Origin of the sequence: Actinomadura sp. RB99, assembly GCF_014706005.1 — a bacterium.
In the GTDB taxonomy this organism is placed as follows: domain Bacteria; phylum Actinomycetota; class Actinomycetes; order Streptosporangiales; family Streptosporangiaceae; genus Spirillospora.
In genome coordinates, this window is record NZ_JABMCA010000025.1 from 1 (window position 1) to 56389 (window position 56389).

Annotated in this window: 51 protein-coding genes and 1 pseudogene (1 of these 52 cut by a window edge); 31 read left to right on the forward strand and 21 right to left on the reverse strand. The window is 73.1% G+C overall.

Annotated elements, in window-relative coordinates; genetic code table 11:
• Positions 1-953 (reverse strand): HAMP domain-containing sensor histidine kinase (locus tag amrb99_RS53265; RefSeq protein WP_190859110.1); only part of this gene is annotated, 953 nt, incomplete at its 3' end.
• Positions 954-1434: 481 nt separating this feature from the next.
• On the opposite strand from amrb99_RS53265, the gene amrb99_RS22360 reads away from it, so the two are divergent.
• Entirely contained in the window at positions 1435-1947 is a 513-nt protein-coding gene (locus amrb99_RS22360) for an EamA family transporter (protein WP_206700059.1), read from the forward strand.
• Positions 1948-2018: 71 nt separating this feature from the next.
• Here amrb99_RS22360 and amrb99_RS22365 read toward each other — a convergent pair whose 3' ends face one another.
• The gene (locus amrb99_RS22365; protein WP_190859119.1) at positions 2019-2681 is read right to left on the reverse strand and encodes a GNAT family N-acetyltransferase; all 663 of its coding nucleotides are present in this window, start codon (positions 2679-2681) and stop codon (positions 2019-2021) included.
• Between the two features lie 354 nt (positions 2682-3035).
• Here amrb99_RS22365 and amrb99_RS22370 point away from each other — a divergent pair, with 354 nt between their 5' ends.
• From amrb99_RS22370 to mnhG, 6 genes are read left to right on the forward strand one after another with little or no spacing between them, the layout of a single operon-like run.
• On the forward strand, positions 3036-5918 hold the full coding sequence (locus amrb99_RS22370; protein ID WP_347256796.1) for a Na+/H+ antiporter subunit A: 2883 nt from the start codon (positions 3036-3038) through the stop codon (positions 5916-5918).
• Complete coding sequence (locus amrb99_RS22375; RefSeq protein ID WP_190859122.1) at positions 5918-6472, forward strand: Na(+)/H(+) antiporter subunit C; 555 nt, start codon at positions 5918-5920, stop codon at positions 6470-6472. Before amrb99_RS22370 ends, amrb99_RS22375 begins: the two co-directional genes overlap by 1 nt.
• Positions 6469-7986 (forward strand): Na+/H+ antiporter subunit D, encoded by a 1518-nt coding sequence (locus amrb99_RS22380; protein WP_190859124.1) that lies wholly within the window; start codon positions 6469-6471, stop codon positions 7984-7986. Before amrb99_RS22375 ends, amrb99_RS22380 begins: the two co-directional genes overlap by 4 nt.
• On the forward strand, positions 7983-8540 hold the full coding sequence (locus amrb99_RS22385; protein WP_190859126.1) for a Na+/H+ antiporter subunit E: 558 nt from the start codon (positions 7983-7985) through the stop codon (positions 8538-8540). The genes amrb99_RS22380 and amrb99_RS22385 overlap by 4 nt, the downstream gene beginning before the upstream one ends.
• Positions 8537-8830: a monovalent cation/H+ antiporter complex subunit F gene (locus amrb99_RS22390; protein WP_190859128.1), complete on the forward strand. Its 294-nt coding sequence runs from the start codon at positions 8537-8539 to the stop codon at positions 8828-8830. The genes amrb99_RS22385 and amrb99_RS22390 overlap by 4 nt, the downstream gene beginning before the upstream one ends.
• A complete protein-coding gene (gene mnhG / locus amrb99_RS22395) occupies positions 8827-9168 on the forward strand; it encodes a monovalent cation/H(+) antiporter subunit G (protein WP_190859130.1) in 342 nt (113 codons plus the stop codon). The genes amrb99_RS22390 and mnhG overlap by 4 nt, the downstream gene beginning before the upstream one ends.
• A gap of 120 nt (positions 9169-9288) precedes the next feature.
• Here mnhG and amrb99_RS22400 read toward each other — a convergent pair whose 3' ends face one another.
• The 4 genes from amrb99_RS22400 to amrb99_RS22415 all read right to left on the reverse strand — a co-directional run bounded on the left by amrb99_RS22400 (position 9289) and on the right by amrb99_RS22415 (position 12032).
• Positions 9289-9978 carry a TetR/AcrR family transcriptional regulator gene (locus amrb99_RS22400; protein WP_347256797.1) on the reverse strand — a complete coding sequence of 230 codons (690 nt, stop codon included), beginning with the start codon at positions 9976-9978 and terminating at the stop codon, positions 9289-9291.
• A 71-nt stretch (positions 9979-10049) separates the two neighbouring features.
• Positions 10050-10883 carry an SAM-dependent methyltransferase gene (locus amrb99_RS22405; protein WP_190859132.1) on the reverse strand — a complete coding sequence of 278 codons (834 nt, stop codon included), beginning with the start codon at positions 10881-10883 and terminating at the stop codon, positions 10050-10052.
• A gap of 85 nt (positions 10884-10968) precedes the next feature.
• A complete protein-coding gene (locus tag amrb99_RS22410; RefSeq protein ID WP_190859134.1) occupies positions 10969-11178 on the reverse strand; it encodes a DUF397 domain-containing protein in 210 nt (69 codons plus the stop codon).
• Positions 11175-12032, reverse strand: a complete 858-nt coding sequence (locus tag amrb99_RS22415) for a helix-turn-helix transcriptional regulator (RefSeq protein ID WP_190859136.1) — start codon at positions 12030-12032, stop codon at positions 11175-11177. The genes amrb99_RS22410 and amrb99_RS22415 overlap by 4 nt, the downstream gene beginning before the upstream one ends.
• Positions 12033-12254: 222 nt before the next feature.
• Between amrb99_RS22415 and amrb99_RS22420 the strand changes: the two genes are divergently transcribed.
• Positions 12255-12692: a hypothetical protein gene (locus amrb99_RS22420; protein ID WP_190859139.1), complete on the forward strand. Its 438-nt coding sequence runs from the start codon at positions 12255-12257 to the stop codon at positions 12690-12692.
• 64 nt (positions 12693-12756) lie between these two features.
• Here amrb99_RS22420 and amrb99_RS22425 read toward each other — a convergent pair whose 3' ends face one another.
• Positions 12757-13404 (reverse strand): nitroreductase family protein, encoded by a 648-nt coding sequence (locus tag amrb99_RS22425; RefSeq protein WP_190859142.1) that lies wholly within the window; start codon positions 13402-13404, stop codon positions 12757-12759.
• Entirely contained in the window at positions 13401-14141 is a 741-nt protein-coding gene (locus amrb99_RS22430) for a FadR/GntR family transcriptional regulator (RefSeq protein WP_190859144.1), read from the reverse strand. The genes amrb99_RS22425 and amrb99_RS22430 overlap by 4 nt, the downstream gene beginning before the upstream one ends.
• Positions 14142-14311: 170 nt before the next feature.
• Here amrb99_RS22430 and amrb99_RS22435 point away from each other — a divergent pair, with 170 nt between their 5' ends.
• Positions 14312-15730 carry a gluconate:H+ symporter gene (locus amrb99_RS22435; RefSeq protein WP_206700060.1) on the forward strand — a complete coding sequence of 473 codons (1419 nt, stop codon included), beginning with the start codon at positions 14312-14314 and terminating at the stop codon, positions 15728-15730.
• Positions 15731-15827: 97 nt separating this feature from the next.
• Here amrb99_RS22435 and amrb99_RS22440 read toward each other — a convergent pair whose 3' ends face one another.
• Both amrb99_RS22440 and amrb99_RS22445 read right to left on the reverse strand, forming a co-directional pair.
• Positions 15828-17249: a HAMP domain-containing sensor histidine kinase gene (locus amrb99_RS22440; protein ID WP_347256798.1), complete on the reverse strand. Its 1422-nt coding sequence runs from the start codon at positions 17247-17249 to the stop codon at positions 15828-15830.
• Between the two features lie 34 nt (positions 17250-17283).
• Entirely contained in the window at positions 17284-17961 is a 678-nt protein-coding gene (locus amrb99_RS22445; protein ID WP_190859153.1) for a response regulator transcription factor, read from the reverse strand.
• Positions 17962-18075: 114 nt separating this feature from the next.
• On the opposite strand from amrb99_RS22445, the gene amrb99_RS22450 reads away from it, so the two are divergent.
• The gene (locus amrb99_RS22450; RefSeq protein WP_190859160.1) at positions 18076-18747 is read left to right on the forward strand and encodes a PepSY domain-containing protein; all 672 of its coding nucleotides are present in this window, start codon (positions 18076-18078) and stop codon (positions 18745-18747) included.
• Between the two features lie 68 nt (positions 18748-18815).
• On the opposite strand, the gene amrb99_RS22455 is transcribed toward amrb99_RS22450, so the two are convergent.
• On the reverse strand, positions 18816-19601 hold the full coding sequence (locus amrb99_RS22455; RefSeq protein WP_241755805.1) for an SDR family NAD(P)-dependent oxidoreductase: 786 nt from the start codon (positions 19599-19601) through the stop codon (positions 18816-18818).
• Positions 19602-19995: 394 nt separating this feature from the next.
• Between amrb99_RS22455 and amrb99_RS22460 the strand changes: the two genes are divergently transcribed.
• The 10 genes from amrb99_RS22460 to amrb99_RS22505 all read left to right on the forward strand — a co-directional run bounded on the left by amrb99_RS22460 (position 19996) and on the right by amrb99_RS22505 (position 35631).
• Positions 19996-22224 (forward strand): DUF4407 domain-containing protein, encoded by a 2229-nt coding sequence (locus amrb99_RS22460; RefSeq protein ID WP_190859165.1) that lies wholly within the window; start codon positions 19996-19998, stop codon positions 22222-22224.
• Entirely contained in the window at positions 22221-22874 is a 654-nt protein-coding gene (locus amrb99_RS22465; protein WP_206700061.1) for a 4Fe-4S single cluster domain-containing protein, read from the forward strand. Before amrb99_RS22460 ends, amrb99_RS22465 begins: the two co-directional genes overlap by 4 nt.
• Positions 22871-24268 (forward strand): hypothetical protein, encoded by a 1398-nt coding sequence (locus tag amrb99_RS22470; RefSeq protein ID WP_190859169.1) that lies wholly within the window; start codon positions 22871-22873, stop codon positions 24266-24268. Before amrb99_RS22465 ends, amrb99_RS22470 begins: the two co-directional genes overlap by 4 nt.
• Positions 24258-26756, forward strand: coding sequence for an AAA family ATPase (locus amrb99_RS22475; RefSeq protein WP_190859171.1), 2499 nt, complete (start codon positions 24258-24260; stop codon positions 26754-26756). Before amrb99_RS22470 ends, amrb99_RS22475 begins: the two co-directional genes overlap by 11 nt.
• Positions 26743-28575 carry a hypothetical protein gene (locus amrb99_RS22480; RefSeq protein ID WP_190859173.1) on the forward strand — a complete coding sequence of 611 codons (1833 nt, stop codon included), beginning with the start codon at positions 26743-26745 and terminating at the stop codon, positions 28573-28575. The genes amrb99_RS22475 and amrb99_RS22480 overlap by 14 nt, the downstream gene beginning before the upstream one ends.
• A gap of 100 nt (positions 28576-28675) precedes the next feature.
• Entirely contained in the window at positions 28676-29812 is a 1137-nt protein-coding gene (locus tag amrb99_RS22485) for a hypothetical protein (RefSeq protein WP_190859176.1), read from the forward strand.
• Between the two features lie 218 nt (positions 29813-30030).
• Positions 30031-32400, forward strand: coding sequence for a hypothetical protein (locus amrb99_RS22490; RefSeq protein WP_190859178.1), 2370 nt, complete (start codon positions 30031-30033; stop codon positions 32398-32400).
• The gene (locus amrb99_RS22495; RefSeq protein ID WP_190859180.1) at positions 32397-33518 is read left to right on the forward strand and encodes a hypothetical protein; all 1122 of its coding nucleotides are present in this window, start codon (positions 32397-32399) and stop codon (positions 33516-33518) included. The genes amrb99_RS22490 and amrb99_RS22495 overlap by 4 nt, the downstream gene beginning before the upstream one ends.
• Positions 33515-34435, forward strand: coding sequence for a hypothetical protein (locus amrb99_RS22500; RefSeq protein ID WP_190859182.1), 921 nt, complete (start codon positions 33515-33517; stop codon positions 34433-34435). Before amrb99_RS22495 ends, amrb99_RS22500 begins: the two co-directional genes overlap by 4 nt.
• Before the next feature lie 47 nt (positions 34436-34482).
• A complete protein-coding gene (locus tag amrb99_RS22505; RefSeq protein ID WP_190859184.1) occupies positions 34483-35631 on the forward strand; it encodes an aminoglycoside phosphotransferase family protein in 1149 nt (382 codons plus the stop codon).
• 100 nt (positions 35632-35731) lie between these two features.
• Here the strand turns inward: amrb99_RS22505 and amrb99_RS22510 are convergent, their stop codons facing one another.
• Positions 35732-36547, reverse strand: coding sequence for an SAM-dependent methyltransferase (locus amrb99_RS22510; RefSeq protein ID WP_347256799.1), 816 nt, complete (start codon positions 36545-36547; stop codon positions 35732-35734).
• A 108-nt stretch (positions 36548-36655) separates the two neighbouring features.
• Here amrb99_RS22510 and amrb99_RS22515 point away from each other — a divergent pair, with 108 nt between their 5' ends.
• Together amrb99_RS22515 and amrb99_RS22520 are read left to right on the forward strand one after the other, a co-directional pair.
• A complete protein-coding gene (locus tag amrb99_RS22515) occupies positions 36656-37840 on the forward strand; it encodes a cytochrome P450 (RefSeq protein ID WP_194737069.1) in 1185 nt (394 codons plus the stop codon).
• A 746-nt stretch (positions 37841-38586) separates the two neighbouring features.
• Positions 38587-39861: an HNH endonuclease signature motif containing protein gene (locus amrb99_RS22520; RefSeq protein ID WP_190859188.1), complete on the forward strand. Its 1275-nt coding sequence runs from the start codon at positions 38587-38589 to the stop codon at positions 39859-39861.
• A 43-nt stretch (positions 39862-39904) separates the two neighbouring features.
• On the opposite strand, the gene amrb99_RS22525 is transcribed toward amrb99_RS22520, so the two are convergent.
• Together amrb99_RS22525 and amrb99_RS22530 are read right to left on the reverse strand one after the other, a co-directional pair.
• Positions 39905-40666: a class I SAM-dependent methyltransferase gene (locus amrb99_RS22525; protein ID WP_190859190.1), complete on the reverse strand. Its 762-nt coding sequence runs from the start codon at positions 40664-40666 to the stop codon at positions 39905-39907.
• 1091 nt (positions 40667-41757) lie between these two features.
• Positions 41758-42183 carry a hypothetical protein gene (locus tag amrb99_RS22530; protein ID WP_206700062.1) on the reverse strand — a complete coding sequence of 142 codons (426 nt, stop codon included), beginning with the start codon at positions 42181-42183 and terminating at the stop codon, positions 41758-41760.
• 111 nt (positions 42184-42294) lie between these two features.
• Here amrb99_RS22530 and amrb99_RS52535 point away from each other — a divergent pair, with 111 nt between their 5' ends.
• The 3 genes from amrb99_RS52535 to amrb99_RS22540 all read left to right on the forward strand — a co-directional run bounded on the left by amrb99_RS52535 (position 42295) and on the right by amrb99_RS22540 (position 43353).
• Entirely contained in the window at positions 42295-42417 is a 123-nt protein-coding gene (locus amrb99_RS52535; protein WP_277820000.1) for a hypothetical protein, read from the forward strand.
• Complete coding sequence (locus amrb99_RS22535) at positions 42414-42923, forward strand: hypothetical protein (protein WP_190859194.1); 510 nt, start codon at positions 42414-42416, stop codon at positions 42921-42923. Before amrb99_RS52535 ends, amrb99_RS22535 begins: the two co-directional genes overlap by 4 nt.
• An 82-nt stretch (positions 42924-43005) precedes the next feature.
• Complete coding sequence (locus amrb99_RS22540; protein WP_190859196.1) at positions 43006-43353, forward strand: VOC family protein; 348 nt, start codon at positions 43006-43008, stop codon at positions 43351-43353.
• A 12-nt stretch (positions 43354-43365) separates the two neighbouring features.
• On the opposite strand, the gene amrb99_RS22545 is transcribed toward amrb99_RS22540, so the two are convergent.
• Complete coding sequence (locus amrb99_RS22545) at positions 43366-43917, reverse strand: CGNR zinc finger domain-containing protein (RefSeq protein ID WP_190859199.1); 552 nt, start codon at positions 43915-43917, stop codon at positions 43366-43368.
• Between the two features lie 85 nt (positions 43918-44002).
• On the opposite strand from amrb99_RS22545, the gene amrb99_RS22550 reads away from it, so the two are divergent.
• Positions 44003-44878, forward strand: coding sequence for an alpha/beta hydrolase (locus amrb99_RS22550; RefSeq protein ID WP_190859201.1), 876 nt, complete (start codon positions 44003-44005; stop codon positions 44876-44878).
• A 16-nt stretch (positions 44879-44894) separates the two neighbouring features.
• Here amrb99_RS22550 and amrb99_RS22555 read toward each other — a convergent pair whose 3' ends face one another.
• Positions 44895-45725, reverse strand: coding sequence for an oxygenase MpaB family protein (locus amrb99_RS22555; protein WP_190859203.1), 831 nt, complete (start codon positions 45723-45725; stop codon positions 44895-44897).
• 101 nt (positions 45726-45826) lie between these two features.
• Positions 45827-46558, reverse strand: coding sequence for an isocitrate lyase/phosphoenolpyruvate mutase family protein (locus tag amrb99_RS22560; protein WP_190859205.1), 732 nt, complete (start codon positions 46556-46558; stop codon positions 45827-45829).
• A 173-nt stretch (positions 46559-46731) separates the two neighbouring features.
• On the opposite strand from amrb99_RS22560, the gene amrb99_RS22565 reads away from it, so the two are divergent.
• Complete coding sequence (locus tag amrb99_RS22565) at positions 46732-47760, forward strand: alpha/beta hydrolase-fold protein (RefSeq protein ID WP_190859207.1); 1029 nt, start codon at positions 46732-46734, stop codon at positions 47758-47760.
• A gap of 477 nt (positions 47761-48237) precedes the next feature.
• The gene (locus amrb99_RS22570) at positions 48238-48456 is read left to right on the forward strand and encodes a DUF2277 domain-containing protein (RefSeq protein ID WP_190859209.1); all 219 of its coding nucleotides are present in this window, start codon (positions 48238-48240) and stop codon (positions 48454-48456) included.
• Positions 48457-48501: 45 nt separating this feature from the next.
• Here the strand turns inward: amrb99_RS22570 and amrb99_RS22575 are convergent, their stop codons facing one another.
• The 3 genes from amrb99_RS22575 to amrb99_RS53270 all read right to left on the reverse strand — a co-directional run bounded on the left by amrb99_RS22575 (position 48502) and on the right by amrb99_RS53270 (position 51984).
• Positions 48502-49119: a hypothetical protein gene (locus amrb99_RS22575; RefSeq protein ID WP_190859211.1), complete on the reverse strand. Its 618-nt coding sequence runs from the start codon at positions 49117-49119 to the stop codon at positions 48502-48504.
• 91 nt (positions 49120-49210) lie between these two features.
• On the reverse strand, positions 49211-50230 hold the full coding sequence (locus amrb99_RS22580) for an aspartate-semialdehyde dehydrogenase (RefSeq protein ID WP_190859221.1): 1020 nt from the start codon (positions 50228-50230) through the stop codon (positions 49211-49213).
• 179 nt (positions 50231-50409) lie between these two features.
• Entirely contained in the window at positions 50410-51984 is a 1575-nt protein-coding gene (locus amrb99_RS53270) for a TraM recognition domain-containing protein (protein WP_190859223.1), read from the reverse strand.
• 668 nt (positions 51985-52652) lie between these two features.
• On the opposite strand from amrb99_RS53270, the pseudogene amrb99_RS51340 reads away from it, so the two are divergent.
• Positions 52653-53309, forward strand: a pseudogene (locus tag amrb99_RS51340) (reverse transcriptase/maturase family protein); the annotation flags it as partial.
• Between the two features lie 60 nt (positions 53310-53369).
• Positions 53370-53537 (forward strand): group II intron maturase-specific domain-containing protein, encoded by a 168-nt coding sequence (locus amrb99_RS51345; RefSeq protein WP_347256802.1) that lies wholly within the window; start codon positions 53370-53372, stop codon positions 53535-53537.
• Between the two features lie 540 nt (positions 53538-54077).
• Here the strand turns inward: amrb99_RS51345 and amrb99_RS53275 are convergent.
• Positions 54078-55997, reverse strand: a complete 1920-nt coding sequence (locus amrb99_RS53275) for a hypothetical protein (RefSeq protein WP_190859225.1) — start codon at positions 55995-55997, stop codon at positions 54078-54080.
• A gap of 282 nt (positions 55998-56279) precedes the next feature.
• Here amrb99_RS53275 and amrb99_RS22600 point away from each other — a divergent pair, with 282 nt between their 5' ends.
• On the forward strand, positions 56280-56389 hold the 5' portion of the coding sequence (locus amrb99_RS22600; protein WP_241755820.1) for an ISAs1 family transposase. It continues 424 nt past the right edge of the window; only the first 110 of its 534 coding nucleotides appear in the window; the start codon lies at positions 56280-56282; the stop codon falls past the right edge of the window.

Below are 56389 nucleotides of genomic sequence, written 5' to 3' on the forward strand. Positions count from 1 at the left end.
GCCCGACGCTGCACGGCCGCCGGCCGTTCCGCGGGCCCCGGACGCCCCACGGCCGCCGGTCGCTCCGCGGCTGCGCCCGCCGGGCGCTCCCCGCGGCGCGCCATCGCCAGATGCGCCATCGCCGGGGGCATCTCGCCGGTCCCGACCGTGTGCGGCTCGTCCTGTGGGATCTCGCAGAGCAGCGACGGCGGGATCGTCACCATCGCGACCGTGCCGCCGGTCCGCCCGGCGAGCCGCACGCCGATGCCGTGCCGGCGGGCCAGCCGGTGCACCACGGGGAAGCCCGTCTGCCGCGACGTCTCGTCCGTCATCGGCGGCACCGGCCCGGCCAGCGCCTTGTTCAGGCCCTCCAGCTGCGAGGGCGACATGCCGATGCCGGAGTCCTCGATGCGGAGCATCACGGCGCCGTCGGCGAGCAGGTGCGCGCTCACGGTCACCCGCGAGGGCGAGTAGCGGGTCGCGTTGTCCAGCAGCGCCGCGACCAGGGACGCCAGGTCCTCCGCCGCGTACGCGGGGACCGCGAGCTCCACCACGCGCAGGATCGAGACGTGCCGGTACTGCTCGATGGACGACTCGGCCATCCGGACCACGTCCAGCAGCGACGTGTCGGCCCCGGACGCCTCCTCGGCGTCCCGGCCGGCGAGGACCCGCAGGTCGCGCGCGGCCCGCCGCATGCGCGTCACGCCGTGGTCGATCTCGTAGAGGGCCTCGAGCCGGTCAGGGTCCTCCTCCTGGCGTTCCAGCAGGTCCATGGCGGGACGCATCTTCTCCGCGAGTACGAGGAATTGCAGGCAGAACCGTTCGCACAACTCCGGCCACACGTCCGGGTCGGCCGTTCCGGCGGGCATCGGGACCGGCACAGACGGCCGCTGCTGCTGCGGCTGCGCGGCCATCGGGGCCTGCGGCTGTGCGGCCGGCGGCACCTGCGGCTGCGGCTGCGTGGGCCGCTGCACCTGCGACTGCGGCTGCGTGGGCCGCTGCGGTTGCGGTTGCGGCGGCCGCTGCGGTTGCGGTCGGGGTTGCGCGGGCCTCTGCGGTTGCGCGTGCGGTTGCGGCGGCGCGGCCATCGGCCCCTGCGAGGGCGCCATCGGCCCCGGATACGGCGGCGGTACGGCCTGCGGGGGCGGGGCGGCCTGCCGGGTGCGCTTCGGCCACCTCACCGGCGCGCTCCCCGAGCCGCCGCCGGAAGGTGCGCGCCGCAGGTCATCCGGCGTTTCGTCAAAGCAGCCTTCTTCACCTAAGCCTCAGCACCGGGCGACACGGCAGCGGACCGCGCACGCTCGGAACACCGGCCGGCGGCCCCCTGCCGGGAGGGGCACCCGGGAAAGAGTGGCATACGGACAGTCGCCGATCAATGCGTTCCAGTTATATACCCCTTATAGCCGCCAAAAGCCTCTATTAGATGTTTGTCGCTATTGCCGGGAATTTCCGATCGTGTCGCGGCGGTCGATCACCCGGCGCAGCGCGCCCAGGCCGCGCGCGATCGGCGGCGCCCCCTCACCGCCGCGCCGGACGCAGGCGATGAGGCGCCGCTTCGGCACCGCCCCGCCGCGCAGCGGGACGCGGACCGCCCGGTCCCCCGGCGGCAGCGGCGCCAGCCGGGGCACCGGATCGACGCTGACCTGGGGAGTCGTCGCCGGGGCGGTGCTCGTCCTGCCGCTCGCCCCGGCGGCCGGCGGCGGCCTGTGGCACCCGGGCGTCCTCGCCGCGGGCCTCGGCCTCGCCGTGCTGTCGGCCGTCCTGCTGTGGTCGCTCGACCAGGCCGCGCTGCGCCGCCTGCCCGAACGGACGGTCGCCGTCATGGTCAGCCTGGAGCCCGCCGCAGGCGCCGTCGCCGGGCTCGTCCTGCTCGGCGAGCACCTCGCCTGGACGCGGTGGCTCGCGATCGGCTGCGTCTGCGCCGCCTCCTCCGGCGCCGCCCTCGGCCACCGCGAGCGAGGGACATGACCAGGCGGTTATCGCATCCGCCGACCCCGCCTACACCGCCGCGTGGGCGTTCCTCGCCGTGGTCAGCGCCGTCACCGTGCGCCGTCGCGCGGGCGCAGGCGCATGCCGAGGATCTTCGTGTCCGGGCCGTCGTCGAGCATCTCGAAGCCCATGTGCCCGTAGAAGCCCAGCGCGTTCGCGTTGCGGGCGTTGACCCCGAGGTGAAGTCCGGGCACCCCGCGCTCGCGCAGGGCCTCGATCAGGATCGCGCACAGGCGCCGCCCGTTCCCGCCGCCCTGCGCCTCCGGCAGGAGGTCGATGTGCAGGTGCGCCGGATACCGGGCCGTGATGTGCGCGGGAGTGCGGGGCGGGTCGTCGATGTAGGCGCGCAGCCAGGCGTCCGGGCCGCCGGGCTCGACGGACCGTCCCGCCACCCGCGCGCGGATCCGCGGCCACCACGCGCGGTCGAGTTCGCGCTCGAAGGCTGCGGTGTCCTCGGCGGCGAGGATGTACCCGACCGGCCGCGACGCCCCGCCCTCGTCCCGCGCGAGCACCCAGGCGAGGTCGGGCGCGTGGGCCAGATACGGCCCGGCGAACACGTCGCCGAGCAGCCGCGGATCGTCCACCAGGCCGGTCGCGTCGCCGCCGAGGGCGGCGGTCCGCAGGCAGATGCCGTAGATCCGGCGGACCTCCTCGGGGTCGTCCGCGCGAGCCGGGCGGACGGGCAGCGGCGCGGTGCGCGAACCGGCGGTCATCGTGGGCCTCCCAGTACCAGAGCGAGCGGCGCTCGCAGGCTAACATGAAAACCGATCGTTGATCGCTTTTCGCGCCCGGCGCTCGGAGGACGAGGGACGGGGCGGGGGTGCCTCGAACTCCTGGCCGTGCAGGCCGATGACGCTCATGAGGGCGCCGAAGTCCCGGGTGCGGACGCCGGTGGACCAGATGATGGTGTCGGCGCGCTGCCGCGGTTCGGGCCGGGCCGCTGGCCGACCTCGGCGCGTGGCACGGCGGCACGTGCGGGTAAAGCAATCGTGTCCGGGGGCCGGAGAGCGTGGCGGCGCCTTCCCGGAGCACTAGTGTGACGGTCCAGCACGATCCGATCACCATGCGTGATCGCCGGTTCGCCGTCCACTCCTGCTGGGGCCTCATTGCTGCTGTTGCTCGCCGCGTACTGCGCGGCCGCGGCGGCGGCGCCGGTGCTCGTGCGGGCCCTCGGGCGGGGCGCGTTCCCTCCGCTGGCGGCGGTGCTCGCCGCGGCCGCCGGATGGGCGGTATGGCCGTGGCTGCGCGGCGGCGCGCCGCGCACCGAGTCGTGGTCGTGGATCCCCGGCCTCGGCCTCCACCTGTACCTGCGCTCCGACCCGCTGACCTGGATGATGATGGTCATCGTCGGCGGCGTCGGCGGGCTGATCGTGCTGTACTGCGGCCGCTACTTCACCGGCGCCGAGCCGAAGCTCGGCGCGTTCGCCGGGGAGCTGGTCGGGTTCGGCGCCGCGATGCTCGGGCTGGTCCTGGCCGACGACCTCGTCCTGCTGTACGTGTTCTGGGAGCTGACGACCGTCCTGTCGTACCTGCTCATCGGGTACGACGCGGAGCGCGGCATCGCGCGGCGCGCGGCGACGCAGGCGATCGTCATCACCACGTTCGGCGGGCTGGCGATGCTGGTCGGGCTCCTCCTGCTCGGGCAGGCGGCGGGCACCGACCGGCTGTCGGCGATCGTCGCGGCGCCGCCCGGCGGGGGCACCGCGGCGACGGCGGTCGTGCTGATCCTCGTCGGCGCGCTGTCGAAGTCCGCGCTCGTCCCGTTCGGGCTGTGGCTGCCGGGGGCGATGGCCGCGCCGACGCCGGTCAGCGCGTTCCTGCACGCCGCCGCGATGGTGAAGGCGGGCGTGTACCTGGTGGCGCGGCTCGCGCCCGCGTTCGCCGGGACGGCCGGGTGGCGGCCGATCGTGGTGGGCTGCGGGATCGCGACGATGCTGCTGGCCGGGTGGCGGGCGCTGCGCGAGCACGACCTGAAGCTGCTGCTCGCCTACGGGACGGTCAGCCAGCTCGGGTTCATGGTCGTGCTGGTCGGCGCCGGGAACCGGGTCGCGGCGCTGGCGGGGTTCACGGTGCTGCTCGCGCACGCCCTGTTCAAGTCCGCGCTGTTCCTCGCGGTCGGGGTCGTCGACCACTCGACCGGGACGCGCGACCTGCGGAAGCTGTCCGGGCTCGGGCGCGAGACGCCGGTGCTGTTCGGGGCGGCGATCGCGGCGGCGGCGTCGATGGCGGGCGTCCCGGCGACCCTCGGGTTCGCCGGGAAGGAGGCCGCGTACGAGGCGTTCCTCGGCGGCGACACCGGACTGCTCGTCCTGCTCGCGGTGGGGTCCGCGCTGACCGCCGCGTACAGCCTGCGGTTCCTGTGGGGCGCGTTCGCGCGCAAGGAGGGCGTCGCGCCGCGCGAAGTGCACCGTCCCGGGGTGCTGCTGCTCGCGCCGGTGGTGCTGCTCGCGGCGGCGGGCGTCGTCGTCGGGCTGCTCGCCGGGCAGCTGAACGCGCCGATCGAGCGGGAGGCCGCGCCGTTCCCGGTGACGCGGCACGGCGGCTACCACCTGTCGGCCTGGCACGGGTTCGGTCTTCCGCTGCTGCTCACCGCGGTCTCGCTGGCGGCCGGCGTCGCGCTGTTCGGGCTCGGACGGCGCGTCGCGCGCGTCCCGCAGTTCTTCGAGCCCGAGCAGGTCTACCTGCGGTTCATGCACGGGCTCAGCACGTTCGCGCTCCAGCTCACCGGGACCGTGCAGCGCGGGTCGCTGCCCGACTACCTGCTGATCATCCTGCTCGCCGCGGTCGGCCTGGCGGGCGGCGCCGTCGTGACGGGCCTGCCGTGGCCGGAGCCGCTCGGCGACCGGATCTGGGACTCCCCTGCGCAGGCGCTCGTCGCGCTGCTCACCGTCATCGCGGCGGCCGCGGCGATCCGGGCCCGCGACCGGGGCCAGACGGTCGTGCTGTCCGGCGCGTCCGGGTTCGGGGTCGCCACGCTGTTCGTCCTGCAGGGCGCGCCCGACCTGGCGCTCACCCAGTTCCTCGTCGAGACCGCGAGCCTGATCGTCTTCGTGCTGGTGCTGCGGCGGCTGCCCGCCCGGTTCTCGACGCGCTCCCCCGCGCAGCGCACCGTCCACCTGCTGGTCGGCGCGCTGGCCGGGCTCACCGCGACCGCCGTCACGCTGCTCGCGGCGCGGGCCCGCCACGCCGTGCCCGTCTCCGCCGCCTACCCCGGCGCGGCCCGGGAGGCCGGCGGCGGCAACATCGTCGCGGTCACGCTCGTGGACCTGCGCTCCTGGGACACCCTCGGCGAGAGCGTCGTCATCGCCCTTGCCGCCCTCGGCGTGACCAGCATGGTGTTCGCGCGGCGGCCGCTGTCGGCGCCGCCCCCGCCCGGCCCCGGCACCAGCGTGTGGGGCGTCGAGGAGATCACCGCGCTGGACGAGGCCCCGCCCGCCGGATGGCTCGCGGCCGGGTCCACGCTCGCCGCCGAACGGCGCTCCATCGTGTTCGAGGTCGTCGCCCAGGCCATCTTCCACACCGTGCTGCTGTACTCGCTGTTCCTGCTGTTCACCGCGCACTCCGCGCCCGGCGGCGGGTTCGCGGGCGGCATCGTCGCGGGGCTCGCGCTCGCCGTCCGCTACCTCGCGGGCGGCCCGTTCGAGCTGTGGGAGGCGGCGCCCGTCCCGGCGGGCGCGCTGCTCGGCACCGGCGCGATCATCGTGTCCGGGACGGCGCTCGGCGGCCTGGCCTGGGGGCACGCGGTGCTGGAGAGCGCGTCCGCGGACGCGCACCTGCCGCTGCTCGGCCACGTCCACCTCGTCACGTCGCTGCTGTTCGAGATCGGCGTCTACCTGATCGTCATCGGGCTCGTCCTCACCGTGCTGTCCGTGCTCGGCGCCGAGATCGACCGGCAGACCGAGGCCGACCGGCGCCGCGGGGCGGGCCGCACCGGCGAGGGGGCCGGCTGATGAGCCCCTCCCTGGTGCTCGCCGCGACCGGCGGGACGCTCGTCGCCGCCGGCGTCGTGCTGCTGCTGGAGCGCAGCCTGTCCCGGCTGGTCGTCGGGGTGCTGGTGCTCAGCAACGGGGTGAACCTGCTGATCCTCACCGCGGGCGGCCCGGCCGGCGCCGCGCCGATCCTCACCGGACGCGGCCCGCGCGGCGGCCCGCGCCGCGCGCTCAGCGACCCGCTGTCGCAGGCGCTGATCCTCACCGCGATCGTGATCTCGCTGGCGTCGGCGGCGTTCGTGCTGGCCATCGCCTACCGCAGCGGGAGGCTCAGCGGCGACGACGACGTCCGCGACGACATCGAGGACCTGCGGGTCCGCCGGGAGAGCGAGGACGACGTCGGGCTGCGCGCCGAGCGCGAGCGGCGCGCCGTCGCCGACCCGTCCGAGCTCGGCGCCCGCGAGGAGCCCGACAGCGACTTCCCCGGCGGCGTCCCCCGCGACGGCCGCCGCGACGGCCGCCGCGATGGCCGCCGCGAGCGCCGGCCGGGGCGGCAGGGGCGGGACGGCCAGTGAACGCGCTCGTCCCGCTGCCGGTGCTGCTGCCCGTCCTGGCCGCCGGCGTCAAGATCCTCATCGGGCCGCGGCGCCCGGTGCTGAAACGCGCGATCAGCATCGTCGCGCTCGCCGCGGTGCTCGGCGTCGCGGTCGCGCTGCTGGTCCGCGCGGACCGGTACGGCCCGCAGGTCGTGCGGCTCGGCGGCTGGCCCGCGCCGGTCGGCATCACGCTGGTCGCGGACCGGCTGTCGGCGGTGATGCTCGCCGTGTCGTCCGCCGTCACCCTCTGCGTGATGGTCTACGCGTTCGGGCAGGACGTCGCCGAACGCGACCGGGACACGCCGCTGTCGGTGTTCCACCCGACCTACCTGCTGCTGACCGCCGGGGTCTGCGACGCGTTCCTCGCCGGCGACCTGTTCAACCTGTTCGTCGGGTTCGAGATGATGCTGATGGCCAGCTACGTGCTGGTGACGCTCGGCGGCACCATGGCCCGCGTCCGCGCCGGGACGACCTACATCGTCGTCGCGCTGCTGTCGTCGATGCTGTTCCTCGTCGCCATCGCCGTGCTGTACGCCGCGACGGGCACCGTCAACATGGCGCAGCTGTCGTGGCGGATCGCCGAGCTGCCCGGCCCGGTCGCCCGGATCGCCGAGGTGACGCTGCTGACCGCGTTCGCGGTGAAGGCGGCGGTGTTCCCGCTGTCGATGTGGCTGCCCGACTCCTACCCGTCCGCGCCGACCCCGGTCAGCGCCGTGTTCGCCGGCCTGCTCACCAAGATCGGCGTGTACGGGGTGATCCGGGCCGAGACGCTGCTGTTCCCGGGCGGCCACCTGCGCCGGGTGCTCCTGGTCGCGGCGCTGCTGAGCATGCTCGTCGGGGTGCTGGGCGCGATGGTGCAGATCGACGTGCGGCGGCTGCTGTCGTTCACGCTGGTCAGCCATATCGGCTACATGATCTTCGGGGTGGCGCTGGACTCGGCGGCGGGGCTCGCCGCGACCGTCTTCTACGTCCTGCACCACATCACGATCCAGACCACGTTGTTCCTGGTCGCCGGGCTCATCGACCGGCGCGGCGGCGCGACGTCGCTGGCCCGGCTCGGCGGGCTCGCGCGCACCGCGCCGCTGGTCGGCGTGCTGTTCTTCGTCCCCGCGATGAACCTCGGCGGCATCCCGCCCCTGTCGGGGTTCCTCGGCAAGCTCGGGCTGCTGCGGGCGGGCCTCGCGCAGGGCGGGCCGCTGGTGGACGTCCTCGTCGCGGGCGCCGTGGTGACGAGCCTGCTCACCCTGTACTCGCTGGTGAAGGTGTGGAACCAGGCGTTCTGGAGCGCCCCGCCGGACGACCTCCCGCAGGGCGCGCGCGCTGCACGGCTGCCCGCCGCGATGGTCGCCGGGAGCGCCGCGCTGGTCGTCCTCAGCCTCGCCTACACCGCGGCGGGCGGCCCGCTGTACGCGCTGTGCGAGCGCGCCGCCGCCGAACTGCTGAACCCGCAGACCTACACGCGGGCCGTGTTCCCTTCGGGAGGCGCCACTTGAGGGAGTTCACCATCCGGATCGGACGCCGCCGGGAGCTCCGGCTGCCCGCGGTCGTCTGGCTGACGCTCGTGTGGGTGCTGCTGTGGGACCGGCCGACCGTCGCGAACCTGGTGTCCGGGCTGGTCCTCGCGGTGCTGCTGCAACTGGCGTTCCCGCTCCCGCCGGTCGGCCCGCAGCTGCGGCTCAGGCCCGTCGGGCTCATCGTGTTCGTGCTGCGCGCCGCCGCCGACCTGCTGCACAGCGCCGGGCCGCTGGCCTGGCAGGCGGCGGGCGGGCGCGGCCGAGCCAAGCGCAACTCGGTCATCGCGGTCCCGCTGCGCACCCGCTCCGACCTGATCCTCACCATCATGGCGATCTCGCTGTCGGCGACGCCCGGCACGCTGGTGCTGGACGTCCGGCACTCCGACGCGACGCTGTTCCTGCACGTCCTCGGCGCCGACGACGACGCGGCCGTGGAGAAGGCCCGGCGGGACGTGCAGGCGCTCGAACGCCGGACCGTCCGGGCCTTCGGCACCCGCGACGACCTGTGCGCCCTCGCGGAGGACGGGTCATGACGGCCGTGCTCGTCGCGGTGGCGGCGGTGCTGTTCCTCGCCGCCGCGTGCACGCTCGTCCGGATCGTCCGGGGCCCGTCGATGCTCGACCGCGCCATGGCGCTGGACGTCCTGCTCGCCGTGATCATGGCGGGACTGGGCGCGTCCGCGGTCGCCGACGGCGACACCTGGGTGCTGCCGACGCTGCTGGCCCTGTCGCTGGTCGCCTTCGTCGGCTCGGTCGCGGTCGCCCGGTTCCTCACCCACCGCGTCCCCGCCCCGGACGACCCGGACCGGGGGGCGGACGCGTGAGGACGGCGTTCACGGCGGCGTTCCTGCTGCTCGGCGCGGGCGCCTCGCTCAGCGCAGGGCTCGGCCTGCTGCGGCTGCCCGACCTGTTCACCCGGATGCACGCCGCGACGAAGTCGCAGGCCGTCGGCCTGCTGCTGGTGCTGGCCGGCGTCGGCGTCCGGTTCCCGACCATCGAGGTGCTCACCTCGCTGGTGCTGGTCGCGCTGCTGCAGATCATCACCGTCCCGGTCGCGGCGCACCTGGTCGGGCGCGCCGCCTACCGCACCGGCCACGTCGACCGCGACCTGCTGCACGCCGACGAGCTGGCGCGCGCCCTCGGATCGCCCGGCGACGGCTGAGCCCGCGCGCTCGGCGCGCTCCTCGCCGTGTCGGTGCCGCGCGGCGTCCACAGCGATGCCGGGCGGCCCGACCTGGCGGAGTCCCGCCGCTGAACCTCCGTCCTGACGGCGCGGCCGCCGTCAGGAGGAGGCGTCCGGGACCGGGCGCTGCCCGAACGCCCCGGCCTCCCAGAGCGTGCGGACGTTCCGGACGAGCGGCGGGCCGACCGCGCGCAGCGCTTCCAGGTCGTTGTCGGCGACCGCGTTCGTCACCAGCGTGCTGGTCGCGGCGACGATCATCCGGCAGGTGAAGCGGCCCGCCTCGTCGCGCGCGCCCAGCATGTCGGCGAGCACATCGGTGATCATGTTCTGCAGGTCCGCCCGCCGCCGGATCGCCTCGGGCCCGGCGGCGTACACCTCGATCAGGAACAGCCGGGTGTAGGGCAGCTCGATGGCGAGCGCCTCGAGGTAGGCGGTGAAGCCCTGCTCGAAACGGTCCATCGGACCGCCCGCCGCGCCCGCGCCGTCCGTGGCGGGACGGCCGTCCTCGCCCGCGCCGATCATCTCCAGCAGGTGCTGCACCAGCAGGTCCCGCGCGACGTCGAAGGCGGCCATGAAGCAGTCGAGCTTGCTGTCGAACACCTGGTAGAAGCTCTGCCGCGACACCCCGGACCGCTGGAGCACGTCCGCCACCGAGGTGGCGACGTACCCCTTCTCCGCCATCACCTCGGCCATCGCGGCGCACAGCCGCGACCGCTGGATGCGTTCCACTTCCTCGGGGGACAGCGCCGAGCGCCCTCTGGGCAGCCGGCGCGGCGATGAGTCCGACACGCTGTTCACCTTATGTCCACCCGGCCCTGACGTGCTCGTACACCGGCACGGACGGTCCGGGGACGGGCGGGTCAGGGCTTGCGGGCGACGCCGGCGGGGATCCAGGTGTGCGACGGGTCGGCCTCGGCGGGGTTCTTGCTGCCCCAGACGTCGACGTAGGACAGCCCGGGCGGGGTGTCCTCGTGCGGCGGGAGGTACTCCCAGCCGTCGAAGAACCGGTCGATCTCCTCGAACGTGCGGAAGTTCAGCCGGGCGGTGACGTTCCGGTAGACCTCGTTGAACCGCTCGATCTTGTCGGCGCGCTGCCCGTCGGCCGTGACGTGCGACAGCGCGAGGTAGCTCCCGGACGGCACCGCGTCGAGGTAGCGGCGCAGCAGCGACCACGGGTCCCGCTCGGGGTCCACGAAGTGCCAGATGGCGACGTGCAGGTAGCCGACGGGCCGGGAGAAGTCGATGAGCCGCCGCACCTCGGGGTCGGCGAGGACGGAGTCGGGGTCGGCGATGTCGGCGTCGACGTAGACGACGTTCTTCTCACCGCCGCGGCGCAGCATGTCCCGCGACATGTCCAGGACCACGGGGTCGTTGTCGACGTAGACGACGTGCGCCTCCGGATGGACGACCTGGACGACCTCGTGGGTGTTCCAGGCCGTCGGGATGCCGGAGCCGAGGTCGATGAACTGGTCGACGCCGGCCCGCGCCATGACGGCCGCCGCGCGCTGCAGGAATATGCGGTTGGCCTGCGCCATGTAGTGCAGTTCCGGGACCTTCTCCTGGAGTTTCCGGGCGGCCTCCTCGTCCGCGGGGGTGTGGTGCCGGCCGTTGAGGAAGTAGTCGTAAATGCGTCCCGCCGAAGCGACACCCGGGCCGCTTTTCAAAGCGCCCTTGGGGTGGGGGTAGGTGTCCATCGTCTTCCTTGGGAAGGGGTCGGTGAAAGAGGAGAAGGGCGGCCCGGCGGGGGTTCGCCGGGGCCCTTCGTCCGCCTTCATTCGTTCACAGGTCGAAACGGCCCGCCTTCACCCGCGCGGCGAATGTGCGCCATGCCTCGCTGCCGAACACCAGCGTTCCGCCGTCGCGGTCCTTGGTGTCGCGGACTCCGACGACCCGGTCGCCGCCGCCGACCTCCACGCAGGCGTCCTGCGCGGCATTCGACCGCGACGATTTCCGCCACGTTCCGGGGGTGATCAGATCATGATTCCTCATTGCGGGGCTATCCCTTCCATCATCTTCTCGAGGAACTCGGTCGTCTGTTTCGGGGTCAGCGCCTTCGCCTGGAGCCAGGCCCAGACCTGCTCGTAGCGGGCGACGGCGGCGCCGGTCTCGACCCGGCTGCGCCCGGTCACCGAGCCCTCGACGAAGATCCCCGCGCTGATGACATCCGAGTCGAAGTCGAACGCCATGAAGGAGCCGAGCGCCGGGTGCGGGCCGGCGCTGAACGGCATCACCTGGATGGTCACGGCGGGCGGCGGCACCAGCAGGCGGGCGATCTGCGCGCGGCGCAGCGCCGGGCCGCCGGGCATCCGCGCCAGCGCGGTCTCGTCGATCATGAAGACGGCCTCGCGGACGGTGCCGCCGAACACCTCCGCCTGCCGTCCCATCCGCAGCTCGACGCCGGAGTCGACGCGGGTGGGCGAGACGCTGGGGTCGACGGCCTGGATGACCTGCCGGGCGTACTCGGGCGTCTGCAAGAGTCCCGGAATCGCGGTCAGGTCCCACGCGCGAATTCGGACGGCCGCCATCTCCATGCCGAGCAGTTCGGCGGTGGCGTCGGGCCAGTCGCCGCTGCCGTTCCACCAGCCCGGCCGGCTCGCCCGTTCACGCAATTCCTCTAGTTCGTCCCGTTTGTCGGGCGGAACTCCGTAATGCGTGCAGAGCCCGCGCAGGACGAGAACACTGGGGGTGACCTCGGCGTTCTCCCACCGTCTCACGGTCTGCGGATGCACCCCGAGATCACGGGCGATGGACGCCACCGACTCGCCGGACGCCTTGCGCGCATCGGCGAGGGCGTTGCCGAGCAGCCATCCCGACAGCACCGGCCCGTCGTCACCGGGAGTCATCCTCCGTGTCTACACCGCCCCATCACACCATGCAACCCGCATAATGCAGCTTTTGCGCCGGACGATCATTACGCATTGCCGACGATCATCCCGTGATCCGCGTCATGTAAATTGACATGAAGCGCTTGACACGCCGCCGCCCGCGGAGGACCGTCTTTCACAGGGAGTCAGCGTCGCCCGACCTGGCTGTCAGACACCGCCACCGCTCCCGGGAGCCCCGCCATGACGATCTCCGCCATCGCCGAGCCCCCGTATCCGGGCACCGCCGGCCGCGCGAGCGCGCCCGGCGGCCGCGCGGACGCCCTCGGCGAGGCGGAGGACTGCGCGCGCCGCCTCATGTCCCGCCTTCACGCCCTCGGCCTGAGCACCTCGGGACCGTGGGGGAACGGCTCCTCGCCGATGGCGGTCTCGGCGCAGTGCGTGCAGGTCGAGCCGTACGTCGGGCGCACCGTCTGGCTGCTGCCGCCCCCCGGCGGGCCGTCCGGCGAACCCGCGCCCGGGGACGCCCTCTACTGGCACTGGCAGCGGCCCCGCCGCGACCGCGCGGGCCGTCCGGTCGCCCGCTGGTTCCAGCCGTTCTGCCCGGCCGCCGACCCCGAGAAGGCCGCCACCGCGATCTCCGAGGCGATCTTCGCCGACCTCCGCAGGCGCGGCCGCTGACCGGGGACGGGGCTCCCGGCGAGCCGAGGGGGATCGCCGGTGCCCGCCCCGCGGTGGTGTCCTATCACCACTCGTCGACGTGCAGGACCTCGTCCAGCGGCACGCGCGGCGCGGGCCGGAACGTCTCGCCCGTGTAGTACGCGGTGGGGACGAGCGCGCCCTGCCGCACGTCCGCCGGCAGCCCGAGGACGTCCGCGACCTCCTGCTCGTACGCCAGGTGCAGCGTCGTCCACGCGGTGCCGAGGCCCCGCGCCCGCGCCGCGAGCGCGTAGTTCCACACGGCCGGGAGCAGCGACCCCCACAGCCCGGCCTGGTTCCCGTCCGGCAGCTTCCCGCCGTGCAGCCGCAGGCACGGGATCACCAGCACCGGCACGTCCCCCATGCGTTCGGCCAGGTAGGAGGCGCTGTCACCGACGCGGCGCTGCACCTCGGCGCGGTCCGGGTCGTCGGCGTACTGCCCGGCGGACGTGCCGCCCGCCGCGGCGTACGCGGCGAACGAGCGCCGGTAGTACTCGCCGATCGCCTTCCGCTTCTCGGTGTCGGTGACGACGATCCAGTGCCAGCCCTGCCGGTTGCTGCCGCTCGGCGCCTGGACGGCGATCTCCAGGCACTCGCGGACGAGGTCCATCGGCACGGGACGGGCCAGGTCGAGGCGCTTGCGCACGGTACGGGTGGTGGTCAGCAGTTCGTCCGGGCTCAGCGGAAGAGTCATGATCCCAGTATCGACGGCGGGGCCGGCGGGCCGGCGTCGGAGGGGTCGAGCATGGCGCGCGTCGCCTCGTCGACGATGTCGCGCATCGCGCGCTCGGCGGCCGCGGCGTCGCCCGCCTGGACGGCCTGGGCCACCTCGGCGTGCCAGCGGATCGCGGCCGGCTCCGGACGCGCGGGCATCAGGTGGTGGTGGGTGCGGCCCGCGAGGACGGCGGCGACGACCCCGCTGAGCGCGCCCATCATCTCGTTGCCCGACGCCTGCAGCAGCGTCCGGTGGAACTGGACGTCCGCCTCCAGGTAGGCCTCCAGGTCGCCGGACTTGCCGTGCACCGCCATCTGCATGACGGCGCCGGTCAGCGTGCCGCACTGGGTGGGCGTCGCGCGCAGCGCCGCGAGGTGGGCCGCGACGGGTTCCAGCCCGCGCCGCAGCTCGCCGAGCTCGCGGAGCTGCTCGTCGCGGCCGGGGCCCTCCAGGCGCCAGCCGATGATCTGCGGGTCGAACAGGTTCCAGCAGCCGCGGGGCGCGACCGTGATGCCGACGCGGCGCCGGCTGGTCACCATCCCCATCGACTCCAGCACCCGGATCGCCTCGCGGACCACGGAGCGGGAGACCCCGAACCGGGCCTCCAGCTGCTCGATCCGCAGCACCTCGCCCGCCGGGACGTCCCCCGAGGTGATCTGCACGCCGAGCCGGTCGACGACGCTGCCGTGCAACCCGGCCGGGCTGTCTCGCACCATGGCGTCAATCATCACACGATTGCGTCGATGCAGGCACACCCCGATGTCAAAGGTATGTTTTTTCGACGTGACCTCTTGATAACGGCTGGTTAATGAGGTGCACTCGGCGCAGGTGGCGCCCCCCGCCCCCCGGGATCTCCCCAGCCCCGCCACCGAGGAGGATGACCGCAATGCACTCGATCGTGCTCGCCGCGGCGCCGCACGCGTCCAGCGGGCGGCTCGTGCCCGCGGCGCTCGCCGGCATCGCGCTGATCGTCGTACTGATCACCTGGCTGAAGGTGCACCCGTTCCTGAGCCTCACCCTCGGCTCGCTGCTGGTCGGGGCCATCGCGGGACTGCCGATGGCCGACACCGTGAAGAGCTTCGGCAAGGGCTTCGGCGACACCGCGTCCGGCGTGGGCGCGCTGATCGCGCTCGGCGCGATGTTCGGCAAGCTGCTCGCCGACTCCAGCGGCGCCGACCAGATCGTCGACACCATCGTCGGACGGTCCGGGCGGCGCGCGCTGCCCTGGGCGATGGCGCTGGTCGGCGCGCTCATCGGGCTGCCGATGTTCTTCGAGATCGGCCTCGTGCTGCTGATGCCGGTGATCTACCTGGTGGCGCGCCGCTCCGGGCAGTCGATCATCGCGGTCGGCATCCCGGCGCTGGCCGGACTGTCGGCGATGCACGGGCTCGTCCCGCCGCACCCGGGGCCGCTCGTCGCGATCGACGCGCTGCACGCCGACCTCGGCGTCACGCTGGGCCTCGGCGTGCTCGTCGCCGTGCCGACCGTCGCGCTCGCCGGGCCGCTGCTCGCCCGGTTCGCCGCGCGCTGGGTGGACGTCCGGCCGCCCGAGCTGTTCACCACCGGCGACACGGCCGGCGGCAAGGACGCCGACGAGAGGGACGGCGGCGAGAGGGACGGCGCGGAGCAGGGCCGGCGCCGCCCCTCGTTCGCGCTCACCCTGGCGACCGTGCTGCTGCCGGTCGTGCTGATGCTGCTCAAGGCGTTCGCCGACATCGTGCTCGACGAGGGCACCGAGCCCTACACCGTCCTCGACAACCTCGGCACGCCGCTGATCGCGCTGCTCATCGCGGTGGTCGTCGCGATGTTCACCCTCGGCCGCGGCTCCGGGATGGACCGCCGGACGATCACCGCGACGCTGGAGCGGTCGCTGCCGCCGATCGCGGGCGTGCTGCTGATCGTCGCGGCGGGCGGCGGCTTCAAGCAGACGCTCGTCGACACCGGCATCGGCAAGACCATCGCGGACTGGGTGGACGGCAGCGGGGTGTCCGTGCTCGTCCTCGGCTGGCTCGTCGCCGTGCTGATCCGGCTCGCGACCGGGTCGGCGACCGTCGCGACCGTCACCGCGTCCGGCATCCTCGCCCCGCTCGTCACCGGGCTGAGCACCGGCGACACCTCGCTGCTGGTGCTCGCCGTCGGCAGCGGCTCGCTGTTCTTCTCGCACGTCAACGACGCCGGGTTCTGGCTGGTCAAGGAGTACTTCGGGCTGAGCGTCGGGCAGACGATCAAGTCGTGGTCGCTGATGGAGACGGTGATCTCGGTCTGCGGCCTGGTGTTCGTCCTCGCGCTGAACATCGTCGTCTAGCCGGAGCGGCGCGCCGGCCGGACACGGTCAGCCGGACACGGTCAGCCGGACACGGTCAGCCGGACACGGTCAGCCGGCCGCGGGCAGCCGGACACGGTCAGCCGGCCGCGGGCAGCCATAGCTCGAACGCCGCGCCGCCGCCGGGGGCGGGGCCCGCGGTCAGGTCGCCGCCGTGCGCGCGGGCGACGCCCCGGGCGATGGCGAGGCCGAGGCCCGCGCCGCCCTCGTCGCGGGCGCGCGCGTCGTCGAGCCGGACGAACCGCTCGAAGATCCGCTCCCGGTCGGCGGGCGGGACGCCGGGGCCGTCGTCGGTCACCCGCAGCGCCACCCGCCCGCCGCCCGCGGACAGCGCGGCGCGGACCGACGACGCCGCGTGCCGCTGCGCGTTGTCCAGCAGGTTGACCAGCACCCGTTCGAGCTGCGCGGCGCTGCCGAGCACCTCGAACGCGCCGGTCCCCGTCACCTCGACGGGGACCCGGTCGGTCGCGGCGCGGTGCGCCACCTCCTCGCGGACCAGCGCCCCGAGGTCGACCCGGTCGTGGCGGGGCCGCTCCCCCGCGTCCAGCCGGGCGAGGAGCAGCAGCCCCGCCGCCAGGTCCTGGAGCCGGACGACGTCCTGGACCGCGCCGTCCACGTCCAGCAGGTGGGGGTGCGCGGCGGCGACCTCCAGCTGCGTGCGCAGCGACGCGAGGGGGCTGCGCAGCTCGTGCGAGGCGTCCGCGACGAACCGGCGCTGCCGCTCCACCGACCGCTCCAGCGCGCCGAGCGTCTGGTTGGTCGTCTCCGCCAGCCCCGCCACCTCGTCGCGCGACCCCGGCACCGGCACCCGCCGCGCGAGGTCGCCGGCCGAGGTGATCGCCGCCATCTCCGCCCGGATCGCCTCCACCGGACGCAGTGCCCGCCGCGTCACCAGCCACGTCACCGCCCCGACCACGAGCAGAAGGAGGGGCAGCCCCAGCAGCATCGCGCGGGTCACCGACCCGACGGCCTGCGTGGCGAGCCGCGCCCCCGCGTGCACGACGACGGTCCCGCCCGACGGCGCGGTCGCCGCGACCGCCGCGAACCGGTAGTCGGCCGTGTCGTGGCCGACGGTCGCGCGGCCGCCGTCGTAGTCGACGTCCGTGGAGACCTCGCCGCGCCCCGGCCGCTCACCGCGGCCGCCGTGGTCGTCGTGGCCGTCGTCATCGTCCCCGCCCGTGGACGTCGCGGACGGCGCCGCGTTCGGCGCCACGGACGACGACCCGGTGCCGCTGATCGCGTCCAGGTCCTTGGAGACCGCGACGACCCGGCCGTGCTCGTCCACGACCTGCACCGGATGGTCCTCGGAGTCGGGCAGGTCGAGCCGGGCGACCGGCGTCCCCACCGCGACCTGCGCCGCGACCTCCCGCGCGATGATCTCCGCCTGGAGGTCGGACTGCCGGGTCAGGCTGCCCCGCAGCGTGAGCAGCACGGTCAGCCCGGCCGCGACCAGCGCGACCGCGACGACCGCCGTCGCGGCCAGCGCCGCCCGCGAGCGCACGGACGCGAACGGCCGCCTCCTCCCGCGCGGCACGTCAGCCGCCGTCGGTGCTCAGCCGGTAGCCCGCGCCCCGCACCGTCGTGATCGACCGCCGGCCGAACGGCGCGTCCAGCTTGCGGCGCAGCGCGCTGACGTAGACCTCGACGATGTTGGGGTCGCCGTCGCAGGCGAAGTCCCACACGTTCTCGATGATCTCCGTCTTCGGCACCACCCGGCCCGCATTGACGGCCAGGTGCTCCAGCACGGCGAACTCCTTCGCGGTCAGCTCGACCTCCGCCTCGCCGCGCCGGACCGTCCGGGACGCGGGGTCCACCCGCAGGTCGCCGAGCACGATCTCGGGGGCGCCGCCGCGCGTCCGGCGGCGCAGCAGCGCGCGGATCCGGGCCAGCAGCACCACGTAGGAGAACGGCTTGGTCAGGTAGTCGTCGGCGCCGGTGTCCAGGCCCTCCGCCTCGTCGTACTCGCCGTCCTTGGCGGTCAGCATCAGGATCGGCACCTCGGACCCGCCGGCGCGCAGCTCGGCGCAGACCCGGTAGCCGTTCAGGCCGGGCAGCATGATGTCCAGGACGACCAGGTCGTAGTCGCCCTCGGCCGCCCGGTGCAGCCCGGTGACGCCGTCGTGCGCGACGTCCACGGTGAACCCCTCGGCCGCCAGCCCGCCGGCCAGGGACCGGGCGAGCCGCCGCTCGTCCTCGACCACCAGCAGCTTCATGCCCCCAGCCTGCCAGAACGCGGCTGAAGTGATCTTCAGGAAGCTTCAGCGTCCCTTCAGGCCCGCTCCCGCAGGGTGGTGGACGTCCGCACGTCCCAACCGACGGGGAGAACGATGAAGCCCGACCTGCGCAAGTTCCTGACCGGCCGGCGCCTGCTGGTCACCGGCGTCGCCGCCGCGGCCGTGGCCGCCGGGACGGCCGGCACCGCCCTGGCCGCCGGCCACGGCGACGGTGACGGCGACCGTCCGGCGAAGGCCCCCGCCGTCACCGCCGACCAGGCGATGGCGGCGGCGCTCAAGGCGGCGCCCGGCGCCGTCGGCGAGGCCGACCTCGACGACGGCGCCTGGGAGATCGAGGTCCTGGCCGCCGACGGCACGTGGCACGAGGTCAAGGTCGGCACCGCGAACGCGAAGGTGACCGCCGACCGGGCCGACCGCGGCTCCGGTTCCGACGCCGCCGAGGCGCAGGGCCTGAAGAACACCAAGGTCACCGCTCAGCAGGCCGCCGCGGCCGCGCTGAAGACCGTCCCCGGCGCCGTCACCTCCGTGGAGCTGGAGAACGAGGGCGCGAAGCCCGCCTGGGAGGTCGAGATCACCGGGCAGGACGGCGCCCGGCACGAGCTGCTCGTCGACGGGGCCGGCGGCACCGTCACCCAGAACAAGGCCGAGCACGACGACCACGGCAAGAAGGAGGACGACGGAAAGAAGGACGACGGCAAGCACGCCGACGGGAAGCACGAGGACGGCAAGCACGACGATCACGGCGGCCAGGGCGACGACGACTGATCCCGCCCGCACTGCCCATCCGCAGGCCCGCAAAGGGGCGCCGCGCACCGCGCGGCGCCCTCGGCGTCTCAGAGCATGATCTTGCCGCCGGCGATGTCCAGGGTCAGGCCGGTGAGCCAGGACGACTGCGCCGAGGCGAGGAACAGGGCGGCGGACGCGACGTCGCCGGTCTCGCCCATGCGGCCGAGCGGGTGGGCGGCGGCGACGAGGTCCTGCACCTCCGGCGGCATGTGCCGCTCGGTGCGCTCGGTCCGGATGGCGGCGGGCGCGACGCAGTTGACGCGGACGCCCTGCTCGCCGACCTCGGCGGCGACGTGCCTGGTCAGCGCCTGGACGCCGGCCTTCGCCGCCTCGTAGGCGACCGGCGCGCCCCACGGGTTGCCCATCTCGCGGCCGCCGGCACTCGGCAGGTTCGACGGCATCCGCCCGGCCGAGGACGACATCGTGACGATCGAGCCGGCGCCGCGCTCCTGCATGCCGGGCAGGAAGCTCTTCAGGGTGAGGAACGTCGCGGTGAGGTTGCCGTCGACGACCGAGTGCCATTCCTCCTCCGTCATGGCGGCGGTCGGGCCGGGGCGGGCGATGCCGCCGCCGGCGAAGGCGCAGAGCACGTCGGCGGGCCCGAGGTCCGCCTCGACGCGGCGGCGCGCGTCCTCGACGGCGGCGAGGTCCGTCACGTCGGCGACGACGCCGATGCCGCCGGTCTCCTTGGCGACCCCGTCGAGGGCGCCCGGGTCGCGGCCGAGCACCGCGACCCGGGCGCCCTCCGCGGCGAACGCGCGGGCGGTCTGCGCGCCGATGCCGCGCGACCCGCCGGTGATGACGACGACCTTGCCGTTGAGCTCGGGGTACATCGGGGCCTCCCTGACTGAGTGTGCGCTCATTCCCAGCTTGAGTGAGTGCTCACTCATTGTCAAGCGAGCGCGCGTCCGGGCGACGTCGTCCTCGATCCGCAGGAACCTGGTCATGCCTCCATTCGACGCCCGCCCGCCCCCCGCCCGCAACGGCCCGCCGGCACTCCCCGGCACGCCCCGTCCGGAAGCCTGAAACCGGTCATCCGCGGCCGACTGCGGCCACTTTTCCCATCTGTGTCAAGGGACTCACAAGGTTCGCGGAACAACTGCCAGTATTTGACGAACCCTCTCGGTAAGGGATGCGTCACAACTGAAAGCCGGTGGCATCGCGGCCCGCGCTGCCGTCCGGGATGTCCGGCGGACCGGTGACCCGAACGCCACGGCGGAGGTGCGAATGGCGTGGGAGGACGAGCCGGGCGGGCACCCGCGCCCCCCGTCCGGGGACGCGCACGGCCCGCCGGGAGGGCTCCCGCCGCCGGGGGCGGCCGTGCCGCGCCCCCGTGTCGTGCCGCCGCGCGCCCGCGCCGACGTCCAGGCACCGGACGGCCCCGTCGAGGACGTCGACGAGCGCGCCGAACCGCTGCGCGCGGACGTGCTCCGGCGGCGCGCGCCCGGCCGGCTGCGCGCGCTGCTGCGGCCGAACCCCCCTCCCACCGCCGACCGGATCCCCCCTGTTCCTTCGAGCGGGCCCCTCTCCCCGACCGGGCCCGTCCCCCCGACCGAACGTCCAGTGAGGGCCGAGCACATGACCGAAGCGAGCACGCCGCTCCCGCCGCCCACCCCCCGCGGCGGCGGGGAGCGGTTCTCCCCGCTGCTGTGGGCGTCCGGCGTCAACCGGGCGATCCTCCGGCAGAGCCCCACCGACAAGTCGCGCTTCCAGGGCCTCGGCAGCGTCGTGATCTTCACGGCGGCGCTGGCCGGGGTGTCGATGGCCGCGGCGCTGCACATCGCGCTGAAGGCGCCGTGGCCGGTGATCGTCCTGCTGACGGCGGGCTGGTTCCTCGGCATCCTGTCGCTGGACCGCTGGCTGGTCGCCTCCATGACGCGGACCACCAGCAAGTGGGGCGTGGTGTTCCTCGCGCTGCCCCGGCTGGCGCTCGCGCTGCTGTTCGGCTTCGTGCTGTCGATGCCGATCGTCCTGCAGATCTTCGCGCCGGAGATCTCGCAGGAGGTCAACGTCCTGCACGCCGAGGCGGAGTCGAAGTACCAGGCGCAGACCGCCGACGACCAGGTCGGCAAGCGCATCGACTGGCTGGAGAAGCGCAAGCAGCAGCTGGAGGCGCAGGTCACCGCGGGCGGCCTGCCCGCCACGCCGGACGCCGACCCCACCCTCAAGCAGCTCCAGGACAAGCGCGACGAGCTGCAGAAGCAGCTCGAGCAGCGGCGCGAGAAGCTGACCTGCGAGCAGCTCGGCAAGTGCGGGACGGGCCGCGCCGGCCTCGGCCCCGAGGCCCGCAAGCGCATCCAGGACTACAACGACACCAAGCGCGACTTCGACACCGCCGACACCCAGCTCAAGAACTACATGGCGCAGCTGAAGACCAAGGGCGTCCAGGACGCGCAGAACGAGCTGAACGGGCAGGGCGGCGCCGAGGGCGTGAACGCGGAGCTGACGCGGCTGAAGAAGCAGCAGTCCGCGCTGCAGCAGCAGCACGCGGCCGACACCCGCAAGTCCGACGGGATGGCGCTGCGGCTGGAGGCCCTCAACCGGCTGTCGCAGAAGAACGGCACGATCGGCACCGCGCACCTGTTCGTCACGCTGATGTTCATCGCGATCGAGCTGCTGCCGGTGCTGGTGAAGATGATGCAGATCCTCGGGCCGCCGACCGTGTACGACGACCTCGTCGCGGCGCACGAGCGGGAGAACCGGGAGACCGGCGCGCACCTCGCCCGGCGCGACGCGGACGTGGCGCGGGTCCGCGCCGCCGACGACGTCAAGTACGCGGGCCTGGTGTACGACGCGCGCCGCGCGATGCTGGAGAGCCTCGCGCAGCGGACCGCGATGGCGGAGGGCGAGGTCGGCGAGGCGGCGCTGGAGGAGTGGAAGCGCCGCGAGATGGCGCGGATCCCCGCCGACCTCGACCGGTACGTGCGGACGGAGCCGGGCTACGGCGCGCCGATGGCGTCCGGGACGCCCGGCGGCCCCGCTTTCGGCGGTTCCGCGTTCGGCGCGCCGGTGGCGCCCGCGAACCCGGGCGGGATCGCGTTCGATCCGCCGGTGCCGCCCGGGAACGGCGGGTACCCGGCGGGCCGCCCGGCGCCGTCGGGGGGCGGCGGATTCGGCGGGCCGTCGAACGTCCGGCTGATGAACGGCCGGCCGGGCGACCCGCCGGGCGGCGGCGCGCCGGGCGCCGGGAGCGGCGGCTCCGCGCCGTACGGTGCGGCGATGCCGTTCGGCGCCGACCGGCCCGGGGGCGCCCCGGGCGCGGGCGGCGACCCGATGCCCTTCGGCGGGAACGCCAACGGCAACGCGGCCCCCTACGGCGGCGGGGCCGGGGTGCCGCCGCGGCCGTCGCGGTTCGGGCCGTCCGGTTACGAGGGCCATGTGGACGGCACGCGCCAGTCGCGCAGGGACCGGCTCTTCGGGCCGCTGACGAACTGGTGGCAGGACCGGCGCCGGTGATCAACGTGGCGGAGACGTGCGTCGGGACGCGGGCGCTCGGGCCGGGGCTGCGCTCGGTGGTCTGGGTGCAGGGCTGCCCGTTCCGCTGCCAGGGCTGCCTCGCGCCGGACTGGATCCCGTTCCGCGAGGCGCGCCGGGTCACGCCGGACGCGCTCGCGGACGAGCTGCTGGCCGACCCGGACGTCACCGGCCTGACGCTGTCCGGCGGCGAGCCGATGGCGCAGGCGGCCGCGCTGGCGGACCTGGTGCGGGCGGCCCGCGCGCGCCGCGACCTGTCGGTCATCTGCTTCACCGGGTTCCGGCGGGCCGAGCTCGCGGGCCGGGACGGCGCGGAGGCGCTGCTCGCCGAGGTGGACGTACTGATCGACGGCCGGTACGTGCGGTCCCGCAACGACGACCGTGGCCTGCGCGGCAGCGCCAACCAGCGCGTCCACCACCTGACGGACCGGCTCGCCGGTGCGGCGGCGGAGCTGGCGGGCGGCCCGCGCCGCGCGGAGGTGCGGGTCCGCGGCGGAGAGGCGCTGCTCGTCGGCGTGCCGCCCCGCGCGCTGTCCGAGGGGTTCGCCCGCGCGCGCGGCGCCTCCCCGGGCGGAGGCGAGATCTTCACCGGCACGGTACGCGAGGGCACGAGCGGCGAGGAGTCCCGATGAGCGGCGCGAAGGTGATCTCGGTGGACGCGGCGGCGTGGCGGGACGCGCAGGCGTCCGCCCGCGACCTGGCGAAGGTGCGGCGGGACATGCCGCGCCTGGTCCGGCAGGTGGAGCGGGCCGCGCGCGAGGACGTCGAGCGCGCCCGGCGGGAGGCGGCGGCCCGGCAGGACGGCACGGACCGCGCGCTCGCCGGGCTGAGCGAGCAGGCCAGGAAGCTGGAGGACGAGACCGGCCGGCGGCTGCGCGAGCACGGCGAGCGGCTCGCCGAAGGCCGCCGCGAGCTGGCCGAACAGGGCGAGCGGCTCGCCGCCGAGATCGCCCGGGAGCGGGCGGAGCGCCGCGCCGGGCTCGCCGCGGTGGACGCGCGGGTCGGCGCGCTACGCGGCGAGAGCGACGCGGCGGCGGCAGCGGCGCGGCGGCTGTTCGACGACGCGCGGACGATGCACGACGCGATCCGCGACACGCTGCCGCACGACCGGTTCGCGCCGGGCCGGCTGGAGCGGCTGGCGTCCCGGCTGGACGTGGCGCGAGGGAACCTGGAGGCGCACGCGGCCGGGTACTCGCTGAGCCAGGTCCAGGACCTCTACCTCGACCTGAGCGAGCTGCGCGCGGACGTGGAGCGGCTCGCGCTGGAGTGGGAGGCGCTCCGCGCGGAGGCGCTCGCCGCGCTGCGCACGGTCGCGGCGACGATCGAGGACAACGCGGAGCGCCCGATCGCGGAGGCCGACCCGGGCACCGTGCTGGACGTCGACCACTGGACGGACGGCGGGCTCGCCGCGCTGCGCGACGCGGTCGCCCGGCAGGTGGACCTGGTCGCCGACCCGGACTGCCCGCTGGACGCCGCCGAGCTGCGCGCGCTGATCACCGAGACGGCGCCGGAGCACGAGGGCCGGCTGGACGCGCTGGTCGAGCGGGCCGCGGAGCGGATCGTCGCGTCGCAGCTGCGGGTGAACGTCGCCGAGCAGGTGGTGGCGGTGCTGGAGGGGCAGGGGTTCGCCTGGTCGGGCAACACCTACGCGGCCGGGGACGAGCGGCGCGCGTTCTTCAGCCGGCTGCGGCACCGCGCGGACGGCGGCGAGGTCGTGGTGGAGGTGGCGCCGGACGGCGACGGGTCCGGGTTCACGCTGCGGATCCTGTCGTACGAGGACGACCCGGACGACGCGGCGCGGCGGGAGCGGTCGGCGGCGGTGAGCCGGGCGCTGCGCGCGGAGGGCCTGGACGCCGGCGACCCGGCGGAGGAGGGCGGCGAGCCCGATCCGGCGCTGCGCGACTTCGACCGGCTGGCCCGCCCGGCGGCCCAATCCCGCCCGGCGGCCCAATCCCGCCCAGCGGGTCATTCCCGTCCGGTGGCGGGGCAGGACGAGGTGCGCGGCCGAGGGGCCGATGAGCGCTGAACCGGCCGGTGCGGTGCCCGAGCGGCTGCTCGCGCTGCGGGACGCGGCGCGCGAGGGCGAGTCCGTGCTGCCGCTGTACGGGCCGGGCGTCAAGGACGCGTTCGTGGACGGCCTGTACCGGCAGCACGATCTCGGCAGCGCGGTGTGGGAGGCGCTGCACGACGCCGGTTACGAGCGCGTCGTGTTCTTCTCGCTGGACGCGACGCTGACCGTCCGGGACGCGGCGTCGCGGCGCCTGCCCGCCGACCCGGAGGCGGCGCAGCGGCCGGAGGGCGACGCGTCGGTGATGCGCCCGGGGTTCAGCGGCCCGCTCGGCCGCCGGCGGCTGCGGCCCGCGCCCGCCGCGCCGGCGCGGGCGGAGAGCCGCGCGATGTCCGGGGCGTTCGCGGTGCGGATGCTGCGCAGCCTGATGCTCGACGAGTCGACACCGACGGCCGTCGTCGTCGAGCAACTGGAGGTGCTGGAGCGCTGGCAGGAGGCGCGGGCGCCGTTCGCGGCGGCGCTGGAGCGGTGGCTGGAGTTCCGGCCGGGCAGCCGGAACATCTGCGTGCTGGTGTTCGGCGGGGCGTCGCTCGCGGAGGTCCGCGCGTTCGCGGAGGGCAGCCGCGACCTGCCGGGACTGGTGCGGGTGGTGCAGGCGGAGGAGCGGCGCCCGGCGCGCCCCGGGCTGCTGCGCCCGCCCGGCGAGGCGGAGCTGACCCGGCTGGTGCACCGGCTGCGGATCGCGCGGAACCTGCGGATCGCGGACTGGACGCGGCTGGAGGGAACGGTCCGGGCGATGGCGGCGCAGGACGTCCCGCTGGAGACGTGGGAGCGGCGGCTCGGCCGGCGGATGGCGGCCGAGGGCACGCCGCTCGGGCAGGAGCCGCTGCACCGGTACGGCTGGATCGCCGCGCCGGTCGCGGACGGCGACGTGATGCGGCGGCTGGACGAGCTGGTCGGGCTGGAGCCGGTGAAGCGGCACCTGGAGGGCCTGCGGTACCGGCCGCCGGCGGGCGCGGAACCGGTGTCGCACCACCTCGTCTTCACCGGCAACCCGGGCACGGGCAAGACGACGGTCGCGCGGATCGTCGGCGACCTGTACCGGGAGCTCGGCATCCTGCGGCACGGCCGGGTCCGGTCGGTGCGGGCGAGCGACCTGGTGGCGGGGTTCGTCGGGCAGACGGCGACGCGGACCCGCGAGGTGATCGACGGGGCGCTCGGCGGGGTGCTGTTCGTCGACGAGGCGTACGAGCTGAGCGACCAGGCGGACGGGTTCGGCCGGGAGGCGATCACCGAGCTGCTCGCCCGGATGGAGGACGACCGCGCCGAGCTGGTGGTGATCGTCGCGGGCTACCCCGACGAGATGCAGGAGTTCCTCGACAGCAACCCGGGGCTGCGCAGCCGGTTCCCGCACGAGAACGTCATCGCGTTCCCCGACTACGGGCCGGCGGAGCTGGCGGAGATCGCGGCGCGGCGGCTCCGGCCGATGGGGATGGCGTGGGGCGAGGGGTTCGAGACGGCGCTCGGCGAGGCCGTCGCGGAGCTGCACCGCACCCGCGACCGGGGGTTCGGCAACGCCCGCGCCGTCCGGGACGTCACGCAGGAGACGGCGGCGCGGTGGGCGCGGCGCGTGAAGGACGACCGGGACCTGCCGCTGGAGCCGCGCGACCTGCCGGAGCGGCTGCGGCTCGACGCGCGGCCCGCGCCGCGCGACACCGCGGAGCTGCTCGGCGAGCTGAACGCGATGGTCGGGCTCGCGCCGGTGAAGCGGAGCGCGGACGTGCTGGTGAAGCGGCTGCGGCTGCGGCGGCTGCGCGGCCGAGGCGAGGTCGTCGCGCCGAACCTGCTGTTCATCGGCCCGCCCGGCACCGGGAAGACGACGGTGGCGCGGCACTTCGGCCGGATCTTCAAGGAGATGGGGCTGCTGGAGCGCGGGCACGTCGTCGAGACGGGGCGGTCGCGGCTGGTCGCGTCCTATGTCGGGCAGACCGCGCCGCTGACCCGGCGGGCCGTGGAGCGCGCGCTCGGCGGGGTGCTGTTCATCGACGAGGCGTACGCGCTCACCGCCGGGGGCGACAACGACTTCGGGCAGGAGGCGATCGACACGCTCGTCGAGGAGATGGAGCGGCACCGCGGCCGCCTCGCGGTGATCGCGGCGGGCTACCCCGAGCCGATGCGCCGGTTCCTGGCGGCCAACGACGGCCTCGGCTCCCGGTTCGGCGAGACGATCGAGTTCCCCGCCTACGCGGTGGACGACCTGCTGGAGATCCTGCGGTCGATGGCGGAGCGGCAGGCCTACGAGCTGGACCCGGCGACGCTCCCGGCGGCGCGGGCGTGGCTCGCGGACGCGGCGCGGCGGCCCGGGTTCGGCAACGGCCGGACCGTCCGCCGGCTGCTGGAGCGGATGGAGGCGCGGCTCGCCGAGCGGGTGGTGGACCGCCCGGACGCCGACGCGCGGATGCTGAACCTGCTGCTGCCGGAGGATGTGCCCGATGAACTCGGCTGACGGCCGCTGCCCGCTCTGCACGGTGCCGATCGACACCATGGGCGGCTGGGCCGCGGTGGACGCGGCGGCGGCGCGGCGGGACGTGCCGTGCGCGGTGTGCGGGTGGACGCTCGCCGGGCCGTGGCGTCCCGGGCGCGCCGACCGGGCGGCGGCGGAGGCGGCGCTGTCGGCGGCGCGGCTGGAGTTCGACCTGCGGGCCGCGGCGCGCGCCGGCGACGACTGGCTCCCTTACGCCGCCCACCTGCGGGGCAGGCCGACGGAGGCGCAGTGGCAGGAGGCGCGGCGGGAGGTCGCCGCGCTGCGGGAGGCGGCGCGGCCGCCGCTGGCGGCGGTGCTGGACGCGCTCGGCCCGCAGCGCCCGCTCGTCGTCGTCGCCGTGGAGGACGCCGGGGTGCGGCTGTTCGTGACGGGCGGCGTCCCGGCGGCGGGCCCGCTCGGGTTCCGGGAGCTGGCGGCGGTGCCGTGGCCGGCGCTGCTGCCGGGGCTGCCGTCGGACGCGGCGCACCGCCGGTTCCAGCTCGCGGGCGGGCCGTCCGGCATCGACCCGGCGTGGGCGGACGCGACGATCGGCGGCGCGGTCGGCGACCTCGTGCGGCGGTACTGCACGTCCGTCGACACGGCGGTGCTGTCCGGGCTGCCCGGCATGCCGTTCCCGGACGCGGTCGTGCGGGCGTTCACCGACCTGCTGCCGGACGTCCGCATCGCGGCGGGCGAGCCGGATGCGGCGGCGCTGCTGGAGCGGGTCGTCGCGGACCGGCCGATCGCCAGCCCGTACGGGCTGGCGGCGCTGCGGTCCCGGCCCGGCGACGGCGCCGCCGAGGTCGTGCGGCTGCCGCTGTTCCCGGCCGGAGCGCGCGCGGGCGACGAGGCGGAGGTGCGGGTGCGCCGCGCGCCGGGCGGCTCCGACCAAGAGACGGCGCTCGCCGTCGTCACGTGGGACGACCCGCCGGAGCCGGTCCGGATCGTGTCGGCGCGGATGCCGCGGGGCGCGGCCGGGCTGGTCCGGGTGGCGCTCGACGGGCCGGGCCGGCTCCGGTTCCTGGAACCGGACGGCGTGGACGACACCGCCGCCACCTGGCCCGAGCTGCTGCGCCGCGTCCCGCGCCGGCTGCCCGCCGCCGCGTTCGCGACCGAGCTGGTCTGCGTGGTGGAGCTCGGCGGCCGTCCGGAGACCGCCCGCCGCCGCCGCGACCTCGTCGCGGACCTGCTCGAACTGCTCGGCGACGAGCTGGGCGGCACCGCCCGCGTCGCCGTCGTCGGCCACCTGGACCATCCGATCGACCCGAAGCACAAGAACCGGGACGTGGTGTCCGGCGGGCCGCTGCAGCGGCCCGACGACGCCGCCCGCACGCTCGCGGACCTGCCGTTCCCGCCGTCCGGTCCGTTCGGCGCGCGCGCGGCGCCGCTGGAGGACTCCCTCGACCGGGCCGCCGCGCTGTTGAACGGCCCGCGCGACGGCCGCGCCCGGATCCTGCTCACCGTCGCGGGCCGCCCCCCGCATCCCGGCAGCGGCCACGGTGACGTGCTTCGGCCCGTCGAACCGTGCCCGCGCCGGCTGAACTGGCGGCAGTCCGTCGCGCACCTGGAGGCGGCCGGGGTGCGGCTCATCGCGGTGACCGACGCGCCCGCCCCGAAGGAGGTCCCCGGGCAGGCCGTCGCGGCGCAGGACGCGCGCCGGCGCGACCCCCCGGAGTGGGCGGTGCTCGGCGCCGCCCACCGCACCGACCTCGACTCCGCCGACGCCGCCGGGCTCGCCAAGGTCCTCGGCGTCCTGCCGGACGGCGAGTCGCCGCCGCTGCCGTTCCCCCTCGTCCCGTGAGCCCGCGTCCCGTGAGCCCGCGTTCCAGGAGATCCCGGCCTCTGAGCCCCGCCTCGAAAGGCACGACCCGTGAAAGGCCCGACCCCGTGAAAGGCCCGGCATGACCGAACCGACCCCGCCCGAGCAGGAAGCCCGGCCCGACGAGCCCGCCGGCGGCGGGCCGGCCGCCGGGCCGCCGCCGCCCGCGCCGCCGCAGCCCCGCCGCATCGGGCTGTGGGGCGCGCCGACCTGCGGGAAGACCACGTTCCTCGCGGCGCTGCGGATCGCCGCCGAGGAGGGCGGGCACGACGTCCGGCTCGTCGGCTGCAACCGCGCGTCCACCGAGTTCCTCGCCGACACCACCCGGCAGCTGAAGATCGAGCGCCGGTTCGTCCCGGCGACCCGGGAGCTGCCGCCGAACCTCGCCTGGCAGCTGCACGGCACGCAGATCAAGAAGGTGCGCCCGGAGACCGGGCGGCTCCGCTTCAAGCGGCGCCGGCCCGTCCCGTACACGGTGACGCTGGACATGATGGACGCCCCCGGCGGCATGTTCAGCAGCCGCCCGGAGGACCGCGCCGCCCGCGAGCCGTCGTCCGGGCTGCGGTTCAGCAGCTCCGCCGGCGACGGCGACGGCGGGTCCGGCGACGCCGGCGGAGGCGACGCGGAGGAGCGGCTCGTCCGGCACCTGGCCGGCTGCGACGGGCTGCTGTTCCTGTTCGACCCGACCCGCGAGCGCGAGATGAACGACGCCTACGCGTTCTTCCAGCGGACCGTCCTGCAGATCTCGGAGCTGGCCGGGACCAGCGGCGTCGACCACAAGCTCCCGCACCACCTGGCCGTCTGCATCACCAAGTTCGACCATCCGGAGGTGTACGAGCGGGCCGTGCGGCTCGGCTACGTGACGCCGCCCGCGAGCATCTTCGGGATGCCGCGGGTCGACGAGACGCGCGCGCTGGAGTTCTTCCAGGACCTGTACCGGGGGACGCACGCGCACGACCCGGTGAACTCGCTGCTCCGCGGCATCCGCTCGCACTTCGGCGAGTCCCGCACCCGCTACTTCGTGACGTCCGCGATCGGCTTCTACCGCGACCCGGTGGAGAACCGCTTCCAGCCGGAGGACTACCTGAACATCGCCGAGCAGTCCGACGGCGGCGACGGGCTCGCCGGCGAGGACCGGTTCCGGATCCGCGGCGACGTGGCGCCGATCAACGTGCTGGAGCCGGTCATGTGGCTGGCCGGGAACGTGGGCGAGCCGTGATGGACCAGGCTTCCGCGCGGGGGGCGGTGGTGTTGCGGGCCGGGTGGGCGGTCCGGGGTAAGCCGCCGGGTAGTTATGACGAGTATCGGGTGACCGGGTGTGGTGGTCCGGACTTTTCGGCGGCTGACTATGCGCATATTCTGCGGCATTTCGCGTTGGGGACGCCGTCGCCGGGGCGGTCGGGGCCTGCTGCGTTGCCGTGGATCACGATCAGTGAGGTGCGCGGCGGTGATGACGGCACCCGGATCGGTGTGGCGTTGGAGGACTGGACGGGCGAGGCCGACGGTGCGGGCCGCCCGATCGCCGAGACGCGGTATTTGTGTGTGCCGTATGAGGCGCTGCGTGCGGTGCCGGTGTCGTATGCGGGGTTGTATGAGGCGTTGTCGGGGGTGACGCCGCCGTTCCCGCCGGACGGGGTGGAGTTGCGGGTGGCGCCGCTGGATCCGGCAACCTTGGCGCAGGCGCTGGGGCGGTTCGGGGTGCAGCGGGTCGCCGCGGCGGCGTCGCTGCTGATCGACGGTCCCGTCACCGTGACCGGTGCACCGGAGTTGACCGCTGTGGAGCGGTTGGGGTTCCTGGACGCGGTCGCGGCGCTGCTGCCCTACGGGTGGCGGACCCGGTTCTCCGCGGCGACCTGGGACCAGAGCGGCAACCGCAACGTCTCGCTTGCGTTCGCCCGGCAGGTTCGTGACCGCACCGCCGAACTGGACTGGCGAACGCCCCGGCTCCCTGAACGCGACACACCGGGCCGCGCCTACGCCGAAATGCTCGCCGACCTGTTCGGGGACCGGGGACGCTCGCATGCCGAGGTCGTCGCGCATCTGGCGCAGGCCACCGACCCGCTCGTCGACACCGACCCCAGCACGGTGGTGCGGGTCCTGGGCGGCCTCGACTGGCCCGCGACCGTGCTGCAGGCCGTGGAACGCGGAACCTATGACCCCGCCGACATCCGCGACCTGCTCGCCACCGGACGGCACCGCGAACTCGGCGACGCCGCCGCCCGGAAGGTCCTGTACGCGCTGATCCGGGAACGCGCCCCCGAGGACGTCCCGCTGCTGCGCGAGCGCTGGGCGGAGGTCGCGGGCACGACCGTGACGCCGTTCCGGGAGCTGTGCGCGGCCGTCCGCGGGCTGGTCTGGACCGGCGATGACGTCCCGGCCGGCGCGCGCGCAGCACTGGCACTGCCGTACTTCCAGCTCGCCCACGACCTCGGACGCGCCGACGAACTGCTCGCCGCGCTGGTCACCGCGCCCAAGCGCGACCTGGACGAGGTCGGAGCCGAGGCCGCCGCGCTGGTCGTCCGCGAGGCGATCGGCCCCGCGGCGGTCACCGCCACGGGCCCGCGATGGTCGCTGACGCTCGGCGAGCTGGCCCGGTCCCCGCGGGTGGTGTGCGCGCTGATGACCACGGTCGGGCGCGGCGAACCGGCCCCGCTCCAAGCCTGGTACGAGAGCCTCACCCACCATCTGCCCGCGTCGCTGCTCGGCCTGTTCCGCAACCTGCTGTTCTCCCCGCTGACCCCGCTCAGCGGCGACCAGCTCGCCGGACTCGCCGGGCACGACACCGCCTGCGTCGGCGACGTCCTCGCCCTCGCCGCCGAGGCGCGCCGCCTCCCCCTCGTCCTGGACGGCCTCGCGGACTGGCTCGCGTCGCTCGACCGGATCCCGGCAGGCGACGCGCTGCTCCTGAAGGGCCGGCTGGCGCGGGCCACCACGTCCGACGCCGCGTCCCTCGGCATGCTGGACGGGCTGCTGCTGTGGCTCGCCGCGCCCCCGCACCACGTGACCGGCACCGCCACCGCCGACCACCCCGCCTACTGGGACGGATTCCAGTCGGTGTGGACGCGGCCCATGCCGCAGGGCCGCGCGGACCGGCGCCGCGAGACGCTGACCGCCTGGCTGCGCGCGGGCGGCTGGGCCGCCGCCGGCGGCACCGGCCCCGTCCTGATGCTCGCCCGCCGGCTGATGGCCGCGCCGCCCGCCGAGGCGCTGCCCGTCGCGAAGGCGATGCTCGCCGCCCGCGCGAGCGTCCCGTCGCTCGGCGTCGCCGCGGACTACCAGGTCTGCCGGCACGAGGCCGAGCAGCTCTTCCCGGAACTCGCGAAGGACTCCTTCATGACCGTGCTGACGAACCTTCCGCAGAACGCGCCGGCCGGGCACATCGCCGCGCTGTGCGCCCAGGAGATGGCGCGGGGCGTGCCCGCCGCCCAGATCGCCGAGACGCTCCTCACCGGGCTGCCGAACATCACCGCCGGCACCGTCGTGGACGTCATCGGCGAGGTCCGGCTCGCCCTCACCGAGATGGAGGAGCCGGACGCCGCGAACCGCGCCCTCGACCTCGCCCGCGCCATCACCCGGTACCCGGGCGTCGGGCCGTCGCTGCGCACCCAGGCCGCGGCGGTCGCGGTGGCCGAGATCGGCTTCTGGCACCGGATCATCGAGATCACCGCCGCCGCCGACCAGGACGGCGAGCTGCTGATCGACGAGAGCACCCGCGAGCAGCTGAAGCACCACGCGGACCGGGCGCAGTCGCTGCTCAAGGCGTCCAAGCCCGCCCGGTTGTGGCGGGGCGGCGGCGGCCGGTCGTGACGGCCGTCGACGTCGGGACGGCCACCACCCGGATCCGGACCGCCGCCGGCCTCACCGTGGTCGCGACGCCGCCGCCCGAGGCGATCGCCGGGACGCTCACCCGCGCCGCCGGGACGGGCCGCCCGGTCACCTGCGTGGTCCCCGACCACTGGCGCGACCACGGCGCCGGCCTCGCCCGGCAGGAGCTGCTGCACGCGACCGTCCTGCCGGTGGGGCCCGCGACGCTGATCGGCCGGTTCGCCGCCGTCGCCGCGCACGCCGCCGCGCGCACCGGCCCCGGCCGCTACCTCGTCTGCGACGCTGGCGCGTCCGGCACCGGGTTCGGGCTGTGCGAAGTGTCCGGCGAGTCCGTCCGGCTCGTGGACGCCGCCTTCGACGCGGCCGCGGGCGGCGACGCGTTCGCCGAGGCCGTCGCGCCCGGACGCGGCCGCGAGTTCGCGGCGTCCGCCGCGCGGAACGCCGAACGGCTCGCCGCCGTCCTCGTGACCGCCCGGGAGAAGGCGCTGTTCCGCAACGCGCTCGCGGTCCGCGCCGGCGACCTGGAGATCACCGCCGGCGCGCTGCTGGAGGCGTTCGAGCCGGTCGGCGCGCGGCTCACCGCCCTCGCCGGCCGCTGGTCCGCCGCGTCCGCGCGGCCCGTGCTGACCGGCGGGTTCGCCGCGTTCCCGCCGGTCGCCGCCGCGCTCGCGGGCGCCGCACCGCTCGGCCCGCACGCCGCCGTGGAGGGCGCCGCACTGTTCGCCGACGGGGTGTTCCGGGAGGCGCCGCTGCCCGACGTCCGGCTGCCGATCCACCGGATCCGGGACGGCCTGCCGTCCGGGGCCGAGATCACCGTCCCCGGACGGCCTGGCCGGTTCGCCGCCCTCAACGGCCGCGACCTGCTGCTGTGCCACCGCCGCGAACCGGCGCTCGGCGCCCCGTCGCTGCTGCTCGACGACGCCGGGACGCTGCCGGTCGAGGTCGACGGCCGGCCCGCGCCGTGCCGCGCCCCCGGGCTGGCGCCCGGCGCGTACCGGCTCGGGCTGCGCGCCGCGACCCGCGGCCCCGTCGTCGCCCTGTTCCCCGTCGCGCCGGACGCCGACCCGGTGCCCGTCCCCCTGGAGAGGCCCGCCCGATGACCGACGCGCCCGCCGACGCGTCCGCCGACGCGCTCGCCGCACTGAAGGCCGCGCTGGCCGCCGCGCTGGCGGAGGCCCGCGCCGTCCCGCCGGGCGACGACCTCGCCGCGTTCCGGTTCGTGTCCGGGCTGGACGAGGCGCTGCACGACCTGCCCGAGCTGCTGGAGACGCTGCCCGCCCTCGCCCGCGGCGGCGACCTCGGGCGCGACCTCGTCGCGCACTTCGAGGAGACCACCGCCGAGCTCGCCCGGATGCGCGCGGACGTCGCCGCCGACCGCCGCCGCCTCGCCGAGCTGCGGCCCGCCGTGGAGGCGATGCGGGCGACCGCCGACGAGCACGCCGCCGTCCGCGCCGAACTCGCCGAACTCCACCGCCTCGACGGCCTGCGCGCCGACCTCGACGCGCTCCGCGCCCAGCGCGCCGCGTTCGACGCCCGCCTGCCGGAGCTGAACGCGGCGCGCGACGCCGAGGACGCGCTCGACGCGTCCGCCACCGCCCTGCTCCGGCTCACCCGCGCGCAGCTCGACCGGCTGGACGAGCGGGTCCGGGACGCCGTCGAGCAGGCGGCCGCCGCGGACGCCGACCTCGCCGCCGCGCGGCGCCGCCTCGACGAGGAGCGCGCCGCCGTGGAGTCCAGGACCGCCGAGCTGGCCGCCGCCGCCGACGGCTTCACCGCCCTGCGGGCCGACGCCGAACGGCTGATGCCCGCGCTCTCCCGCTACCGCGACGCCGACCGCGCCCTGCTGGACGGCCTCGCCCGCGGCTCCCTCGTCAAGTCGTCCGGCCTGCAACGCGCCCGCGATGCGCTTGACCTGGTCGAACGCACCCTGGAGGAGCTGGACGCGGCGCTCGCCGCCGCCCTCGAGATCCACGACCACGCGCACGCCGAGGCCCGCCGCGTCCTGCCCCTCACCTGACCGGAATCCGGTTGACCGTCCGGCGCGGTGTCGGGTCTGCTGGCGCGATGGCGAAGATGCACGACGGCGAGGTGGACACCGACGCCGACCTCGTCCGGCGGCTCGTGCGCGGACGGTTCCCGGAGTGGTCCGGGCTGCCCGTCGAGCGGGTCGCGTCCGGCGGGACCGTCAACGCCGTCTACCGGCTCGGCTCCGCGCTGTCCGTCCGGCTGCCGCTGACGGCGGGCGGGGTGCGGGCCTTGGAGCACGAGACGCGGTGGCTGCCGGAGCTCGCGCCGCGCCTGCCCGTCGCGATCCCTGCCGTCGCCGGGACGGGCACCCCCGCCGAAGGCTTCCCATGGCCGTGGGCAGTGCACCGATGGCTCAACGGCCGCCCCCCGACCGAAGGCAAGCCCGAAGCCCAGGCCAGGCCCGAAACCCAGACCGAGGCCGAGGCCGAGGCCCCGACCGAGGCCAGGGCCGAAACCCAGGCCGAGGCCGGAGCCGAGGCCGGAGCCGGGGCCGAGGCCGGGACCGGAGCCGGGGCCGGAGCCGGGGCCGAAACCCAGGCCAGGGCCGAGGCCGAGGCCGAGGCCGGGGCCGGAGCCGAGGCCGGGACCGGAGCCGAGGCCGGGACCGGAGCCGAGGCCGGGGCCGAAAGTGGGGCCGAAGACGAGGCTGGGCTGGGGCTCGCTCGCGACCTCGCCGGCTTCGTGGTCGCCTTCCGCGAGATCGACATCCCTGGCGGCCCGCCCGCGTACCGCGGCGGCCCGCTGGCCTCCGTCGACGCGGCGATGCGCGCGGCCGTCGCCGAGCTGCGCCGCACCGACGAGCCCTTCGACGCCGCCGCGATCCTGGCGTCCTGGGACGAATCGCTCCGCGCGCCCGACTGGGCTGGCCCGCCCTGCTGGCTTCACTCCGACCTCATGCCGAGCAACCTGCTCGTGGACGGCGCCGGACGGCTCTCCGGCGTTCTCGACTTCGCCACCTGCGGCATCGGCGACCCCGCCTGCGACCTGATCCCCGCCTGGAACCTCCTGCCGCCCGGCGCGCGGCCCGCCTTCCGCGACGCCGTGGACGCCGACGACGCGACCTGGCTGCGCGGACGCGGCTGGGCGCTGTCCATGGCCGTCATCCAACTGCCGTACTACCGCTCCACGAACCCGATCATCTCCGCCAACGCCCGGTACACGATCCGGTCCGTCCTCGGCGCCTGACCAGGCGACGCAGGCCACCGCTCAAGGAGGCGGGCCACCGCTCACTGCACGCGGGCCACCGCTCACGGCAGGCAGGCCACCGCGCAGAGCCGGGCACCGCTCACGGCACGCGGGCAACCGCGCAGAACATCGATACGTCCTCGACCGCCGGACGGTCCTCCGGCGGCTCCTCCGGACGCCACTCCACCACGGACCCGACGCCGGGCGGCAGCAACTCCAGGCCATCGAAGAAGCGCGCGAACTCGTCGCGGCTGCGCAGCCGGAACGGCACCCCGCTCCGCTCGTTCGCCTCCACGTTCACCGCGTACTCCTCCGGCGTCAGGTAGTCGCCGGTGGCGTGCGTCATCACCAGGTGGCTGCCGGAGGGCAGCGCGCCGAGCAGCGTCCGGACGATCCCGTACGGGTCGTGGTCGTCGGTGATGAAATGCATCGTCGCCACCAGCATCAGCGCGACCGGCCGGGACAGGTCCAGGGTTCGCCGCAGGTCAGCGTCGGCGAGGATCTTCTCCGGGTCGCGCAGGTCGGCGTCGATGTAGGCCGTCCGCCCCTGCGGCTCGCTCGTCAGCAGCGCGCGGGCGTGCACCAGGACGATCGGGTCGTTGTCCACGTAAACGATCCGCGCCGACGGGTCGATGCCCTGCGCGATCTCGTGCACATTGCCGGCGGACGGCAGCCCGGTGCCGATGTCGAGGAACTGGCCGATTCCGGCCTCGCCCGCCAGGTGCCCGACCACCCGGCGCATGAAGGCGCGATTCTCCCGGGCCGCGAGGCCGACCGTGGGAAACGCCGACGCCACCATCTCCGCCGATTCCCGGTCGACCGCGAAATTGTCCTTGCCGCCGAGCCAGTAGTTGTACCTGCGCGAAGGGTGCGCCTTCGTCGGGTCGATCCCCGGCGGAACCAGCTCAGCGTCCACGCGGCCTCGCTTCGTCGCCCGCCGCGAAACCGCGACGGAAGTGAAATGGCAGGACACCATTATGCGTGGCAGGATCGGTCCACGCGCATGACCTACCCGGGAAGGCACATGGTGGATCTTTTCTACAGCCCGTTCGACTTCGCGATTCAGGAAAACCCCTACCCGGTGTACGCGGAACTGCGCGAAAAGTCACCGGTCTATCGCAGCGAAACGGACGGCTTCTGGGCGCTGTCCCGGCACGACGACGTTCTGTCCGCGCTCCGCGACTCAGCGCGTTTCTCCAGTCGGAACGGTCTGCGCATCGAACCGGCGTTCTGGGGTCCGGAGGCGGAGAAGTTCTTTTCGTTCGTCGCCATGGACCCGCCCAAGCACACCCGGATGCGCGGCCTGGTGTCGCGCGCCTTCACCGCGCGCCGCGTCCAGGAGCTGGAGCCCCGCATCCGCGAGATCGCCCGCGAGTGCGTCCTGCCGCACCTCGACGGCGACACCTTCGACCTGATGACCGACTTCGCCGGCCGCTTCCCCACCGACGTCATCTCCGAGCTGGTCGGCGTCCCGGAGGCCGACTGCGGCATGGTCCGCGACCTCGGCATGGCGATCATGTACCGCGGCGAGGAGGGCGACGACCTGCCGCCCGAGGCGCTGCAGGCCATCGGCGCCCTCGTCGGCTACTACACCGAGCTGACGATCGAGCGGTCCAAGGAGCGCCGCGGCGACCTGCTGTCGGGGCTGCTGGACGCCGCCGACGGCGACGACCGCCTCACCCCCGAGGAGATCGTCGGCGTGCTGATCCTGCTCGTCGGCGCGGGCATCGAGACCACGATGCTGACGCTCGGCAACGCGTGGCACGCCGCCTGGCTGCATCCCGAGGAGCGCGCGCGGGCTCTCGGCGGCCGCATCGACGACTGGATCGAGGAGACACTCCGCTGGGAGCCGACGTCGCAGGTGCTCGCCCGCACCGCCACCGAGGACGTCACGCTGCACGGCGTCACGATCCCCGCCGACGCGAAGGTGCTCCTGCTCACCGGCGCCGCGAACCGCGACCCGTCGGTCTTCGCGGACCCGGACCGCTTCGACCTCGACCGCGACACGGGCGCGTCGCTCGCCTTCGGCAACGGGCGGCACCACTGCCTCGGCGCGAACCTCGGGCGTCTGGAGGCGCGCATCGCCTTGCAGGAGGTCACCGCCGTCGTCGCCGACTACGAGATCGACGAGTCGGGCGCCGAGCGGGTGCACTCCTCCAACGACCGCGGCTTCGTGTCCCTCCCCACCCGCATCACCGCCCGCCGCTAAGGGGCCCTTCCGGGGCGCCCCCCACCCCGGGGCGCCCCGGAAGCCCACCCACCTCCGCGACCGTCCCGGATACCGTCCGCCCGGCGCCTTGGGGCAGCGCTGTCCTTCGTGAGGTGCGGATCTTCCGCCGCTAGCGCGCACTGCCTCGCCGCCGAGTAACGCGCTGATGCCAGAGCAGGGCGCCGATGCGCACGCAGCAATAGCAGGCGTCATCGTTTGTCTCGGGGGGTGACCTAATGCTCGGTGAAGGGGAACTTCGCCAAGCACGAGAGGACGCCGACCTGCCCTGCAAGATCATGCTGAGGAACTCGATACGCCTGGACGGCAAGTCATTCTCGTCATCCGAAAGAGCCGTTCAACGCCGGATCAGTGACGGCGTTCGGGAGATCGGCGAGAGGGGTGTTCGGGTGGTGGGGTGGCGCTTGCGTACGGGGCCGCCCCTCCAAAGTCAAGGGCGCCTTCGGCGTCGCTTCGCGATGGACTTCGTCCACCCTTGACTTTCGAGCCTCTGCGGCCCCTAGGCAGGTGATGGGGGCAGGCTCCGCCTGCCCCGCCCCCGGGTCGCCCCACCCCACCACCCCCCTCCGTCAGGAACCAAAGAACGAACTCCTCCTTCCCCGAGGTTCGAAGATCGACAATGGCCACGCGCTTCAGCCGCCTTTCCCGCCGAAAAGATACCGAGAAGAATGTGGCACGAACGGCCTTGAACGGCATCGAATGTCAGTCACGCAGGGTACTATTTACGTATGCAGTCAGTGACGGTCGAGCTTGGGGCCGCGTCCACCATGGAACTGGTGAACGCGCTCTCAACCATCGCCACTGAACTCGCATCGCGAGAAGCTCCCGAATCTCCTGCGGCCTGCCTGGAACTCACCGAAACACTTGTGGCCGCGTCCGATTTGCAGGAAAGCGTCCTCGCCGGATTCATCGGCCGAGTCGACGCCGCCGGACAGCAGGCCCGGTGGGGATATCCCTCCACCCAGGCGTGGCTGCGATCGCGGCTGGGCATGCGCGACAGCCGCGCCAAGGAACGGCTGACTCTTGCCCGGCAGCGTCACCGCCTCCCGCAGGTGACCGAGCGCCTCGCCACCGGCGACTTGTCCTACGGCTACGCCGCCACCGTCGCCGACTCGGTCTCACGCCTGAACGACATCGACTGCGCCGAGGCCGAGACAATCCTCCTCGGGTTCGTCGAGCAGGGCTTCTCGGCCGGGAAGGTAGCCGCGTTCGGGCGCCGGATCCGCGACCTCATCGCCGAACGCGACGACACCGAAGACGCCCCCGACGAGGATTCTCGGCGCGGCTACGACAAGTCCTGGCTCACGACCACGCGTTCGCTGGACGGCGGCCGGTACGTCAAGGGCTGGCTGAACCCCGAAGACGCCGCCATCTGGGACGGCACGCTCGCCCCGCTGGCCAAGCCGGCCGGACCAGACGACCGCCGAGACCTCGCCGAACGCACCGCAGCCGCCCTGTCCAGCGTCCTGTCGGGCGGGCACAAGGCGTCCAAGGTCACCGTGATCTGCGACCTGGAGACGCTGACCGGAGGCAACGCACCCGCCCGCCTCACCGACGGCACCCCCATCCCCGCCGCACAAGCCCGCCGCATCGCACTGGCCGCCGGAGTCTCACCCCTCCTCCTCGGACGCGGAAACACCCCGCTCTACCTGGGCTACCGGGAACGCTTCGCCTCCCCAGCACAACGCCAAGTCCTGGAGACGCTCTACTCCTCCTGCGCGGTACGAGGCTGCGAAGTGCCCGGGACACTGTGCGAAGTCGACCACGTCCACGGATGGGCACTCGGACACTCCCCCACCGACATCGACCAACTCGCACTCACCTGCGGATGGCACAACCGCTTCAAACACAGTCGCCCCGACCAGATCCACATCACCAAGGATCAGGACGGGCGGTACGTCTACCGACTACTCCCACCAGCCGACGCGCGAGACACGAGCAGGGCCGGACCACCGGGCAGCACCGACCCACCCGACACCCCCACCCTCGGCTGGGCCGCTTGACCGCGCTCGTCCATGCCCGGCGCCGGTCCACCCGGCCGCAGGGTTATGGGCGGGTGGCCACCAGCAGATCGACTAGGTAGGTCTCCTCGACCGTGTCGTCCGGGAGTGCCTCCTGCAGCCGACGGCGTTCCTCGACGAGGAAGGCATGCCTGCGGGCCTCGCTGAGGACGAGGAACGCTGAGCGGCTGGTGATGTTGGCCAGGTGGGTGTCCAGAGGAACCACGCGGGTCCAGCGCATTTGACGGCGTGCGACGCGCAGCCCCGTCAGGCCCGCCAGCCGGATGGCTTCGCCGTCGTCAGGACGGACGGTCGGCTTCGGTTCCGTCCCGCAATGCCGTGCGATGCGCTCGTGCTGCGCGCGGATCCACGGCACGTCGAAGGCCGTGGTGTTCCACCAGATCGCCACCGCGCCGTCGCGGCGCAGGACGCGGAGTGCCTCGGGGACGGCGCGGGCCGGGTCCGTCCACTGCCACGACTGCGCGTAGGTGATGAGGTCTTGCGAGTCGTCGGCCAGCGGGAGGGCGTTGCCGTCGCCGCGTACGACCGGCACGTCCGGGAGGGCCCTGCGGCACTCGGCGGCCATGGCTTCACCCGGTTCGACGGCGATGACCTGGGCGTCCCTCGCGCGCAACAGCGCGGTGGCGATCCCGGTGCCCGCACCGACATCGGCGACCCGGGCACCGGCCAGGGGACGACCCGCGAGTTCCTCGATGGTGTCGAAGAGCTGGGGCGGATAGGAAGGTCGGCTGGCCGCGTACTGGGCGGCGGCCCCATTGAACGACTCGGCGCGGGAGCTGGCGGTCATGTCCCCCATCATCGGCCCGCACGGACACCGGCCGATAAGGGACCAGCCGCCCTCACCGTTCCGCTGACGCTTGGCGCCGGAGATCCTCTGCAGCAGCGGGCCGCGCCTGGGGCGATCCCTTAGGCCGTCCCGGGGTGGCGCCGGGTTCTGATCGACTTGTTGTGAGTTGATCACATGCGTCACGTAGTTCGAAAGATCTCGGCTCGTGTGACTGTGGAGAGTTATCGGGTGTTCTGGGTGATCTCGCATCGGTGGCCGTGGAGGAGGTACCGCCGAACGAAAGCCAAGTGCGTACGACGACCACGCAGTGCGCCTGTCCATGCTGCGGCTCGTCGTCGAGACCGCGTCACGGCAGCTACCGGCGGCGGCTGGCGGACCTAGCGGTGGCGGGGCGTCCCGGCGAGCTCCAACTCGTTGCTGTGCCTGGTGGCAGGCTTTCAGACAAGACGCCGGTCAGGCGCACCGTGCCTGCCTGGCCATTCGGGCCAGCGGAGACCCCGCCCTCAATATGAGCCACGAACTCACCGCGCCCCGGCTCCTCGCCAGCCGCCCAGACCGCCCCGGACTCTGCGACACAAGAACCTGCTGGCCCGCTGCCAAGCCGACATCGTTGCCGACTGCGTCGCCTTGTTCGTGACGATGATGGCCGACCGCGAAGGCCACCGGCCCGGCTCCACCAGGCCGATGCCACCGACATGCCTCCGCTGCGCAGCCTCGCCCGAGGCATCCGCCACCACGAACGTCGACCTGCTGAGGCTCCTGATCCTTCGCGCCGACTGAACGCCCCATGTTCCCGGCACGGAAGTCGGCCTACGCATAGTGATCACCGCGGGCCATCGTCCGAGGATGCCGAAGCGGCATCCGGACGTTCCTGGCGGGTGAAGCAGGGCGCTTCGCTGGTGGGGCCGAAGTTCAGATGTCCACGACCGGTCTTCGACACCTTGATGACAGTGGCCGGCACCCGGCCGGCTCCCGGAAGGTGGATCAGAACCGGGCGGCGTCGCAGCAGCCGTCCGCGCCAGGGCTGAATCCGAGGGCGATCCGTACGGCGATCGACATCAAGGCCGAGGGGACGTCCCGGGGCACCTTCGTCAAGTCGGCCGAGTAGGACTGACCGTGCCCGAGCACCGGGTCTGGCGTGCGGTGAGGGCTCGGTGGAGGGGGAGCGTGGTGGTGGTCACGTAGAGGCCGAAGAGGGTGATGGGCAGGAGGCCGACGGGGCGCCATAGCCAGTTCGGGTCGTCGCGCAGGTGCGGCCAGTCGGCGATCCAGTTGGCGGTGACGTCGGCTGCCATCACCGCAGCCGCGAGCGTGACGCCTGCTGGGCGCGCGCGGGCCAGTAGGACGACCACCAGCGGGTCCAGGGCGACCAGGACCGTGAAGAACACCTGGAGTACGGCCGGGGCGAAGGCGTAGGCGTGGACGCCGCCGTGGGCCAGGTCCCAGAGGTGCGCGCATGTTCCCTCGGCGAATCCGGTCAGGTAGACGCCGAGGGCGCACCTCACCCGCCACCGCACGATCCGCACCTTATGCCCGTCTCGCGGGGGACGTGGATGGCCCGTGCGGGGGAGGTGGGCGGGGCGGTGCGGGCGGGAGCGTGGGAGGCATCGCGAGATCAGGAGGAAGCGGTGTCCCGGAAGTTCACGATCAAGGCCGCGGTGATCGCGGTGCTCGTCGCCCTCATCGCCGGGGCGATGCTGGCCACCGGGTCCGGTGAGCCGGCCGCGCACGCGCTCGGGGCCGTCCGATGACCGCCGCCGGGACGCGGGGGCCGGTGCCGCGCTGGGCGGACCGGGCGGCGCAGGCGACGATGTGGTGCGCGCTCCCGTCCGGGATCTGGCGGATCCTGTTCGGGCTCGGCCTGCCGGCGGGCTTCACCGGTTCGCAGGACCCGGCGAACGGGCCATGGTACGTCCTGCCGTACGTGATCGCGCTGACGGCGCTGTCGGAGACGATCGCGTTCCTCAGCCTCGGGCTCGTCCGGCCGTGGGGCGAGGTCTGGCCGCGCTGGGTGCCGTTCCTGGCCGGGCGGCGGATCCGGCCGCTCGCCGCGATCGTCCCGGCGTCGCTCGGCTCGGCCGCGCTGATCTGCCTGTGGACGCCGATGGTCTTCGGTTTCTCGAACACCGATCCGGAGATGCCGCACGGCGCGAAGGCCGTGATCCTCTACGTCTGCTACCTGCCGCTGGTCGCCTGGGGGCCGCTCCTGGCGGCGGTGACGGCGGCGTACGCCGTCCGCCGCCGCCGACACGGGTGACGCCGTTCCCATTCGTCCAAGACCCGCGTGTCCCGGGCGCATAGCGTCGAGGCACGGATCGAACTTCTCTGGAGCCGCTCACATGTCCGTTCGCCGCGTCGTGCCCAATATCCGCTCCGAAGCCGCGGGAGAGAGCCGCGAGTTCTATGGCCTGCTGGGGTTCGAGGAGGTCATGGATCTCGGGTGGGTCATGACGCTCGCCTCCCCGGACGTCCCGGGCGCGCAGATCAACGTCATGTCCGCGGACAGGACGGCGCCGGTCGTTCCGGACATCAGCGTGGAGGTGGACGACGTCGACGCGGCGTACGCGGCCATGCGGGCGCGGGGCGCGGAGATCGTGCATCCGCTGCGGGACGAGGAGTGGGGCGTGCGGCGGTTCTTCGTCCGCGACCCGGACGGGCGTGTGATCAACGTTCTCGCGCACCGCTGACGCGGGGGCCCGTCAGGCGGGTTTGTGGCGCCGGTAGTGGCGGGCGACGCGGACGCGGTTGCCGCAGCGGGCGGCCGAGCACCAGCGGCGGCGCGGGTGGGAGGGCAGGAACAGCAGGACGCAGTCGTCGGCCTCGCACTGCCGGATCTTCGTGACGGACGGGTCCGCGAGGAGGTCGGCGGCGGCCTCGGCGAGCCATCCGGCGAGCCGCGCGCCGGGCGGGCCGGTGCGGCGGCGTGCGGCCGTGACGGCCGAGCCGTCCCAGGTCAGCTCGGTGATGGCGGGTGCGGCGCGCTGGGCGTCGTTGAGCGCGGCGAGGTCGGCGCCGGCGGGACGCTCCCCGTGGCGGGCGCGTTCGAGGGCGTTGGCGACGTGCTCGCGTACAGTGTGCACGGCTCGTACATCGTGTATGTCAAGGGAGTCGGCGTCCGGGAGCCGGGCGGCTTCGAGGTCCAGCCAGGCGCGCAGGTCGTCGGGAGTGGCGAGCAGGTCGCCGGCCGTGGTGCGGGTGTTGACGAGGTCGAGGGCGAGGGGTTCGCCGGTCAGCGGGACGACGTCGCTCATGATGCTAATGCTACATGTGACAGTTGACCTGTTAGTCGGTGCTTGGCTATAACTAACGCATCTTCAGTGGAGAAAGGCGTTAGACATGACGGTTCCCACGGTCGCGCGGACGGTTCACCGGTACCTGGACGTCGACGGCGTCCGCGTCTTCTACCGGGAGTCGGTGCCCGAGCGCGCCGGTGCGCCCGTGCTGCTGCTCCTGCACGGGTTCCCGTCCGCGTCGCACCAGTTCCGGCGGCTGATCGACGTGCTGGGCGCCCGGTACCGGCTCATCGCCCCCGACTACCCCGGCTTCGGGCACACGCGGGTCCCGGACGGCTTCGCGTACTCGTTCGACCGGCTCGCCGACGTCATCGAGGGCTTCGTCGAGCGGCTCGGACTGTCCCGGTTCGTCATGTACGTCTTCGACTTCGGCGCGCCGGTCGGCTTCCGGCTCGCCGAGCGCCGCCCGGAGTGGATCGCGGGCCTGGTCGTCCAGAACGGCAACGCGTACGCCGAGGGCCTGTCGGACGCGGCCCGCGACTTCATCGCGCTGCGTCCCGGCCGGGACGGCGCCGAGGAGACGATCCGCGCCCTGCTCACCCTGGAGGGGACGCGCGGCCAGTACGAGACGGGCGTCGCCGACACCGAGGCGGTCGCGCCCGACGGCTGGACGCTCGACCAGCACTTCCTCGACCTGCCCGGACGCAAGGAGGCGCAGGTCGCGCTGGCGTTCGACTACCACGCCAACGTGGAGCGCTACGGCGCCTGGCAGGCGTGGCTTCGCGAGCACACCCCGCCGACGCTGATCGTGTGGGGCCGCGGGGACCCGTTCTTCACCGAGCCGGGCGCACGCGCCTACCTGCGCGACGTCCCGGACGCCGAGCTCCACGTCCTCGACACCGGCCACTTCGCGCTGGAGGACCGGCTGCCGGAGATCGCGCCGCTCGTCGCGGACTTCCTCGACCGCGCCTGGACGTGACGCGGCCGCCCCGGCGTCAAACGATCGGGCGGTCCTTCCGGATGCGGCGGCGGACGTCCCACAGGTAGACGTTGAACGGGAAAGCGCGGAGGGGGCGGGGCATGGCGCGGTTCGTGGCCGCCATCAGACGGACGAAGCGGTCGAAGCGGGCCTGGTCGCGGGGCGTCCACGGGAAGCCGAGCTCGTCACGGAAGGGGGCCGGCAGGAACCCGAGGGTGAGGAAGCGGTGCAGGCGGCCGAGCGTCCACCGCACGGGGGCGGGCAGGAACCGCAGCTCGGTGAGGTCGCGGAGGTAGCCGCGGGTGACGTCGTCCATCTCGATCTTCGCGAGGGACGCCGTCCAGTACTCCTCGAAGGCGGCGCGGTCGGCGGGCCACATGTCCTCGGTCATCTGGAGGGTGGTGCCGAAGCGGGCGCCGTGCCGGTACAGGGCGTCGATCTGCTCGGGGGCGGGGTCGCCGTAGAGCATCGTGTAGATCATCTCGGTGCCCCAGTAGAGGCACGCGGCCACCCAGAGCTGGAGGTCGCGGTCGAAGGCGTTGTAGGGGACGGGCTCCTTCGCGCGGACGTGCTTGTGGGCGCGGTTGACCTCGCGGCGCATGGCGAGGCGCTCGTCCTCGTCGCCGAGCATCGCGACGGCGATGTAGCTGAGGGTGGTGCGCCCGCGCTTGACGGGGTGCTTGTCGACGCGGCCGCTCTCCACGGTGCTCTCGGCGACGCCGTGCCCGACAGGCAGGCGCGACAGCTGCATGACGACGTTCGCGGCGGCGGCGGACAGGGCCATGCCGGAGATCGCGTCGAGGACTATCGTCGGGGGACGGTCCGTGGACGTGGCGGTCGCGGTCATCCGGTCCTCACTCCTGGTACAGAGAAGCGATTTCCGTATCACTGTGCCAGCTGTAAGCGATCACTTGCAAGGGCGCCCGGCGAACCGGACGCCCCCGCCGGTCAGGCGTACGGATCCTCCTTCCGCAGCACGCGTTCCGAGAACTCCTTGAGCGCGTCCAGCGCCCGCATGTACGGCACCGGCCCGAACGACACGCGCGCGGCTCCGGCCTCCGCCGCCTCGGCGAGCGACGAGCCGGGGAAGACGTTCACGTTCACCGGCCCCGGAATGCCCTTGACCAGCGCCGCCACGGCGTCCGGCGGCGCGGTGATCGGGTAGACGCAGTCCGCGCCCGCCTCGATGTAGAGCCGGCCGCGGGCGATCGCGGCGTCCACCGGGTCCGCGACCCCGCCGATGAACGTGTCGGCGCGCGCGTTGATCACCAGGGCGTCGCCGGCCGCGGCGCGGACCGCGGCCAGGTACTCGGCCTGCTCCTCCGGCTCGGCCAGCTTCCCGGCATAGGTGTCCTCCAGGTTGCAGCCCGCGGCGCCGATCGCGAGCAGGCGCTCCACCAGCTCCTCCGGCGGCAGCCCGTACCCGGCCTCGGCGTCCACCGTGACCGGGACGGACGCGGCCCGGATCACCCGGCCGGCGGCGGCGAACATCTCGTCCGCCGGCGCGCCCTCGTGGTCGGGGTAGCCCAGCATCGCGCAGATCGCCGCGCTCGCGGTGGCGAGGGCGGGGAACCCCGCCTCCTGGACGATCTCGGCGCTCGCCGCGTCCCACACGTTCGGCAGCAGCAGCGGGTCGCCGGGGCGGTGCAGGTCGCGCAACCGGGCGGCGTTCTCGGACATCCGTCTCTCCTTCCGTCACCTGATCGGTCACCAGGGGGACCGGATCGGGACGCTTTCCGTGACACATGCCCCGTCCGGCCGGGTCCGGCACCCGGCCGGCGGCGGTATCCGCGACCCCGGGGGCTGGGTTAGCGTCGAGATGGCCGAGTGGCCCGTGACACGAGGGAGTGCGCATGCTGCCGTGGTCCGCCGACTACGCCGGACGCCTTGAGGAGCACGTCGTCAGCAGCGAGCTGCTGCGCGGCAACCCGCTGAAGGACCCGCACGAACGCCCGCTGCTGGTGTACGTCCCGCCGGGCTACGACGACGAGCCGGACCGCCGCTACCCCTCCGTCTACGTGATCACCGGGTTCACCGGGCACGTCGGGATCTGGCGGAACCGGATGCCGTACCGGCAGCCGTTCCCCGAGACCGCCGACGCCGTGTTCGCGTCCGGCGAGGCCCCGCCCGCGATCGTGGTGTTCGTCGACGCGTGGACGGCGCACGGCGGCAGCCAGTACGTCGACTCGCCCGGCACCGGCAAGTACCACTCGTACATCTGCGACGAGGTCGTCCCCTGGGTGGACGCCCATTACCGGACCCTGGACGCGCCCGAGCACCGGGCGATCAGCGGCAAGTCCAGCGGCGGCTACGGCGCGATGATCACGCCGATGCTGCGCCCCGACCTGTTCGGCGCGCTCGCCACCCACGCCGGGGACGCCCTGTTCGAGTACTGCTACCTGCCCGAGTTCCCCAAATGCGTGCGCCACCTGCGCGCGTACGACGGCGACATCACGCGCTGGTGGGACGACTTCAACGGGCGGGTCTCGTTCACCAAGCCCGAGGACATGGAGCTGCTGAACGTCCTCGGCATGGCCGTCTGCTACTCCGCCCGGTCCGACGGCACGCCGGAACTGCCGTTCGACCCGGTGACGGGCGTCCTGCGCCCGGACGTCTGGGACCGCTGGCTCGCCTGGGACCCCGTCCGGATGGTGCCGGACCATGCCGCCGCGATGCGCTCCCAGCGGGCGATCTGGATCGACGGCGGCACCCGCGACGAGTGGTTCCTGGACATCGGCGCCGAGGCGTTCCACCGCGCGCTGCTGGACGCCGGGGTGTCCCCGGACGTGATCCACTTCGAGCTGTTCGACGCGGGCCACGGCGGCATCGACTACCGCTACCCGCTCGCGCTCGCCTGGCTCTGCCGGCGCATCGCGCCCTGACGTCCCGCCCCCTCACAACGGCGTGCCCGCCCCTCCGGCGGGCACGCCGTTCGCGCTGGTCAGGTCGGCTTTTCAGTGTTTTCAGAGGGGCCGTTCACAGGGATTGAAAATCCAGTGGCCCATGGATTCGTTGACACCGGTCACCCGTCCGGCGAGCCTTTGGGCTGTCCACCGAGAACGTCCGCACCACCCCACGCGCGACGCCTTCGACGACGGACGCTCGCGGATGCGGCCGTCCCCGCCCGGCCGTATCCGCGCCGCCGCATCCGGCGGCCGGCCGACCGCGCCGGGCCGGCCGCCGGCGGGCCGCGCGGGACGGGATCTCGGCCCGTCCCGCGCGGCCGCCGCTCCGCGGACCCGCCCCCCGCCGGGCCCCGGCGCCCCACCTCTGCTGGGCGCCGGGGCCTCAAAACCCCCGGGCCATCGAGGGGCGCCAGGGGGTGCGGTTCTGTCGGTGGTGCGGGTCACAATGGACGCATGTGCCGCAGCATCAAGACGCTCCGCCCGCCGTTCAGCGAGGACGTGACCGACGAGGACGTCCGGGCGGCCGCGCTCCAGTACGTCCGCAAGATCTCCGGGTTCCGGGCCCCCGCGTCCCACAACGCCGAGGCGTTCGACCGCGCCGTCGAGGAGATCGCCCGCTCCACCGCGGCGCTCCTGGACTCCCTGGAGGTCAGGGGCCGCCGCGCGGGCTAGCCGCCCGTCCCGCGCCGACCCGTCCTGTGCCGGCCGGGGCGCCGGTCAGTTGTGGCAGTCCTGGCCGGCGAGGTCCAGCGCGAGGGACGTGACGCGGCCGCCCGACAGCAGCAGGCTGTAGACGGCCTTCGGGTTGCCGGGGACGGGGGCGGACGAGCCGTTCACGCCGCGCGCCAGCTTCGGGTAGGCGCGCTCGACCTGCGCCAGCGTCGACCCGACGCCGATGCCCTGCGGGGTGCGCATGCCCCCGACGGCGAAGATCGACGCGATGCCGAGGCGCGGGGAGTAGTAGACGCCGACCGAGCCTTTGGGCGTGCGGTGCGTCCGCAGGTCGTAACCGGCGCAGCCGGTCGCGCCCCCGCGCACTTTCCCGATGAGCAGGCCGCTCCCGCGCAGCTGCCGGGCCGTCATCCCGAGCCGGAGCGTCCCGTAGCCGAGCGGGCCGAGGGCCGCCGGACGGTTCGGCGCGCCGGGCCTGCGCGGCGCGGGCCGCTGACCGCCACCGCCGCCGAGGTCCGGGGTGCTGGTCGCGCCGATCGCGGGCGCCGACACCTCGGCCGTCCCGCCGCCCTTGGCGCCCGCGCCGCCACCGCCGCCCCCGCAGCCGGCCAGCAGCAGCGCCCCCGCCGCAGTCCCCGCCGCCACGATCGCCGAACGCCCCATCCGGACTCCCCCAAGAAACGATCACGTGCCGGCCCCTCAGACGGGACCGGCACGCGATCGGTTCAATTTGCCCGGAATGCGGGATATGTAGCTACTCCGCGGCGACCAGCTCGGCGATCTGGACGGCGTTCAGCGCCGCGCCCTTGCGCAGGTTGTCGCCCGAGCAGAACAGCGCCAGCCCGTTCTCCACGGTCTCGTCGCGGCGGATCCGGCCGACATAGGTCGGGTCCTGCCCGGCGGCCTGCAGCGGCGTCGGCACGTCCGCCAGCACCACGCCCGGCGCGCCGGACAGCAGCTCGCTGGCCCGCTCCGGCCCGATCGGCCGCTCGAACCGCGCGTTGATCTGCAGCGAGTGCCCGGTGAACACCGGCACCCGCACGCAGGTCCCGGACACCTTCAGGTCCGGGATCTCCAGGATCTTGCGGCTCTCGTTGCGGAGCTTCTGCTCCTCGTCGGTCTCGGCGAGCCCGTCGTCCACGATCGAGCCGGCCATCGGCAGCACGTTGAACGCGATCGGCCGCACGTACACCTGCGGGTCGGGGAACTCCACCGTCGAGCCGTCGTGGGTGAGCCGGTCGGCGTTCTCGACGACCTTGCGCGCCTGCTCGTGCAGCTCCGACACGCCCGCGAGGCCGCTGCCCGACACCGCCTGGTACGTCGACACGACCAGCGCGGCCAGCCCCGCCTCGGCGTGCAGCGGCCGCAGCACCGGCATCGCCGCCATCGTCGTGCAGTTCGGGTTGGCGATGATCCCCTTCGGGCGGTCCGTCGCCGCGTGCGGGTTGACCTCGGCCACCACCAGCGGGACGTCCGGGTCCATCCGCCAGGCGGACGAGTTGTCGATCACGACCGCGCCCGCCGCGGCGACCTTCGGCGCCAGCTCCTTCGACGAGCCCTTCCCCGCGGAGAACAGCACGATGTCGAGGCCCGCGTAGTCGGCGGCCGCCGCGTCCTCGACGGTGATCTCGGTGTCGCCCCAGGGCAGCTTCCGCCCGGCCGAACGGGCCGAGGCGAACAGCCGCAGCTCGTCCACCGGGAATCCGCGTTCCGCCAGGATGCGGCGCATCACGCCCCCGACCTGGCCGGTGGCCCCGACGATCCCGATCCTCATGCCGCTCCCTCTGCTCGTGCTCTGGTCGTCCATGCTCCCGTGACCTGGGCCGACGAGTCTGCCGGGCCCCGTCCCGGGACGTCCAGTAATTAACCCTTCACACCGACTCTAAGCGGCGCTGAACCGAGATGTGCACGCAGGCCACTCGGTCGGGGCCCCGCCCGGCGGCGCCGCTGCGATCACCATACGAACACCGACTCCTCGTCGTCGGGCGTGACCCCGGCGGCGGCGGTGGTGCCGGCGGCGGCGGTGCCGGCGGCGGTCGCCGCCTGGTCCGCGGCGCGTTTCCGGATCATCTCCTCGACCGCGTGCCTGCCCGCGAGGATGTCGTCCCGGTCCGTCCGCTTCCACCACGGGGTGAGCCACATCTCGACGGGCCGGGCCGTGCCCGCGACGAGGGCGGCGCGCCCGAAGGACAGGGTCCGGATCTCCTCGGGGTGCAGCGCCGGCCTTCCCCCGTGCCCGCCCACCAGCTCGGAGAGCTCGGCGAGGTCCGCGGCGCTGCCGCCACCACCGGCGATGACGCGGAACGTGGAGTTGTCCCATAGCTCGGCGGCCCGCGGTCCCCATTCGGCGCGCGCGTCCGCCATCGACGTCAGGTAGGTGTGCACGCCGATGCCGTAGCCGCCGGAGTCCCCCACGTACGTGGGCAGCTCGGGCAGCGGGCAGATGTCCGTCACCTGGTTCAGCTCGAAGGTCAGGGGCGGGTCGAGGCGGCCGGTCGCCTGGATCCTCGCCGCACGCCGGGCCAGCGCGAAGAACTCCTCGACCATGTCGGCGACGACCGGCGCGATGCTCCCGTGCTCGTTGTGCTGCTTGGTGATGAAGTACATGGTGTTGCGGCCCTTGAGGAACTCGTTGAAGTCGAACCTCTCACCGGGAGGCGGCGAGAGATCGTCGAGGACCCGCGGGATCGAGAAGCAGCTCATGACCTGCATCACGCCGGACCAGAGACGCTCGTCCCGCCGGTTGAACTCCAGTGCCGCCGCATAACCCGGTGCGCCCCTGCCTTCGCTTTCGGCCTCGCGCAGGATGTCCACCGCTTCGTCGGCGTTGGCCTCGTAGGCCCAGCGCACCACCTCCCGGATGGTGAGACCGCCGACCGCGCCCGCGTGCAGCAGGCAGCGGACGATGGTGGTCACTCCGCCGACCACCCGGCCCCCCTCCTTCTCCATCCTGAAGCCGCAGGCCCAGACGAGCGCGCCGGATCTGATCCCGACCACGTTCGCGTCCTCGCATCCCTCCAGGTAGTTCCAGCGCACCCGGTGCGGCCACCCCGTCCAGTCGTAGGGGTCGAACACGTACACACGGCCGTACTGCGCCCGCACCATGGCGGTGTTGACGAACGTCTCCCGCCGGGTGGACGTGACGATGCACGGACCGGGGGCATCGATGGTGAAAGGCGTGACGAAGTGCACGTCCTTCCCCTGCCGCGGGGCGGCGACGACGACGACCGACTCGTCGGCGGACGCGTACAGCTTCCGGCGGGACCTGATGTCCCGTCCGATGCAGAAGCCGACGTCCTCGGGCCTCACCTCGCGCCCGGGCCGGTTCGCGAAGGACGGGCGGACGAGCCCCGCCCTGCTCTGAACGGTCCGCGCGCTCAGCAGCCTTCGGACCTCCCAGCCGGACGCGAAGCCGAGCCGCAATCGCCGGAAGGTCCGGCGGCGGCGCAGGTTCAAGAGCAGCCGTACCACGAAGTAGCCCGCCACCGGCACAGAAGCGATGATCGTGATCAGTAAGGGGACCGGCACTTTGGGTGACTCCTCACTGCTCCGCCAGCGCGACTTCGAACGGTCGCTCAGCTGCGGGCGACATCTCCTGGTGCCCCGGATTGTCCGCAGAAGGCCGATGGACGCCACCACTGGTGCGGAAAATTCATCCGCACTCCCGGCACGATTACGGACGGATACCTTCCAACCACAGAGACTCGCCCATAACGACATGAACCGGCTATGACTTTCACAGGGCCATACAATGCGAACATTGATCTCTGTTTGTCGATGAACCGGGCGGATCTGGTACACACCCGGCGAGAACGCGGCCGGAGACGATGAACAGGTCGACCGGAGCAAGTTGGACGCTCTCGCTGCGGCGGGGGCGAACGGACCGGAGGATCCGGCTGAGGACTGGTTCGGGATCGACTGGGACCAGGAGGAAGACCGGGTACGGCGGCTGCGGCAGCGCATCTTCGCGGTGGCGCGGGACGGCGACCATAAACGGTTGCGCAACCTGCAAAAGCTGATGCTGCGCTCACGCGCGAACGCTCGGATGAACGTGCGCAGGGTGGCGCAGAGCAATCAGGGCCGTGCGACGGCCGGGGTCGACGGGCGGAACCGCGCTGCTGGCGTCTCAGAGGGCCGAACTGGCCGACTGGGTGCGGCATCGTCGTGCGGGCTGGCGGCCTCGGCCGGTCAAGCGGGTGTTCATCCCCAAGACGAACGGAGAACGGCGTCCACTGGGTATACCGGTGATCCGGGACCGCGCCTGCCAGGCGGTGGTCCTCAACGCGCTGGAGCCCGAGTGGGAGGCGCGATTCGAGCCGCGCAGCCACGGCTTCCGGCCGGGCCGCGGGTGCCATGATGCGATCGAAGCGATCTTCGGGGTCTGCAAGGGCAAGCGACCCAAGCGGGCCTGGATCGTGGATGCCGACTTGGCGGCCGCGTTCGACCGCATTGACCATCAGCAGCTCTTGGACCAACTCGGCCTGTTCCCCGCCAGGGACCAAGTCGCCCAGTGGCTCAGAGCAGGGGTCATGGAGAACGGTCGATTCGCGCCGACGTGGGAGGGAACGCCGTAAGGCGGTGTGCTCTCCCCATGCCTGTTGAACGTGGCGCTTCACGGGATGGGACACGCTACCGGTGCTCGATACAGCACCAAACCATCGCACAAGGGATGGAGCGTGCCGGGCACACCAGTGGTCATCAGGTACGCCGACGACCTGGTCGTACTCTGCCACAGCAGGCAGGAGGCAGAGCAGGTCAAAGCACAGCTCGCCGCGTGGCTGGAGCCACGAGGGCTGGTCCTCAACGAGGACAAGACACGCATCGTCCGCCTCGATGAGGGCTTCGACTTCCTCGGCTTCAACATCCGCCACCACCCCAGCGGCAAGCTGCTGATCAAACCGGACAAGGCAGCAGTGAAACGCTTCCGGACAAGGCTGCGCAACGAGGTGCGGCGACTCTACGGAGCGAACGCGCCTGCGGTGATCGGGAAACTCAACCCGGTCCTGCGCGGCTGGGCGGCCTACTACCGGACAGCGGTGTCCAAGCAGACGTCCGCCTCCATCGACCACACCCTGTGGTGAACGTCGACGAGGTGGGCCAAGCATCGGCACAAGAACAAGTCGCCGGCATGGATCACCGAACGCTACTTCGGCAAGTTCCATCCGGCCAGGAACGACCGCTGGGTCTTCGGAGACCGGGAAACCGGCGCCTACATGATTAAGCCGGCCTGGACGCCGATCAAGAGGCACCAGATGGTGATGGGGCAGCGTCACCCGACGACCCCGACCTCACCACCTACTGGGCACTGAGACGGCAACGACACCTTCCGCCGGGCACCGCTGACCCAGCGCCCACACTCCCCACGCAAGGAAAACATTCCACCCGCTTATCGGGGCTTGCTTGAGCCGTGTGCCGTCACAAGTGGCACGCACGGTTCTGAGGGGCCCCGGCACGGCAACGTGCCGGGACTACCCGGCGGCGCGGCCAAGGCGGCAGGCCGCAAGATCCATCTGCTCGCGGCCCTCGACCACGCCATGAGACCGCTCCAATTGCCGGCAGCCGGTTGCCGCGACATTGCAAGCACCTTGCGGGCCACCCCACCGATAACCGAGGCTCACGGATTACTTGTTGTTTCCGTGCTGCGCTATGACCACCATCATCTTCTGGTACCCGTCTCGAGCTTTGAGCATCGTCTGTTCGACGACAGAGAGGCTGAATGTCAGGCCGGCGTCCCGGTACGCCTGAACAATCTCCTCCACGGAGAGTTCTACAGCGGGATAATGAGTCCCCTCGCCGGCTTGGTATCCTTGCGAACCCACCATGTGAGCAGCAATGATTATCCCGCCCGGCCGGACAGTTGTGGCCAAGTTTCGGGTCGCTAGCCAGAATTCTTGCCGGGAACTGGTTATGGATTCCGTGACAAAATATGAGCTCACGATATCATAGCGACTCTTGGGCAGGGCGAACACAGAGCCGAGCACGGAGTTCCCAAGTTCACATACTCGCTCAAGACAGCCCAAATATTGGTCACCTGCGGTACCGATCATCAACTCCTCGAACTTATTCCATATCCCCCCACTCCTCTCCTCTGGAGTTTGCGCGATCATGGCCTGCACATACGAACGATTCGACGAGCTGTACTCAATCAGGTCAATCGCCCCGTCGTCAGCCAGGTAAGGTGCGAGGATCATCGCCGGATACAGATTTGGTCCTGATCCGATATCTGCCACCAGCTTCGCATCCTTGAACGGAATATTCAGCTGGGCCAGCTGGTCCGTGACGATATTGATGATAGTTCGATCTTCCGGAAGAATACGAGTTCCATAATTGCGGGTGACATATTCATCCGAATCAAACTGTTCCCAACTGCTCTCCCGGTCGTGGGATTCCAAGAGTCGGCGTGCCTGCTCGGCCAACAATTCACAGATGACATACACGATAACTTCGGGCGAGAGTCGCTCACTGTCGTAGAACAGATTGTGGTATCGGTCTTGAGTAACGATCTCCATCGCCCGCACCAGTGCGTATGTCTTATCCTGCTGGCTTTCGAAATACCGGTCCAGCATCCTAACGTGTTGCATCTCCCGGCTGGCCGGATGGAAGTGGCTGGCGGCTTCCATAGCGTGACAGGTGGGCCGTCCCTGTCGCTTGACCAGGACGCCTCGACGGCGGAATTCTCGTTTCCGGTTGTTAGAGAGAAGTGCAAGTCTTTCGATGAAAATCTCAGATGGATAGAAGATCACATCGCCATTGGGCAACGTATCGACGTCTCCCGCACGACTCTGCCTCAGCCGCTGCACCAACTCGTCTACCGCAGGCGGCAGCTCGCTTTCCCGGATGAAGATGTAGTTCCTACCCGGACGATCATCCGGTCTGATCGCACCGAAATCTCGGAAGATGTCAGCTATCGCAACCACGTAGCGATCGCGCTCCTCCTGGGTAAGTTCCCGGCCAGGGATATAACTTGTCAGATCGTCGATGAGGGCGACGCAACGGACATTTTCGCAATCCGCGAAGACGTCACGAAAGATTCCAGCGAGTAGTAGACCGACCTGTTCATCCGCGGGAAGTCGCTCTGCCTGGACCTCAAACCCGTCGGCGGTAAGATGATTGGCGGCGTAAGGTCCAACAGTTTCGATACCGATGACGGATGCCCCACTGGTCGCCGTCCTGAGAATGTCATCCAACCAGGCATAGGAAATGTTGATTCCCAGCTTGGCGAGTTCCTCGTAGTCGTCTTCCCCCAGGGCATGAAGAACATGCCGGACCACCATCGATTGGAGTTCCAGGCGATTCCTATACTCTGCGGCGTAGGATTTAAGCCGTTCGAGTACACCTTCACAGCGTTCGCGGAATATATGATCGCTCTTCTCGGAAAGTACCCGATTCAGCGGCGAATATTTCACCTGCGGTCGAAAGGTCAGGGAGTGCGCGAGCATCGCCAAGTGCTCTTTAGAGTACTCGCCATGGGTTCCATTGCGAACCGCGGTTCGGCCACTAGACAGAAGGGCGTCGGCCTGCATTTCGATATCTGTCTTCACGTGGTGCCTTTCTCGTTGCGTTGTGTTACTTCCAGCAAATTCACAGCCACGAAACCGGACGTCCTAAACCATATTTTCCTCTGTCTTTGTCAGGACACAGGGGCATCTGGCACGGGGCACACAACGGCTTTCTGGTGCTGTACGTTCAGGAACCTACTAGGACTGTCCGGCGCGAGCGTTTGGTGGCAACACCATCTGAGTGGTCAAGGCGTTGGAACCGAAGGGCAAGTTGGACGCTCTCGCTGCGGCGGGGGCGAACGGACCGGAGGATCCGGCTGACGACTGGTCGCGGCCGCCACCTATGCCGGAATCGTGCTCGGCCAGCGTCAGGTCGCCGCCAAGAGCGGCGATACCACCTGCTTCACCGACCTGCTGGAACCACTGAACCTGCA

Bases quoted from the DNA above. Each gene is read 5' to 3' on its own strand.
- amrb99_RS22540 (WP_190859196.1), top strand. From the start codon at position 43,006: ATGTCCGTTCGCCGCGTCGTGCCCAATATCCGCTCCGAAGCCGCGGGA.
- amrb99_RS22420 (WP_190859139.1), top strand. From the start codon at position 12,255: ATGACGATCTCCGCCATCGCCGAGCCCCCGTATCCGGGCACCGCCGGC.
- amrb99_RS22415 (WP_190859136.1), bottom strand. From the start codon at position 12,032: ATGACTCCCGGTGACGACGGGCCGGTGCTGTCGGGATGGCTGCTCGGC.
- amrb99_RS22425 (WP_190859142.1), bottom strand. From the start codon at position 13,404: ATGACTCTTCCGCTGAGCCCGGACGAACTGCTGACCACCACCCGTACC.
- amrb99_RS22390 (WP_190859128.1), top strand. From the start codon at position 8,537: ATGACGGCCGTGCTCGTCGCGGTGGCGGCGGTGCTGTTCCTCGCCGCC.
- amrb99_RS22430 (WP_190859144.1), bottom strand. From the start codon at position 14,141: ATGGTGCGAGACAGCCCGGCCGGGTTGCACGGCAGCGTCGTCGACCGG.
- amrb99_RS22565 (WP_190859207.1), top strand. From the start codon at position 46,732: ATGCTGCCGTGGTCCGCCGACTACGCCGGACGCCTTGAGGAGCACGTC.
- amrb99_RS22450 (WP_190859160.1), top strand. From the start codon at position 18,076: ATGAAGCCCGACCTGCGCAAGTTCCTGACCGGCCGGCGCCTGCTGGTC.
- amrb99_RS22575 (WP_190859211.1), bottom strand. From the start codon at position 49,119: ATGGGGCGTTCGGCGATCGTGGCGGCGGGGACTGCGGCGGGGGCGCTG.
- amrb99_RS22405 (WP_190859132.1), bottom strand. From the start codon at position 10,883: ATGGACACCTACCCCCACCCCAAGGGCGCTTTGAAAAGCGGCCCGGGT.
- amrb99_RS22580 (WP_190859221.1), bottom strand. From the start codon at position 50,230: ATGAGGATCGGGATCGTCGGGGCCACCGGCCAGGTCGGGGGCGTGATG.
- amrb99_RS22520 (WP_190859188.1), top strand. From the start codon at position 38,587: ATGCAGTCAGTGACGGTCGAGCTTGGGGCCGCGTCCACCATGGAACTG.
- amrb99_RS22365 (WP_190859119.1), bottom strand. From the start codon at position 2,681: ATGACCGCCGGTTCGCGCACCGCGCCGCTGCCCGTCCGCCCGGCTCGC.
- amrb99_RS22570 (WP_190859209.1), top strand. From the start codon at position 48,238: ATGTGCCGCAGCATCAAGACGCTCCGCCCGCCGTTCAGCGAGGACGTG.
- amrb99_RS22525 (WP_190859190.1), bottom strand. From the start codon at position 40,666: ATGACCGCCAGCTCCCGCGCCGAGTCGTTCAATGGGGCCGCCGCCCAG.
- amrb99_RS22460 (WP_190859165.1), top strand. From the start codon at position 19,996: ATGGCGTGGGAGGACGAGCCGGGCGGGCACCCGCGCCCCCCGTCCGGG.
- amrb99_RS22545 (WP_190859199.1), bottom strand. From the start codon at position 43,917: ATGAGCGACGTCGTCCCGCTGACCGGCGAACCCCTCGCCCTCGACCTC.
- amrb99_RS22435 (WP_206700060.1), top strand. From the start codon at position 14,312: ATGCACTCGATCGTGCTCGCCGCGGCGCCGCACGCGTCCAGCGGGCGG.
- amrb99_RS22470 (WP_190859169.1), top strand. From the start codon at position 22,871: ATGAGCGGCGCGAAGGTGATCTCGGTGGACGCGGCGGCGTGGCGGGAC.
- amrb99_RS22480 (WP_190859173.1), top strand. From the start codon at position 26,743: ATGAACTCGGCTGACGGCCGCTGCCCGCTCTGCACGGTGCCGATCGAC.
- amrb99_RS22475 (WP_190859171.1), top strand. From the start codon at position 24,258: ATGAGCGCTGAACCGGCCGGTGCGGTGCCCGAGCGGCTGCTCGCGCTG.
- amrb99_RS22550 (WP_190859201.1), top strand. From the start codon at position 44,003: ATGACGGTTCCCACGGTCGCGCGGACGGTTCACCGGTACCTGGACGTC.
- amrb99_RS22445 (WP_190859153.1), bottom strand. From the start codon at position 17,961: ATGAAGCTGCTGGTGGTCGAGGACGAGCGGCGGCTCGCCCGGTCCCTG.
- amrb99_RS22485 (WP_190859176.1), top strand. From the start codon at position 28,676: ATGACCGAACCGACCCCGCCCGAGCAGGAAGCCCGGCCCGACGAGCCC.
- amrb99_RS22535 (WP_190859194.1), top strand. From the start codon at position 42,414: ATGACCGCCGCCGGGACGCGGGGGCCGGTGCCGCGCTGGGCGGACCGG.
- amrb99_RS22500 (WP_190859182.1), top strand. From the start codon at position 33,515: ATGACCGACGCGCCCGCCGACGCGTCCGCCGACGCGCTCGCCGCACTG.
- amrb99_RS22505 (WP_190859184.1), top strand. From the start codon at position 34,483: ATGGCGAAGATGCACGACGGCGAGGTGGACACCGACGCCGACCTCGTC.
- amrb99_RS22455 (WP_241755805.1), bottom strand. From the start codon at position 19,601: ATGTACCCCGAGCTCAACGGCAAGGTCGTCGTCATCACCGGCGGGTCG.
- amrb99_RS22555 (WP_190859203.1), bottom strand. From the start codon at position 45,725: ATGACCGCGACCGCCACGTCCACGGACCGTCCCCCGACGATAGTCCTC.
- amrb99_RS22410 (WP_190859134.1), bottom strand. From the start codon at position 11,178: ATGAGGAATCATGATCTGATCACCCCCGGAACGTGGCGGAAATCGTCG.
- amrb99_RS22560 (WP_190859205.1), bottom strand. From the start codon at position 46,558: ATGTCCGAGAACGCCGCCCGGTTGCGCGACCTGCACCGCCCCGGCGAC.
- amrb99_RS22515 (WP_194737069.1), top strand. From the start codon at position 36,656: ATGGTGGATCTTTTCTACAGCCCGTTCGACTTCGCGATTCAGGAAAAC.
- amrb99_RS22375 (WP_190859122.1), top strand. From the start codon at position 5,918: ATGAGCCCCTCCCTGGTGCTCGCCGCGACCGGCGGGACGCTCGTCGCC.